At 46.8% G+C, this 57,671-nt stretch carries 54 protein-coding genes and 3 pseudogenes (1 of these 57 running past the window's edge); 52 read left to right on the top strand and 5 right to left on the bottom strand.

The features are described 5' to 3' along the window. A protein-coding gene (locus Q5911_RS03535) for a chitobiase/beta-hexosaminidase C-terminal domain-containing protein (RefSeq protein WP_303181023.1) crosses the window boundary here: on the top strand, positions 1-1,890 show its end. 4,206 nt of this gene lie to the left of the window's left edge; only the last 1,890 of its 6,096 coding nucleotides appear in the window; its start codon lies beyond the left edge, outside the window; it ends in the stop codon at positions 1,888-1,890. Between the two features lie 612 nt (positions 1,891-2,502). On the opposite strand, the gene Q5911_RS03530 is transcribed toward Q5911_RS03535, so the two are convergent. Further along, complete coding sequence (locus Q5911_RS03530) at positions 2,503-2,682, bottom strand: helix-turn-helix domain-containing protein (protein ID WP_331591666.1); 180 nt, start codon at positions 2,680-2,682, stop codon at positions 2,503-2,505. Positions 2,683-2,835: 153 nt separating this feature from the next. Here Q5911_RS03530 and Q5911_RS03525 point away from each other — a divergent pair, with 153 nt between their 5' ends. The 27 genes and pseudogenes from Q5911_RS03525 to Q5911_RS03390 all read left to right on the top strand — a co-directional run bounded on the left by Q5911_RS03525 (position 2,836) and on the right by Q5911_RS03390 (position 29,170). Next, positions 2,836-3,138, top strand: a complete 303-nt coding sequence (locus tag Q5911_RS03525) for a hypothetical protein (protein ID WP_256194236.1) — start codon at positions 2,836-2,838, stop codon at positions 3,136-3,138. Between the two features lie 246 nt (positions 3,139-3,384). Next, positions 3,385-5,784, top strand: coding sequence for a hypothetical protein (locus Q5911_RS03520; RefSeq protein ID WP_303181018.1), 2,400 nt, complete (start codon positions 3,385-3,387; stop codon positions 5,782-5,784). 726 nt (positions 5,785-6,510) lie between these two features. After that, positions 6,511-6,884: pseudogene (locus Q5911_RS03515) on the top strand (plasmid mobilization protein). Between the two features lie 367 nt (positions 6,885-7,251). Next, positions 7,252-7,977: a replication initiator protein A gene (locus tag Q5911_RS03505; protein WP_303181015.1), complete on the top strand. Its 726-nt coding sequence runs from the start codon at positions 7,252-7,254 to the stop codon at positions 7,975-7,977. Between the two features lie 76 nt (positions 7,978-8,053). Beyond that, entirely contained in the window at positions 8,054-8,209 is a 156-nt protein-coding gene (locus tag Q5911_RS03500) for a hypothetical protein (RefSeq protein ID WP_303181013.1), read from the top strand. Positions 8,210-8,256: 47 nt separating this feature from the next. Then, the gene (locus tag Q5911_RS03495) at positions 8,257-8,490 is read left to right on the top strand and encodes a hypothetical protein (RefSeq protein WP_256194245.1); all 234 of its coding nucleotides are present in this window, start codon (positions 8,257-8,259) and stop codon (positions 8,488-8,490) included. A 106-nt stretch (positions 8,491-8,596) separates the two neighbouring features. Next, positions 8,597-8,932, top strand: a complete 336-nt coding sequence (locus tag Q5911_RS03490) for a nucleotidyltransferase domain-containing protein (RefSeq protein ID WP_204905985.1) — start codon at positions 8,597-8,599, stop codon at positions 8,930-8,932. A 1-nt stretch (position 8,933) separates the two neighbouring features. After that, positions 8,934-9,338, top strand: a complete 405-nt coding sequence (locus Q5911_RS03485) for a HEPN domain-containing protein (protein WP_204905986.1) — start codon at positions 8,934-8,936, stop codon at positions 9,336-9,338. Positions 9,339-9,491: 153 nt separating this feature from the next. Beyond that, positions 9,492-11,069 (top strand): recombinase family protein, encoded by a 1,578-nt coding sequence (locus tag Q5911_RS03480; RefSeq protein WP_303181006.1) that lies wholly within the window; start codon positions 9,492-9,494, stop codon positions 11,067-11,069. Further along, the gene (locus Q5911_RS03475; RefSeq protein ID WP_331591614.1) at positions 11,008-11,217 is read left to right on the top strand and encodes a sporulation transcriptional regulator SpoIIID; all 210 of its coding nucleotides are present in this window, start codon (positions 11,008-11,010) and stop codon (positions 11,215-11,217) included. The genes Q5911_RS03480 and Q5911_RS03475 overlap by 62 nt, the downstream gene beginning before the upstream one ends. Before the next feature lie 207 nt (positions 11,218-11,424). Then, on the top strand, positions 11,425-12,663 hold the full coding sequence (locus Q5911_RS03470; protein ID WP_076779409.1) for an ammonium transporter: 1,239 nt from the start codon (positions 11,425-11,427) through the stop codon (positions 12,661-12,663). A 40-nt stretch (positions 12,664-12,703) separates the two neighbouring features. Further along, complete coding sequence (locus Q5911_RS03465; RefSeq protein ID WP_076779407.1) at positions 12,704-13,063, top strand: P-II family nitrogen regulator; 360 nt, start codon at positions 12,704-12,706, stop codon at positions 13,061-13,063. A gap of 292 nt (positions 13,064-13,355) precedes the next feature. Beyond that, positions 13,356-15,290 carry a PfkB family carbohydrate kinase gene (locus Q5911_RS03460; protein WP_303180991.1) on the top strand — a complete coding sequence of 645 codons (1,935 nt, stop codon included), beginning with the start codon at positions 13,356-13,358 and terminating at the stop codon, positions 15,288-15,290. Next, positions 15,287-16,219: a ribokinase gene (gene rbsK / locus Q5911_RS03455; protein WP_303180989.1), complete on the top strand. Its 933-nt coding sequence runs from the start codon at positions 15,287-15,289 to the stop codon at positions 16,217-16,219. Before Q5911_RS03460 ends, rbsK begins: the two co-directional genes overlap by 4 nt. A gap of 19 nt (positions 16,220-16,238) precedes the next feature. Further along, positions 16,239-17,195: a nucleoside hydrolase gene (locus tag Q5911_RS03450; protein WP_076779400.1), complete on the top strand. Its 957-nt coding sequence runs from the start codon at positions 16,239-16,241 to the stop codon at positions 17,193-17,195. Between the two features lie 28 nt (positions 17,196-17,223). Further along, positions 17,224-17,823 carry an ECF transporter S component gene (locus tag Q5911_RS03445; protein ID WP_076779398.1) on the top strand — a complete coding sequence of 200 codons (600 nt, stop codon included), beginning with the start codon at positions 17,224-17,226 and terminating at the stop codon, positions 17,821-17,823. A gap of 29 nt (positions 17,824-17,852) precedes the next feature. Next, positions 17,853-18,608 (top strand): energy-coupling factor transporter transmembrane component T, encoded by a 756-nt coding sequence (locus Q5911_RS03440; protein WP_076779396.1) that lies wholly within the window; start codon positions 17,853-17,855, stop codon positions 18,606-18,608. Next, on the top strand, positions 18,596-19,441 hold the full coding sequence (locus Q5911_RS03435; protein ID WP_303180985.1) for an energy-coupling factor ABC transporter ATP-binding protein: 846 nt from the start codon (positions 18,596-18,598) through the stop codon (positions 19,439-19,441). The genes Q5911_RS03440 and Q5911_RS03435 overlap by 13 nt, the downstream gene beginning before the upstream one ends. Positions 19,442-19,452: 11 nt before the next feature. Next, entirely contained in the window at positions 19,453-20,253 is an 801-nt protein-coding gene (locus Q5911_RS03430) for an energy-coupling factor ABC transporter ATP-binding protein (RefSeq protein WP_303180983.1), read from the top strand. Positions 20,254-20,394: 141 nt separating this feature from the next. Continuing rightward, complete coding sequence (locus Q5911_RS03425; protein WP_303180981.1) at positions 20,395-22,770, top strand: glycoside hydrolase family 2 protein; 2,376 nt, start codon at positions 20,395-20,397, stop codon at positions 22,768-22,770. A 12-nt stretch (positions 22,771-22,782) separates the two neighbouring features. After that, the gene (locus Q5911_RS03420; RefSeq protein ID WP_442913472.1) at positions 22,783-24,141 is read left to right on the top strand and encodes an MATE family efflux transporter; all 1,359 of its coding nucleotides are present in this window, start codon (positions 22,783-22,785) and stop codon (positions 24,139-24,141) included. An 88-nt stretch (positions 24,142-24,229) separates the two neighbouring features. Continuing rightward, complete coding sequence (gene guaA / locus Q5911_RS03415; protein WP_303180978.1) at positions 24,230-25,774, top strand: glutamine-hydrolyzing GMP synthase; 1,545 nt, start codon at positions 24,230-24,232, stop codon at positions 25,772-25,774. A 215-nt stretch (positions 25,775-25,989) separates the two neighbouring features. Continuing rightward, positions 25,990-26,343: a hypothetical protein gene (locus Q5911_RS03410; protein ID WP_076779364.1), complete on the top strand. Its 354-nt coding sequence runs from the start codon at positions 25,990-25,992 to the stop codon at positions 26,341-26,343. 136 nt (positions 26,344-26,479) lie between these two features. Then, entirely contained in the window at positions 26,480-27,307 is an 828-nt protein-coding gene (locus tag Q5911_RS03405) for a ParA family protein (protein WP_076779361.1), read from the top strand. After that, a pseudogene (locus Q5911_RS03400) lies at positions 27,261-28,197 on the top strand (ParB/RepB/Spo0J family partition protein). Before Q5911_RS03405 ends, Q5911_RS03400 begins: the two are co-directional and overlap by 47 nt. Positions 28,198-28,469: 272 nt before the next feature. Further along, on the top strand, positions 28,470-28,634 hold the full coding sequence (locus tag Q5911_RS03395; protein WP_157888451.1) for a hypothetical protein: 165 nt from the start codon (positions 28,470-28,472) through the stop codon (positions 28,632-28,634). 131 nt (positions 28,635-28,765) lie between these two features. Beyond that, positions 28,766-29,170, top strand: coding sequence for a hypothetical protein (locus tag Q5911_RS03390; protein ID WP_076779353.1), 405 nt, complete (start codon positions 28,766-28,768; stop codon positions 29,168-29,170). Between the two features lie 117 nt (positions 29,171-29,287). Here Q5911_RS03390 and Q5911_RS03385 read toward each other — a convergent pair whose 3' ends face one another. The 4 genes from Q5911_RS03385 to Q5911_RS03370 all read right to left on the bottom strand — a co-directional run bounded on the left by Q5911_RS03385 (position 29,288) and on the right by Q5911_RS03370 (position 32,005). After that, entirely contained in the window at positions 29,288-29,737 is a 450-nt protein-coding gene (locus tag Q5911_RS03385) for a hypothetical protein (protein ID WP_076779351.1), read from the bottom strand. Positions 29,738-29,756: 19 nt separating this feature from the next. Then, positions 29,757-31,199, bottom strand: a complete 1,443-nt coding sequence (locus Q5911_RS03380; RefSeq protein WP_303180971.1) for a response regulator transcription factor — start codon at positions 31,197-31,199, stop codon at positions 29,757-29,759. A 291-nt stretch (positions 31,200-31,490) separates the two neighbouring features. Next, positions 31,491-31,685: a hypothetical protein gene (locus Q5911_RS03375; RefSeq protein ID WP_076779350.1), complete on the bottom strand. Its 195-nt coding sequence runs from the start codon at positions 31,683-31,685 to the stop codon at positions 31,491-31,493. Beyond that, positions 31,682-32,005, bottom strand: coding sequence for a hypothetical protein (locus Q5911_RS03370; RefSeq protein WP_303180968.1), 324 nt, complete (start codon positions 32,003-32,005; stop codon positions 31,682-31,684). The genes Q5911_RS03375 and Q5911_RS03370 overlap by 4 nt, the downstream gene beginning before the upstream one ends. A 525-nt stretch (positions 32,006-32,530) precedes the next feature. Here Q5911_RS03370 and Q5911_RS03365 point away from each other — a divergent pair. From Q5911_RS03365 to Q5911_RS03250, 24 genes and pseudogenes are all read left to right on the top strand, one after another. Further along, complete coding sequence (locus Q5911_RS03365) at positions 32,531-33,040, top strand: hypothetical protein (protein ID WP_230107091.1); 510 nt, start codon at positions 32,531-32,533, stop codon at positions 33,038-33,040. Between the two features lie 145 nt (positions 33,041-33,185). After that, positions 33,186-35,561, top strand: a complete 2,376-nt coding sequence (locus Q5911_RS03360) for an LPXTG cell wall anchor domain-containing protein (RefSeq protein ID WP_303180966.1) — start codon at positions 33,186-33,188, stop codon at positions 35,559-35,561. A gap of 168 nt (positions 35,562-35,729) precedes the next feature. Further along, positions 35,730-37,793, top strand: a complete 2,064-nt coding sequence (locus Q5911_RS03355; protein ID WP_303180964.1) for an LPXTG cell wall anchor domain-containing protein — start codon at positions 35,730-35,732, stop codon at positions 37,791-37,793. 137 nt (positions 37,794-37,930) lie between these two features. Then, positions 37,931-38,101: a hypothetical protein gene (locus Q5911_RS03350; RefSeq protein ID WP_157888449.1), complete on the top strand. Its 171-nt coding sequence runs from the start codon at positions 37,931-37,933 to the stop codon at positions 38,099-38,101. A gap of 224 nt (positions 38,102-38,325) precedes the next feature. Then, positions 38,326-40,188 (top strand): LPXTG cell wall anchor domain-containing protein, encoded by a 1,863-nt coding sequence (locus tag Q5911_RS03345; RefSeq protein WP_303180961.1) that lies wholly within the window; start codon positions 38,326-38,328, stop codon positions 40,186-40,188. Between the two features lie 792 nt (positions 40,189-40,980). After that, positions 40,981-41,349, top strand: a complete 369-nt coding sequence (locus Q5911_RS03340; RefSeq protein WP_303180958.1) for a sigma-70 family RNA polymerase sigma factor — start codon at positions 40,981-40,983, stop codon at positions 41,347-41,349. Positions 41,350-41,361: 12 nt separating this feature from the next. Further along, positions 41,362-41,490: an HTH domain-containing protein gene (locus Q5911_RS15005; protein ID WP_083582714.1), complete on the top strand. Its 129-nt coding sequence runs from the start codon at positions 41,362-41,364 to the stop codon at positions 41,488-41,490. Positions 41,491-41,959: 469 nt separating this feature from the next. Then, positions 41,960-42,649, top strand: a complete 690-nt coding sequence (locus tag Q5911_RS15000) for an ATP-binding protein (protein ID WP_442913471.1) — start codon at positions 41,960-41,962, stop codon at positions 42,647-42,649. 50 nt (positions 42,650-42,699) lie between these two features. Then, positions 42,700-43,731, top strand: a complete 1,032-nt coding sequence (locus Q5911_RS03325; protein ID WP_076779332.1) for a hypothetical protein — start codon at positions 42,700-42,702, stop codon at positions 43,729-43,731. Next, positions 43,728-44,114 (top strand): hypothetical protein, encoded by a 387-nt coding sequence (locus tag Q5911_RS03320; RefSeq protein ID WP_289517584.1) that lies wholly within the window; start codon positions 43,728-43,730, stop codon positions 44,112-44,114. Before Q5911_RS03325 ends, Q5911_RS03320 begins: the two co-directional genes overlap by 4 nt. Before the next feature lie 14 nt (positions 44,115-44,128). Next, positions 44,129-45,334, top strand: a complete 1,206-nt coding sequence (locus tag Q5911_RS03315) for a hypothetical protein (RefSeq protein WP_289517583.1) — start codon at positions 44,129-44,131, stop codon at positions 45,332-45,334. A gap of 474 nt (positions 45,335-45,808) precedes the next feature. After that, the gene (locus Q5911_RS03310; RefSeq protein ID WP_330391168.1) at positions 45,809-46,141 is read left to right on the top strand and encodes a hypothetical protein; all 333 of its coding nucleotides are present in this window, start codon (positions 45,809-45,811) and stop codon (positions 46,139-46,141) included. A 66-nt stretch (positions 46,142-46,207) separates the two neighbouring features. Then, positions 46,208-46,441: a complexin-2 gene (locus Q5911_RS03305; protein WP_076779327.1), complete on the top strand. Its 234-nt coding sequence runs from the start codon at positions 46,208-46,210 to the stop codon at positions 46,439-46,441. Positions 46,442-46,806: 365 nt separating this feature from the next. Beyond that, positions 46,807-48,098, top strand: a pseudogene (locus tag Q5911_RS14905) (plasmid recombination protein). Between the two features lie 211 nt (positions 48,099-48,309). Next, the gene (locus Q5911_RS03295) at positions 48,310-48,726 is read left to right on the top strand and encodes a YjdF family protein (RefSeq protein WP_076779326.1); all 417 of its coding nucleotides are present in this window, start codon (positions 48,310-48,312) and stop codon (positions 48,724-48,726) included. Between the two features lie 48 nt (positions 48,727-48,774). After that, a complete protein-coding gene (locus tag Q5911_RS03290; RefSeq protein ID WP_076779324.1) occupies positions 48,775-49,110 on the top strand; it encodes a hypothetical protein in 336 nt (111 codons plus the stop codon). A gap of 98 nt (positions 49,111-49,208) precedes the next feature. Beyond that, positions 49,209-50,078: a KilA-N domain-containing protein gene (locus Q5911_RS03285; RefSeq protein WP_076779322.1), complete on the top strand. Its 870-nt coding sequence runs from the start codon at positions 49,209-49,211 to the stop codon at positions 50,076-50,078. 131 nt (positions 50,079-50,209) lie between these two features. Continuing rightward, the gene (locus Q5911_RS03280; protein WP_076779320.1) at positions 50,210-50,671 is read left to right on the top strand and encodes a hypothetical protein; all 462 of its coding nucleotides are present in this window, start codon (positions 50,210-50,212) and stop codon (positions 50,669-50,671) included. Further along, positions 50,668-51,507: a hypothetical protein gene (locus tag Q5911_RS03275; RefSeq protein ID WP_076779318.1), complete on the top strand. Its 840-nt coding sequence runs from the start codon at positions 50,668-50,670 to the stop codon at positions 51,505-51,507. The genes Q5911_RS03280 and Q5911_RS03275 overlap by 4 nt, the downstream gene beginning before the upstream one ends. Before the next feature lie 936 nt (positions 51,508-52,443). Next, positions 52,444-53,226 carry a uridine phosphorylase gene (udp, locus tag Q5911_RS03270; RefSeq protein ID WP_281725881.1) on the top strand — a complete coding sequence of 261 codons (783 nt, stop codon included), beginning with the start codon at positions 52,444-52,446 and terminating at the stop codon, positions 53,224-53,226. A 14-nt stretch (positions 53,227-53,240) separates the two neighbouring features. Continuing rightward, positions 53,241-53,666, top strand: a complete 426-nt coding sequence (gene cdd / locus Q5911_RS03265) for a cytidine deaminase (protein WP_076779316.1) — start codon at positions 53,241-53,243, stop codon at positions 53,664-53,666. A gap of 7 nt (positions 53,667-53,673) precedes the next feature. Next, entirely contained in the window at positions 53,674-54,864 is a 1,191-nt protein-coding gene (locus tag Q5911_RS03260) for a phosphopentomutase (RefSeq protein ID WP_303180946.1), read from the top strand. Between the two features lie 36 nt (positions 54,865-54,900). Further along, positions 54,901-56,088: a BMP family lipoprotein gene (locus tag Q5911_RS03255; RefSeq protein WP_303180943.1), complete on the top strand. Its 1,188-nt coding sequence runs from the start codon at positions 54,901-54,903 to the stop codon at positions 56,086-56,088. 25 nt (positions 56,089-56,113) lie between these two features. Continuing rightward, entirely contained in the window at positions 56,114-57,640 is a 1,527-nt protein-coding gene (locus tag Q5911_RS03250; protein ID WP_303180942.1) for an ABC transporter ATP-binding protein, read from the top strand. Positions 57,641-57,671: the final 31 nt, after the last annotated feature.

Here is a 57,671-nt window from a genome sequence, read left to right as displayed (position 1 = left end):
CGGTACACCGGCAACCATGAGATCGACACCTATGCACAGCTGCTCCAGTTCTACCGCGACAACGGGGTCACCGTGGACGGCGAGGCGGGAAGCGGCGGCACCGACACCTGGTGGGAGTACGTGGTGGACGGAGGCGGGGACGGCACCCTGGGAAGCCTCCACAGCCGCGCAAACGGCGGCAAGGCCAACCAACGCCTCTCCAACGCCCTCTTCAAACAGCTGGGCAGTGACATCAAGAGCGCGGTATCGGGCGGCAAGGACATCTACCAAAAAGGTCCCCAGGTGGCGATCAAAAAGATTCGGGAAATGCTGACCAAGCAGACGAAGAACCAGCTCAAGCAGCGATACGGAAAGGTCAAGGATTCCGAGGAGATTCTGGAAGCGAAGCGGGAGGCGTACCAGTTCGCCGCAGACCTGAAGAAGAAGGGACGCGACGTGGACTTCACCAACCTGCCTCCCATCGAGGGGCTCATGGATCCCCGGGACTGGGGAAAAGATAAGGATTATCAGGACGCCTTTGATGATGACAGCGGCGGAGGCGGAGACGACAGCGGTGAAGGCGGAGACAGCAGCGGAAGCGGAGACAGCAGTGGCGGCGGAGGCGGAGGCTTCCTTGATGGTTACGGCGACGGCGGCTCCGGCGGCAGCAGTTCCGGCGGCAGCAGCAGTTCCGGCAGTTACGGAAACTATACCGTAGAGGTTCCCAATACAAGGAAGGCGATTATTGACCCATCCGGATATGTGTACGCAGGTGTTGAGAGCAACCGGGTTGAGGGCGCTGACGCCACGGTATACGAGGTGGCCGAAAATACCGGTACCCGTACCCTTTGGAATGCAGAAGCCTTTGACCAGAGCAATCCTTATATCACCGGGGCAGACGGTTTCTATCAGTGGATGGTGCCATCAGGCCTGTGGTCGGTCAGCGTGGCGGCCAATGGCTATGACGCCTACACAACAGGGGAGAAGGACGGTACAGATGCGAAGGAAATCAACGGCACGTGGGCCATGCCTGTGGCGCCCGTACAGCTGGATGTGAATATTGACCTCCAGGCAAGTGCGGCCCCCACGGTAGAGAGCGTCCAGGCGGCCGGAGAGGGTGTATACATTGTATTTGACCAGTATATGAATACGGACACCCTGACGGCGGAGCAGTTTGTGCTTCTGGTAAACGGGGAAAAGCAGGAATTCGAGGTTTCTTATCCGGACGCGGAGAAAAACGGCGGCAAAACCTATGCCCGCACTGTGATGCTGACAGGCGCGGCCTATACGGGTGAAGATTCCATCTACCTGCGCGTGGAACCGAATGTGGAAAGCTATACCGGCAAGGAAATGGATTTCAGTTATGAGGAGAGAGATATTCCGGTTGTGGCACTGCAGAAGGCAGAAGCGCCTGCGGCAGATCCCGGCAGCGGCAGCGTGGAAGTGAACACGGCAGTTACGTTAACAACGGCGACTGAGGGGGCAAAAATCTTCTACACCACGGACGGCAGTGAGCCGGGTCTGACAAGTAAGCTCTACACAGGCCCCATCCTCATTACCGCTGACACGGTCATCAGGGCCATTGCGGTGAAAGCAGGCATGACCAACAGTGACGTGGCTGCATTCACCTATACTGTGGAAGTCTCCGGCGATGACCAGCCGGGAACGGATCCGGGAGAAGACCAGCCGGGAACCGATCCCGGTGAGGAGCAGCCGGGAATTGATCCGGGCGGTGATCAGCCTGACGGTGACGTTACGGCGCAGGAGCCGGACAAGAATACCGGCGACGTAACCAGTCCACAAAGCGGTGACAGCAGCAACGTTCTGCCATGGATTATTTTGCTGATTCTGTCTGGCGGTGGAATTGGTATAGCATATAAAAAGAATAAACGAAATACACGTAACAGATAATAATTGAGGAGAGGAAAATATCTATCCTCAAACCAAACAGGGGGATTGTGGAAAAACCAGTCACAATCCCCCTGAAATTTTTTTATAAAAGAGAAAAGATAAGGCGGAGATTGTAGTGAGGGCTGTTGAATGGTCAGGAACGGTAGTTGAACCGGTGATGTTATCTGTATGGAAAACCAGTAAAAACTTAAAATCATATGATTGTGATGAATGAGCATGTCGCTCCCTGCATACATTGTAAAAACAATGTATGCAGGGGGATTTTTTTGAAGGAATATATTGAAGAGAGAGCTGTGGAGATTGCTGATTATATAATAGAGAATAATTATAGAGGTAATAATATAGAACGGTTTGTGTGGGTGATGAGATAATAAGTGTAGAAATGGGATTATATGTAATCAATCCGAATAGTTAAAAAGTATTCTGGAGGTATTGTTGCGGGGCCTTTTTGGCGAGAAAAGCTTGGTTTAAACCAGGCTTTTTTTGATTGATGTAAAGAAGGCGATATTTTGTATCGATTAACGAAATGATGTGTATTTATTCTGATTTAAAGATAAGCTGGATAGACTTATATAAATAAAAAGAAACACGATAACTGTTGGTTATGTGTTTCTAGGAATTCGGATTATCATCTATATATTCTATAATGTCAGAGACAGAACAATTTAACAGACGGCACAGCTGATTGACAGTATTTGTGCTGATGCTGTTGCCTTTCTTAATGGAGTAGTAGGTCGCTTTGGAAAACCCCTTTTTGAAAAGTGCATAGGAAGTAATATTCTTTTCAGACATAGTTTTAAAGAGCGGACGATAGCTGATCATGATTCTGTTTCCTTTTCCCTTAATATATGTGATTATTGTATTGATATACTCGGATATTGAAAATGTACGAATATCCGAGTATAATCGCATATGTACATAAACTTATATATAAGGAGAAAGAAAATGTCCCATATAAAAAATATTTTTACAAGAGCAACGATCAGGGGCGTTGCAGATTATTTGCTATTTGGAAATGGACCAGATGATGATGACAGAAACTATGAAGAACGTATGGAAGAAATTTATTTGAGGTTTGAGAAAGCGGTGGCCAAGTATGACCCTAATCCAAATTCGGAGTTACTGGATCTTTGTAATGAACTTACAAGTGAGACGGCCAGTGTCTATATGGAAATCGGACTGCAGGCAGGAATGTTGTTAAGGGAAGATATGGTAAAGAATGTGAGGAAAGATGGAAAGAAAAAATGAGATGTTATATATATCAAGATTCCTAAAATAGCATATTGGTGAAACGCATCTGTATGTTATGCACATATATTGTAATTCGGCGATATACGCGGTATGATGAATTATCTAATATTTGTTGGGATGGTGGAAGTATTTTATCATCATCTGTCAGGGAGGTTACCTGATGTGTTGAAAAGTTAATATATTGAAGAGGATTACGCTGCGAATTAAAGGGAAGATTTTTTAGAATATCAAGGGAAATAACATATGAACGAAGACAATTTGAATATAAAATGTGAATTGATATCTGATGATGAATTCATAGGTTCATCAGAGTTTGATTTTGATAAAATCATTTTTGATCTGAATAGCCAGATTGATTTATTATCAAATCAAACAGATTGTTTGGATTATATTGTTGCGATTGCGAGTGGAATTGTCTGCGGTATACTGGATATCTTGTGGGTAGGAGAGTTTGATCTGGCGCATGGACGAAGTATCGCTAGTGATAAGGTAGATTCTTTCGTGAAAAACACAGCAGAGATGTCGGAAGGTAAGACGTTTGATGATGTAAAATCTGCGGTGCAAGCATTGGAGAAGCATTTTCCAATTCCGAGTGATGGAAACACATCTGATTTTGGCGGAGGAAAACAGCACCACCTGCGGGATTTTGCTCACCATCCAACAATTGTGGGATTAGCCTTTTCTTTGTTGACACAGTTTACAGAGAAATCTTATGGGACAGACGTAAACGGTAGTTTCATTACTGTTGATGTGCCAGAAAAAAGTAAATCATTTATAGGGAAAGATATTCCTGAAAAAATTTTGATGGGAACAATAATCTGGTTTTTCCACCTTGTAAGTGATATAGCGGGATCAAGCAGCACTGCGGGAACTACTGGTGGAACTGGTATTCCAGGTCCTCTTTTGGCATTGGCAAAGGAAGTTTCCGCGATACCATTTTTCAAAAATATTAAGGTCGATGACGATATGTCGATGTCACTTTTTCTATCAAAATTATTTAATGGTACCCTTATGATGAAGAGAGATGAAAAAGGACAGATTGTCAAGGATTCTATTATCAAATTTGATCTGCGTGGAGAACTGGGAGTTGCGGTTGAACTTTGCAAACAGGCTGTTCCTGTAGTTGCCAACGAGTGCTTTGTGCGTGCATTCTATTTTATAAGACGTCTTGCAATGGAAATGAAAGAAAATCGTATTGGTTGTTTTGCAGACATGAAGATGATTGATTGGGATACAGTTAAGCCACTAAATAATCCAACCATTGCCCGAATGCTAACTATCTCAACTGGTGTATTTACGGTACTTGATATTGGCGAGGCAATTGCAACTCAGAAATATTGGGTGTCTATTAACTATGTTGGCATTGGAAGATTTGCGGTTGCGATTAGCTCCGATGTAAGTTGGGGACTTAAGGCGCGTGATGTCAAAAAAATACGGGGTGTATATGAAAACATAAAACATCAGACCTTCGGAAAAACAGATGCAAATTTTTACAAGAGAATAGGTGACGATATGGATTTACAGATGGATAAACTGGGACTCTCATTGGAGCAGACAGAAATACTCTATAATCTGGAATACTATAAGACGTTTAATGATATAGAAATGACAAAACTTCCTGTAACTGGAGAAGTTGTTAAGGAACTTAAAAGTGAATGGTTAAATGAGTGGTCAAAGTTTATTTCAAACGGATTTGAAAGTTTCACACAGATTTCAGGTGCAGAAATGCACTGGTATAGCATAGATGAACTGCAGGAACGTATTGCAGCTAATGATCCCCAGAAACCGTGGTATAGGCTGATACTTCTTGAAGCCATGCTGTTTGAACCGTATTATCCTCTTGGTACGGAGAAGGATAAGAAAGGCAATGACATACCGAGTAAGAAGTATAAACATCTGAACAATCCATTATGTAGTTTTAGGAAAGGGGAAGGAGATCGTTTTTTAGACGAACAATTCACAGGCAAGTATTGTAAGCAGGGGTATGTGAAGAGGTTACGCAAATCCTATGATAAACGGATGCGAGAACTCAGTGAGGTCCTCAAAACTGTGCTTACATCTTTGACTATTACAGCGGTTATTGCTATTATTACTGTTGTGTCAGCAGGCGCATTTGCCGGGCCAATAGCGGTGGCATTGGTGGGCTCCAATTTTGCAGGACTGAGCGGAGCGGCTTTGACGAGTGCCTGTCTTGCATATCTTGGCGGCGGTGCAATTGCGGCAGGTGGAGCCGGAATGCTTGGTGGAACGATTGCTATCGTAGGTGGTGGAGCTGCACTTGGAATAGGTGTTGGTGCTGGAGTTGGCGGTGCCGTTGGTTCCGCAGGACTTGTAGGCAAGAAAAACACAATAATGCAGTCTGCTAAGCTGCTTACTTCAGTCAGAGAAATATTTCTTAATGACGAGCATGACATTGAATTTTCCAACAGCGTGTACGAGCAGTATCTTCAAAATATCACAGAAATTGAAAAAGGGCTTGTTGAACTTCGATTGAAAATGGATGTTGCAAAGGGCAAAGAAAAGAAAGAAATTGCTGAGACAATCAAAAAAGCGGAAGAATCGGTAGAGGCGATGAAAGTGGCCCGAAAAAATATGCTTAGGTTCAATAGTTCTTTTGCAGAAGGGTTACAGACACAGCAGTGATTTTGAATATAATTCCCGATATAATACAAATCTATTACCTATGGTTTCAGGGCAGAGAGTTTTGAACAAAAGCTTAAACAATCTTTATGGGAAAACTCTTCACAAAATATGAAAATAGTAAGTTCCTTTATGATGCTAAAAGTCATAAAGGAACTTTTTATATGAGAACTTTTAAAAATTACAATCACACATTGAATTCTTCCCTTTTTTTATATTATGAGAGGGTTATTTGAAAAAACTATACTGAAAAACATAATTTAAGAAATAGACCATTGTATTTCCCTCTCTGCCCGTTGGGTTAAGTGAGAGGGTTTTTATTTTAGAAGATTTTCACGCTCACCAGAAGGTTGGTGCTTTAACTTTTCAGAAAAATTAATTTTTGATTTTCCCTTGTAAAAGTACCTTACGTCTTTTGGAGAAGTAGAGGGAAGTGTTTTTCCCTAGGGCAAGATCCACCCGTGTTAAGCGTTAATGCCATTTCTGGCAGCCCCCTAACTTACAGGTTGAGCTCTTGCTTGGGATTTCGGTCTACGCTCCGCTTCGGTCGGTGCTGAACGCAGGTCCACCGGACCTGCAGCACCCCCATACCCTCGATGATCTGCCGATCTGGCAGATATTGGCGTCCACTGGAAAGTGGGACGCAGCACAAAAGGAAGATTCCGGCAGGGCTGCCGGTTCTCCCATTTGTGGTGTTGCTGAAGTAACAGAAAGAAAGGATGAGAAGCCATGAGAAAAAAGAGAATGGAACGGGAACTGAACCATCCGCATTTTGTCGGAGTCCGGCTGTCGGATATTGAACTGGAACTTCTGGACAGGAAAGCAGAGATCCTGGGAGTGTCCAGATCCGAATGCCTGCGGAAACTTCTGGTGGACAAGGAGATCGTGCATCGGGTAGAAGTGGTTGCCGATATGGAAGAACTGCGAAGCCTGTTGGGGCATATGGAAAGATCGGCGTGAACCTGAATCAGATTGCGCGGTACTTCAATACGGGCGGGGAACGTTCGCTGGCTATGGAAGATGAAATCCGTCACTGCATCGCGGAATTGTTCACACTCAGGGAAGAAGTGTTGAAGATGGCAGGAGATTTTGAACGGGATTAGCGGGGCAGTTAAAGTAGTCCAGATGAATTGTTCCAAAATGATACCGAAATACGACCAAACAGCGTTTTCTGCCGTTAGACAGGATAAACCCCAGGCAAATATATTTGAGGTCAAAAAAGCCTGTTGTAAAGGGGAAAAAATGCAAAAAATGATACTGAAACGCGACCATATTTCGCTGTCCTGTGCCGGACACTGGCAGGATGGCAGAGAGGAGGAATGTCTGTGCCGAGAATGAGCAAGAAAAGGAAACAGGAACTTGCCTTTTTTCTCAACGAAAGAGGGCGGATCGCTCACAACGACACCTGTCGGAAATGTGTCGGAGACTGCAAGCAGAGTTTCCGGACTGTGATTGTCTGTTGCCCCTGTTATGAATCCAAGCGAAGCCGCCGGCGGAAGATCAGACAGAAACAAAAGGATGGATGTGAAGAATAGAGACCAGATGGAATATTTGACAGAGCGGACCCTGATCAGAGATTTCATTCCTTACCCACGGTTTCTGTTGAATATGAACCTAACTCAGACAGCCAGGATTCTGTATGCCCTGTTGCTGGATCGATCCAAGATTTCAAGGAATAACGGATGGAAGAATGAAAAAGGGTATGTTTACGTGATTTATCCAATCATAGATTTGGCGCAAGTGTTGGACAAGAGTCATATGACCATTAAGAAAGCCTTGAACGAACTGGAAGATGCCGGACTTTTAGAAAGACAAAAGCAGGGTTTTTCAAAGCCGAATTTGCTGTATGTAAGAATCCCGGCAGAGGGAAAGAAAAGTGTCCCTGTGAGGGAAAGAAAAGTATCCCCTAATAAAATGAGTAATAATCAAATGATATATAGTCAAATAAATAAAGAGAGAGAGGCACACTCTGCCTATGGCAAATATAACAATGTGTTTCTCTCCGAAACAGAATATGGAGAATTGAAACAGGAGATCCGGGAAATAGACAGGCTGATCGAGGAACTGTCCAGCTATATGCGTTCCAGTGGAAAGCAATATGCTGATCATGCTGTTACCTTGAGAAGATGGGCAGAACGCGCAGCCCCGGTAAAAAATATTCTGGATTATACCTGTAGTGAGGAGGATAGCTTATAAAAAGGGAATGAAATTAATTCTAATTGGAGGTTGTTAATCATAGCCTGTAAAAAACGGACAAGGAGGTGGGACCGCCGTGAAGAAACAAAAACTGCATTATCGCTTTCATGACCCAAATGATCCGGCGGTTGCTGCTGAATACATATTGAAAGTGTTTGTTGAGGCAAACCAGAAGAAGGTGGAGAAGGTGATCAGAGATGCCAGTCGGGAGAAAGAAGAAAACTGTACATAAATTATTATCTGTGGGGTATGCCATCAGGTCTGGAGAGTGATATACTATTGAAAAAGAGAAAACGAGGCGGAGTTATGACATTATGGCATGTGCAAAAAATATATATAGAAGATAATCCTAAATTTATTGTATTACCATATTATTTTGGGAAAAATCTGAAAATAGAAAACAGCTATAAAGCTACAATTAAGTTTTTATGGAACAGTCGTCTGTCCGAAGCAGAAGCTGATAAACTTTGTGAAAGGAAGAATAAGAAGATACAGGCGGGATATGATCATTAGTAATTCTCTTCGTATGATTTGATATACAAATTGTATGGCATAAGATATAATGAAAGTGGTATATAGCGAAGTATTTTGAACACAGTTAAGAAAGTGGTGAGGTAGTATGCCGGTTTATATTTCAGATATCATGCAGGATTTTGCAAAGAATGTAAGAAGAATGTTGGGCGATTCGCTTGACAGTGTTATTGTGTATGGGTCTTATGTAAGGGGAGATTATTCCGAATTTTCGGATGTTGATGTAATGATTCTTGTCTCGTTGGAAGAGGAAGAAATTAAGAAGATCTCAGATCGGATCAGTGATCTTGCTTTTGATTTTATGATGAAGTATGGCATTGACATTTCCCCAGTAATAACAAATACAGAGCATTTCAATTATTGGGTAGACAATCTGCCTTATTATCGTAATGTCAGAGATGAGGGGGTAAGGCTTAGTGCATGATATGAACAAAGATATGGAATTGTCAAAATACAGATTTTCCCTTGCAGAGGAAACTTATAAAAATGCGAAAATGTGTTTTGATAATGGGTTTTACAGAGACTGTATTAATCGGTCTTATTATGCTGTGTTTTATGGAGTACGCGCTGTTCTTGCATTGGATAGCATTGATTTCAAACGGCATAAAGATGTTGTGGCTTATTTTAATAAAGAATTTGTTGCAGCGGGCAAGTTTCCGGGAGAAATGGGCAGACGTCTGGCAAGATTAAAAATGAAAAGAGAAGAAAGTGATTATAATGATTTCTTCATTGCATCAGCAGATGAAGCAAAAACACAGCTGGAATCTGTAGAATATATGCTGCCGTTAATAAAGGAATATCTGGAAGAGCATAATGTGAATTTTAAATAAAAAAGTAAAAGTCAGGGGAAGTAGTTTTGCTTCCTCTGTTTTTGTTTCAATTTTTAAACCAAAGTCTTTATCTGTACAAATCTTTTATATATGTTATAATCAAAATAAAAATAGTAACTGATTGTAACAGATGTAACAGAAAGGTAAACGCTTATGAACATTGCAGCCTACTGCCGTGTCTCCACGGATAAATCCGACCAGCTGAACAGTCTGGAAACCCAGAAGCAGTTTTTTACAGAATACGTTCAGCGTACCGGAGATCACCTTGTTAAAGTATATGCGGATGAGGGGATTTCCGGAACGAAAATTAAAAACAGAAAAGAATTTTTACAGATGATGGCCGATGCAGAGCACGGCCTTTTTGATATGGTTGTCGTAAAAGATATTTCCCGCTTTGCAAGGAATACCGTGGATCTTCTTCAGAACATCCGCCGTCTGAAAGCTCTTGGAATCGAGACACAATTTCTCACGGCCAACATGACCAGCATGGGGAACAGCGAGTTTGTTCTCACTATCTTTGGTGCTCTGGCGCAGGAAGAGAGTGCCAATACATCCAAGCGTATCAAGTTCGGGAAAAAGGTGAATGCGGAGAAGGGCCGGGTTCCGAATATTGTTTTTGGATATGATAAAACGATCGGCGATTATTTCAATCTGGCAATCAACGAGAAAGAGGCAAAGGTGGTACGGCAGATCTACCGGTGGTATACAGAAGAGGGATATGGATGCGCCGCTATTTCCAACAAACTGAATGAGCAGGGAAGCCGGACAAAGCGGAACTGTAAGTGGAGCCAGAATGCTGTCAGCCGGATTCTCACAAATGAACTTTACACGGGAAAGATTATTAACGGGAAACAGGAAGTGGCAGATTTTCTTACCGGACAGCGGAAGGAGAAGGATGAAACGGAATGGCTGGTGACAGAGCGTCCGGAACTGCGGATCATTGATGATGAAGTGTTTGAACAGGCACAGAAGATTCTTCATTCCCGGAATCAGGCGTTTAACCTGAATCACGAACGACAGAGTAACAAATACCTGTTTTCTACGTTGATCAAATGTAAGGAGTGCGGATGGTCTTTCCGCCGGACCCTGCGAAAGTATAAGAATACTTACGTACGCTGGGTATGTTCCGGACATAACGGGAAAGGTGCAGATTCCTGTCCTAATGCAGTGACCCTGGATGAGGAAGAACTGATTGAAGTGCTGCAGGAATACTTTTCGAATGTACTGAAGAATAAGAAAAAAGTCATTCAGTATGTGGTGAAGGAATTTCAGCGTGTCTACAAGGCGAAAGATGAAAACGTGGAGTATGAAAAAGAGTTGAAGGATAAGCTGGCAAAGCTGAAAGCCATGCGGGAGAAATATATGGACATGTATACCGATGACCTGATCACAAGGCAGGAGCTGAATGACCGGATCGGCGGGGCAAGACAGGAAATCGAGCGGCTGGAAAATGAATTAAAAATGGTGACCTATCAGATCACAAAGGGAGATCAACTGGAAGAATTGCTGAACACAACGTTTCAGTCGATCGAGGATATTACAGATGTACACCAGATGACCAATACCCAGCTGAAAAAAATTATTGAGAAGATTGAAGTGGACAAAGATGGAAATGTGGACATTTACCTGAAATTGCTGGGAGATCTGGGACTGGACGAAGCCATACTGGTTGCAGACCGGTCAGAAATACCGGACACAGAAAACACTCAAAATAATCACGACCGCACATAAAGACGTAACCGACCGCCTTCTCCAGATCAATCCGTCCCTGGCGGCGGAGGCCAGGAAGATCCTGGATGTAAACAAGTCTGAGCGGCACATACGGGGAGGACTTGCTACCCGGGAAAAGTACAAAGGCACGCACCACATGGCTTTGTAGATTTGGCTGAAAATAGAAGAAAATTTCGAAAAAATTCTTTAATTTTCAACAAAAATGCTATTTTTGAAACGATTTTTCTTGATTTCAGACCCTTCATCTGCTAGACTTAGCCACAAGACAAAGACGCCTGACGGTGAGACGGAAAAACGCCTCCACCGGTCAGGCGTTTTTTCGTTTTAATCTAAAGGAAACACGGGAGGTATTTTTATGGACACAGGAAACACTGGATTTATGATGATCTGTGCGGCGCTTGTATTTATTATGACGCCGGGGCTGGCTTTTTTCTACGGAGGTCTGGTCAGGAGGAAAAATGTGGTAAACACCATGATGGCCTGCGTGGCGATCATGGGACTGTCCGTATTTATGTGGGTGCTCTTTGGCTATTCCCTTGCATTCGGCAGTGACCATGGCGGGGTGATCGGAGATTTCGGCTGGCTGGCGTTTAGCGGCGTGGGATGGGACGCAGGACCTTATTCGGACACCATTCCCCATCTTGTGTATGCGGGATTCCAGATGATGTTTGCCATGATCACGCCGGCTCTCATTACCGGGGCTGTGGTGGGCAGGATGAAATTCAAGGCGCTGTTTGCCTTTATCGCTCTCTGGTCTGTCATCGTCTACTATCCCATGGCTCATATGGTATGGGGGCAGGGAGGATTTCTCGCAGCCCTCGGCTCTGTGGATTTTGCGGGAGGAAATGTAGTCCACATCAGCTCAGGCGTGAGTGCTCTGGTGCTCGCTATTTACCTTGGGAGGCGCAAAGGTTATGAGAAGACATCCTACCGCATCCACAATATTCCTTTTGTTGTTCTGGGAGCATCCCTTCTGTGGTTTGGGTGGTATGGCTTTAATGCGGGGAGTGCCCTGGCAGCCGACGGCCTTGCGGCCCACGCCTTTATGACTACATCCGTGTCCGCGGCGACAGCTCTTCTTTCCTGGATGCTCATTGACACGGCAAAAGAGGGAAAGCCCACACTGGTGGGCGCCTGCACCGGTCTTGTGGTGGGCCTTGTGGCGATCACGCCGGGAGCCGGATTTGTACCTGTCTGGTCTGCGTTTATCATCGGTGCCCTCGTGAGCCCCATCTGCTACTTTATGATCAATCTGATCAAACACAGACTGAAGATAGACGACTCCCTGGACGCTTTCGGGTGCCATGGGATCGGCGGTATCTGGGGCGGAATAGCCACCGGGCTTTTCGGACAGAGCTCCATCAACTCTGTGGCACAGTGGGACGGACTGGTGTTCGGAGAGACAGGGCTGTTTGTCGCTCAGGTTATCAGTATTATTGTCACCATAGCGGTCGCAGTGGTCGGCTCGCTCATCTGCATAGGCGTGATCCGCATCTTTACCAGACTCCGGGTAGATGAGAAGGACGAGATGATCGGACTTGATGTGACCCAGCACGGGGAGAACGCTTACCCGTCCTTCAATGGTTTTGACTAAACGGAAATATTTTGATAAGAGCATGAGGAGGAAGAAATATATGCTGATCAAGGTGGAAGCAATCGTCAGAGAAGAAAAGTTTGAGGAAGTGAAAGACGCCCTCAATCAGATAGAAGTCAACGGCATTACCGTGTCCCAGGTCATGGGATGCGGCGCTCAGAGAGGATACAAGGAAGTGGTCCGTGGATCGGAGATCGATATTTTCCTTCAGCCCAAGATTAAATTTGAAATCGTGGTATCCTCGGAGGAGTGGGAGAAAAAGGTCATCGACACTATTCAGAAAGCGGCCTTTACCGGGGATGTGGGAGATGGGAAAATCTTCAGCTATGAAATCAGGAGTGTCATGAAGATCCGGACAAAAGAGACCGGATATGATGCGGTCCAGTCGGAGTTTGAATAATAAAAACTAAAGAATATTCTGAAAAGACTGTGCTGTGCAGCGCAGTCTTTTTTTGGAAGGATTTCCCAGAGTCCATCCTGGGAAAAAATGTTAGGATAAACGGGGAAAACCTTGTCGAATATTCTAAAATACGAGAGCGAAACTTATTTAGTAAAAGGGTTAAACTATACAAAATGTCGGAAAATAGTTTCGTAAACGCAGAATATTGATTAAATTTTCATAAAATGCTAAGATCTAGACAAAATTAATTTACTAAAAAACTTTCTGAAAAAGAAATGTGAAAGGGGGAAAAATGAACATACATGATATTGCAAGGCTTGCCGGAGTATCTGCTTCGACGGTTTCAAAGGTCATGAATGGCAAGGACCGGGATATCAGTGAAGAGACGAAGAAGAAAGTATTAGCGGTCATAGAAAAAGAAAACTATGTTCCATATTTTAAATTCCGGGAAAAGGAAGGGCTGAAAAATCATCTTATTGGACTGATTGTCAGGCGGGATCACAGGGAAAGAGAAAATATTGTGCTCAGTGCCGGAAAGAGAGCAGAAGAATTAAGTTACAGCCTGGTGGTTTCCTATGTGGACAGTGAGGAAGAAATTTCTCGGCAGGTGAAGGACATGGCCAGGAGACAGGTGTCGGGGCTGATTATCGACTCGGAGAAAAAGACGGATTGCGGACGGCTGGAACATGCGACTGTGTATCTGAGCCAGACAAAAGAGTTTGATGAGAAACAGCAGGTTACCTTTTACTATCGCCTGTCAGAGGCAGGACGGCTGGCGGCGGAGAGACTGATGGAAGAAGGCCATCAGAAGATCGCCTGCATTGTCCATCAGAGAGACCGGAGCATTCTTGACGGGTATCGCATGGCCGTCAGGAACCGGAATCTGCCGCTGCAGCCTGTGTGGTCCTACGAGGGAGAGAGCATTGAGGAAATTGAAAAATATGGTCTCCGTCAGTGCCTGGGAGAAGATGTGACTGCGGTGATCTGCGGATCCTGGGATATTGCCTGTTGTGTATGGAAATTGATGGAGAGAACGCGTACAGTGATCCCTGATGGCCTTTCTATGATTGTGGTGGGCGACGGCAGGATGCCGGAACTTCTGGGGGATGGCATTACCGCTGTCAGGCTTCCTGCGGAAAGCATGAGCAGGGATGCAGTGGAGTATCTTATTGATATGATCCAGGGGCAGAAGCAGGTGGAGCTGATGCGCAAATTTCCACCGATATTGACGGAGAGAGGAAGCATTGTCCGCCCGGCCCAGGAAAAGCAGGGAGAGAAGATCGTGGTGGTAGGCAGCATGAATATGGATGTCACCATGGAAGTGTCCAGGGTTCCGGTAAGCGGAGAAACACAGATTGCTGACAGGCTCTTTGTATTCCCGGGAGGCAAGGGCGGCAACCAGGCGGTGGGAGCCGGCAAACTGGGAGGGCAGGTCTACATGATTGGCTGTCTTGGAAATGACATGGACGGCAAGCAGCTCTACAGCAGTCTGACAGAAAATCATGTCCACATGGATGGGGTGATTTTTGATACGGTTCTTCCAAGCGGAAAAGCCTACATCAGTGTGGACAGCAGCGGCGAGAGTACTATTGTAGTATACCAGGGGGCAAACGGTCATCTGGACGCCTCTTGGATCAACGGATGCCGTTATCTATTCCAGAACGCAAAGTACTGTCTGCTTTCCATGGAAATACCGGATGAGATCGTGGAGTACACTATCAGATTCTGTAAAAGAAATAATACGGAAGTGATACTCAAACCTTCAGCCACAGAAAAAATCAAAGAGGAAATGCTGGCGGATGTGGCCTACTTTGTCCCCAATGAAAATGAGTTGAATTTGCTGATTCCGGGAAAAAAGAGCCTGGAAGAAAAGGCGCAGATGCTGCGGGAAAAAGGTGTGAAAAATGTGATTGTCACTATGGGAGCCAGAGGATGTTACCTGACTAATGAAGAGTATTCGCTCCATTTCTCAGGCGCCGCTTTCGAGGCGGTGGACACTACCGGAGGGGCTGATTCCTTTATCAGTGCCCTGGCAGTCTGCCTGAGTGAAGGGAAACATATCATACATGCCATCGGTTTTGCCATCTACGCATCCGGTATCACTGTGACGAGATACGGCGTGCAGCCGGCGCTGCCTGACAGAAAGGCAGTAGATGTCTATGAAGACGAGATTTATTCAAAATACAGCATTATTGCAGAATTAGCAGAAGGGAGGGGAAAGAAGTGAAGAAGATTGTTGTGATTGGAAGCCTGAATATGGACTCAGTAATTGAGACGCCATACATGCCCAAGGCAGGAGAGACCATATCCGGAAAGAGCGTGACGCTAATTCCCGGCGGGAAAGGAGCTAATCAGGCTTACGCAGCAGGGATCCTGGGCGGCCGGGTCAGTATGATCGGTGCAGTGGGGCGGGATGCCTTCGGAGAGATCTTAAAGTCCAATCTTGACAGAGCAGGAGTAGATACTTCCTCAGTGTCCGTTATAGAGGGCGGTACCACAGGGCAGGCTTTTATCACGGTAGACGGCAGCGGCGAGAATTCCATTATTATCATTGCCGGTACTAATGGCATGGTTACCGGAGAGCTGATCCAGGAGCATATAGAGAAAATCAGAGAAAGCGATATCGTGATCATGCAGCTTGAGATTCCGGTTGAAACAGTGGAGTATGTGAAGGATCTGGCGGTCAGTATGGGAAAGACCGTGATCATAGATCCGGCGCCGGCTGTGGCAGGTCTGCCGGACAGTTTCTGGCAGGGAGTGGACTATATCAAGCCTAATGAGACGGAACTGGAAATCCTTACAGGCAGAAAGCTAAGGACACTGGAGGAACTGAAGGAAGGAGCCAGAACGCTGCTTGTCAGAGGTGTAAAACATGTCATCGCCTCTCTGGGAGGAGAAGGATGTCTGTTCGTGTCAGAACAGGAAGAAACATTCTTTCCGGCCAGAAAAGTGACGGCGGTAGATACGACAGCGGCAGGAGACAGTTTTACAGCGGCATTTGCCCTTGCACTGAGCGAAGGAAAAAGCTGCAGTGAAGCTATACGCTTTGGCCAGAAGGTATCGGCTATTGCAGTGACACGGAAAGGCGCTCAGACTTCCATACCCACCAGGGAAGAAGTGGAGAGAGTCGGGGACGCCAGTGAAAACTTAGGATAGCAGAAGGGAGGAACATATTATGGAAAAAGAACCTGTTATTATTGACTGTGATCCAGGTAGTGACGATGCTCTGGCGATCATTCTTGCCCTGCATTCCGGCATGGTAGATCTGCGGGCGGTATGCTCGGTAACAGGAAACGGAGCGCTGGATACAACGACAAGAAACGGCTGCAATGTGCTGGCTTTGTGCGGCCGGAAAGATATTCCCCTTTACCGGGGATCCGGCGCGGCCCTGGACCAGCAGGTGCCGGATACAGTCAGCGCATTTGGAGATGACGGACTTGGAGGTTACGCAGACACCATCCAGTCAGATAAAAAGGAAGAGGAAATGGACGCAGTGGAGTTTCTGGTTGACTACATAGACAGCCATCCCGGGGAAATTACACTTTTTGCTATCGGTCCCTGCACCAATGTGGCGAAAGCCATCCGAAGATCCAAAACCTTTGCGGGTAATCTGAAAAGACTGATCATTATGGGCGGTGCAAAGTACACAGGCAATATGAGCCCGGTGGCAGAGTACAATTTCTGGGCAGACCCGCAGGCAGCGCACGAAGTACTGCGGGCGGGGATCAGGGACGTGACTATGATAGGCCTGGATGTGACAAACAGGATTGCTCTGAACTGCGGTATGAGAGAAGTTTTAAGAATGATAGACACGCCGCTTTCCAACTTTGTCTACAATATTACCCGGGAAGGGCTGGATGACAACTGGCGGACGAGGAAAAAGGCCGTTTCACCCATGCATGATGTGCTGACGGTGGCGTACCTTCTGGATCCTTCCATCCTGCAGGTGAAACCGGCATACATCGATGTGGTGACAGAAGGAATCGCGAAAGGACAGTCTGTGGTGGACATAGACGGACACTGGAACGGTGGAAAATGCAATGCAATGTATGCGGCGGAAGTAGATGTGGAGAAATTTTATAAACTGTTTTTTGAGACTATCTTCCACGAAGATGTAACTACGTTGTTCTGACATGTTTTGAAATTAGGAGGAAAATAAGATGAAAAAAGCAAATGAGAACTTTTCGTTAATGGTTATATTATTGATCCCGGTGGCAATCGCCATCAATATCGTAGGAGGACAGATGACTTCTGTTCTGAAACTGCCTGTAGACCTTGACATGATCGGCGTTATTCTTGTGGGAGCACTTGCAGGCCCGATTCCGGCAGCTATCACAGGGGTTCTTACAAACCTGATCAACGGTATCTTTGACCCGACATGGATTCCATATGCATTCTGCGCATTCTTCATCGGAATCGCTTCGGGACTTCTGGCAAAATACAACATGATGACAAAAATTTGGAAACTGATTATTTCCGGAATTATTATTGCTCTTGTAGGAACCGTTACAGCAGCCCCGATCACTGTATTCTTCTTCGGCGGAGCTACAGGAGGCGGAGCGTCTATGCTGGCGGCAGGACTGATGGCAACAGGAAGGGATATCATGGAATCTGTATTCTCTGTTTATATTGTTACAGAGAGTGTAGGAAAACTGATCTCCATCTTTGTGGCATATCTGATCATCAAAGCCATACCGGATCGCTCTCTTGTAAAATACAGATTCGGCGAGAAATATATCAAAAAGACAGCAGCAAAATAGTGTACGCAGAATAGTAAGGAGTATATAAAATGGATCAGAACAATAAGATTGTTTCACTATACCCGCTGACCAAATTTTATCTGGCAATTGCGTTTGTAGTTGTGTCTATTGCGATGCCGGGTATTGTCAGTAAAATTATCTGCTTTGTGCTGATAAATATTCTGGCAGGAATGAGCGGCGTGTGGCCGGTATTTATCCGCAGGGTAAAGAATTCGGTCGGGATTTTGTTTATCATACTGGTCATCATACAGACGCTTTTTTCTCCGGGAGAAGATGTGATCTTTTCTTTCTGGATCTTTGAAGCAAAATGGGAAGGACTGATGATTGCCCTGAACCTGGGCTTTACACTGATGTGTGTAGGAGGCAGTCTGATCTGGTTCTTTGCAGTTACGAAGGAAAAAGATTTTGTACTGTCACTGGAAAAGCAGGGTATGAGCCCGAAAGCATCCTATGTGGTGCTTTCTACGCTCCAGATGGTGCCGGTTCTGAAGAAAAAGTCGGCAACCATCATGAATGCCCAGAAGGCGAGAGGTGTGGAGACAGAAGGAAATCTGATTGTCCGGGCCAAGGTATTTGTGCCGACTATTATTCCTCTTGTGCTCAGCTCCATCACAGGGACTGAGGAGAGAGCCCTTACATTGGAGGCGAGAGGATTTTCATCGGGCATCCGGCCGACACATCTGGAAGATATAGAAAAGACACCGGCAGATAAGACGGCAACCGTGATCATAACGGTTCTGTTTGTTATAGCACTAGCAGGGAGGGTTGCATTATGGGTTATATAGAACTGAAGAATGTTACATACACATACCCATTGGCTGAAGAACCCAGTGTCCGCGATATCAGCGCGGTCATGGAGAGAGGAAAATTCTACTCCATACTGGGAGCGAATGGAAGCGGGAAGACGACCCTGTGCAATATCCTGCGGGGATTTATTCCTAATTTTTACCAGGGTGAGATGTCGGGAGAAGTGATCTTTGATGGGAAAAATCTCCAGGAGTATGAGATGGGAGAGCTTGCATCAAAGATCGGGTACGTTTTCCAGAATCCCTTTAACCAGATCACCGGAGCCCGGGATACGGTCTACGGGGAGATCGCCTACGGGCTTGAAAACTTTGGTGTTCCGGTACCGGAGATCAGAGACCGGGTGGATCAGATCATGGAACTGACCAACATTACATATCTTAGGGACAAGAACCCTTTTGAACTGTCCGGCGGACAGCAGCAGAGAGTAGCCTTTGCTTCTGTTCTTGTACTGGAACCGGATATGTTTGTTATTGATGAGCCTACATCCCAGCTCGATCCCAGGGAGACAGAACGTGTCTTTGACATTATTCTGAAAATGAAGGAGATGGGGAAGACCATTGTTCTGGTAGAACATAAAATGGAGCTTGTAGCGCAGTACAGCGATGAGGTTCTCGTGCTGGAAGAGGGAAGGCTCATACGCGCAGGAGAAAAGCATGAGATCCTGAGTGAGACCGGTTTGCAGGAGCATGGCGTCATGCTGCCACAGACAGTACTTTTGGCAGAAAAAATGCGAAACAGCGGCCTGAAAATCAAAGACGGGATCATCACAGAAGATGAGATGCGGGAACAGCTTGTAAATATAGGCAGATAAGGAGAATTTATATGGGAATGATAGAATTTAAGGATGTGAGTTTCAGCTACCCCAATGGATTTTCAGCTGTCGAGCATGTAAGCTTTGAGATCGGACAGGGAGAGAAAATCGCCATTGTAGGTCAGAACGGAGCAGGGAAGACAACAACGGTGAAGATGATGAATGGACTTTTAAAGCCGACCTCAGGGACAGTTATCGTGGATGACATGGACACAAAAGAGTACACCACCGCGCAGCTCTCCAGGGTGACCGGATATGTGTTCCAGAATCCAGATGAACAGATTTTCCATAATACAGTCAGAGCCGAGATAGAGTTCGGCCCCGGAGTGCTGGGGTTTGATGAGACGAAGATCAAGGAGAAGACAGAATGGGCTGCGGATATATGCGGGCTGACCGAACACATGGAGGAGAACCCGTACAACCTGCCTCTTTCTATCCGGAAATTTGTGACGATAGCATCTGTGCTTGCCATGGACGAGAAAATCCTTGTTTTGGATGAGCCTACTGCCGGGCAGGATCTGCACGGAATCAAATGTCTGGAAAACATCCTGAGCGAACTGGAAAAGAAGGGGACAACTGTGATCACGATTACGCATGATATGGAGTTTGTTGTAAACAATTTCCCGAGAGTGTTTGTTATGGCACATAAAAACCTTCTGAAAGTGGGAACAGCCAGGGAGATTTTCCGGGATGACGCACTTCTGGAAGAAAGTATGCTGAAAAAGCCATATGTGAGCAGCCTGGCAGCAGGCCTGGGAATCGAGGAGGATATTCTGTACCAGGATGAACTGGCAAGATATTTTGTAAAATAAATCTTAGAGTAACAATATGAAAAAGACAGAGCGGAAGCTGAAGGAGAACCCGGCAGTTTCCGCTCTGTCTTGTAATATTTCTTTATATAGGCTATCATACTTAATGGAGAAATCACAGGAAGACTCACAAAGGAGGGCAACATGCGCTATCAGATCAATCACAACTGGTACTTTACACAGCACTACACTGGAAGCCTGAACAGCATGCCGTCTGAGAAGCTGGAGGAGCTGGAGCTGGTCCAGATTCCCCACACAGTACAAATGCTTCCTCTGCGTTACTGCAGTGAGAAGGATTACCAGATGGTGAGCGCCTATATAAAAGAGATAGATATCCCAAAAGACTGGGAGGGAAAATGCGTCACACTGACCCTGGAGGGAGCGGCCCACCAGGCGGAGGTGTACTGCAACGGAAAATCTGCAGGCATCCACGGGTGCGGTTACACGGCATTTGAAGTGGATATCTCAGAACTGCTGCGGTATGGACACACAAACCGGATCGTGGTCAAGGTGGACAGCCGGGAGAGCCTGGACATTCCGCCCTTTGGCTATGTGATCGACTATATGACGTACGGAGGCATCTACCGTCCGGTCTATCTGGAAGTGCGGGAAAACATGCATTTCCGGGACGTCTTTGTCATACCTGATGACAGGAGACATCTGGAGGCAAAGATAGAGGCAGAGGGAGCGCGGGACTGCCAGATCCGGGCCCGGGTGCTGGGAGAGGACGGAGAGGTCTATGCCCGGCTGGAAGAGCAGAATTTTCAGGATCATTTCCATATGCATGTTCCCAGGGCAAAGCTGTGGGATACGGAGGATCCCTGTCTCTATACGCTCCAGCTGGAACTTGTGAAGTTCGGAAATGTCATGGACACAGCTCAGGTGCGCTTTGGCTTCCGAAGGATCGAGATGAAGCAGGACGGATGTTATCTGAACGGAAAAAAGGTGAGGATCAGAGGGCTGAATCGTCATCAGAGCTGGCCCTATATGGGCTATGCGGCTCCGGCCAGAGCCCAGAGGCTGGATGCGGAAATCCTGAAGTATGAGCTGGGATGCAATGCAGTGCGGACCAGCCACTATCCGCAGAGCCATGCGTTTCTGGATCGCTGTGATGAGCTGGGGCTTTTAGTGTTTACAGAGATCCCAGGATGGCAGCACATTGGCGGAGAAAAATGGAAAGACCAGGCAGTGAAAAATACAGAGGATATGGTGCGGCAGTACCGGAACCATCCCAGTATTTTCATGTGGGGTGTCCGGATCAATGAAAGCAGGGATGACGATGACCTGTACAGGAGGACCGTGGAAGCAGCTCACAGCCTGGATCCTTCCAGGCCTACAGGCGGGGTGCGGTGCCTGAAAAACAGCAGCCTTCTGGAAGATGTCTATACGTACAATGACTTCAGCCATACAGGAGACAATCCGGGCTGTGATCCGAAAGAGGCAGTGACGCCGGACATGGAGAAGGCGTACTTTATCACAGAGTATGGCGGTCATATGTATCCCACAAAGGCCTTTGACGATGAGGAGCACAGGAAAGAGCATGCCATGCGGCACGTCCGGGTTCTGGACAGCGCCGCTGCGCATGAGGATATCGGCGGGACTTTTGGCTGGTGCATGTTCGACTACAATACCCACAAGGATTTCGGCAGCGGGGACAGGATCTGTTATCACGGAGTGATGGATATGTTCCGCAATCCCAAACTGGCGGCCAGTGTCTACGCCTCCTGCCAGGAAAGATGGCCGGTACTGGCGGTCAGCAGTACCATGAGTATCGGAGATCATCCGGCAGGGCAGATCGGGGAAGTGGCGGTATTTACCAATGGAGAAAAGGTGCGTCTCTACAAAAATGACACGCTGGCCGGGGAGTATTTTCCCACAAAGAAGTATCCTCATCTTGCGCATCCCCCGGTGTTGATCGGGAATGACCCGTCTGCGGCGGCGCCGGTTTCCGGACAGGCGGAGACGGATAAAGCAGATGCAAACCAGGCAGGAGGGGGACGGAGCACAGGCCTGGCAGGCTGGCTGCGCAGACTGTATCTGTCCGTTTTTGGAGAGGGAGACAAACCGCAGGTGGAGAAAGAAGAGACTGCCCTCCAGGAAGAAGAAAAATATATGGGAAGCTGGGGAGAAGAGACGGCTGTCTGGAAGTTTGAGGCCCTGCAGGGGGATCAAGTCACCCGCACGGTGACGGTCTCCCCTGTGGAGCAAATCCACCTGGAAGGCATCTGTGATACGGACGTACTTGTAGACGGAGATACCTGGGATATGGCGACTGTCCGCCTGCGTGCCGTGGATCAGAACGGTAATCTGGTTCCCTACGCTCACGATGTGCTGCGGTTTGAGACGGAAGGGTGCATTGCGATCTGCGGCCCTGCCGCCATCGCTCTTGAAGGAGGCATGACCGGCTGCTATATTCGCACCACAGGCGAAGAAGGAGAGGGGCGCCTGTGTGTTTACAGGGGAGAAGAAAAAGAGCTGACCTGTACATTTTCCGTAAAAGCGTACAGGGATCGGCTGTAGAAAGCTGGGAGAATTTTGAAAAACAGAACGGAAACGAAACAATATTTATTTGACAACCGGGCGCTGACAGCCCTCATCATTCCGCTGATCATCGAGCAGATGCTGGCTGTTCTTGTAGGAATGGCAGACAGCATTATGGTGGCCAGTGTGGGGGAGGCGGCTGTGTCCGGCGTCTCCTTAGTGGACAACATCATGGTGCTGCTTATTAATGTGTTCGCTGCTCTGGCCACCGGCGGAGCCGTGGTGGCAGGACAGTATCTGGGACAGCAGAAAAAAGAGAGAGCCTGCCAGGCGGCAGAGCAGCTTGTGTGGTTTATCACCATCTGTGCGGTGGTGATCACCCTGATCATCTACGCCTGCAAATATTGGATCCTTCACGGAGTGTTCGGGCAGATCGAGGCGGACGTTATGGGGCATGCAGACACGTACCTGATGATCGTGACGGCTTCTATCCCATTTATTGCTCTCTATAATGGAGGAGCTGCCATTTTCCGGACTATGGGAAACTCGGAGATTTCCATGCGGGTTTCTATTGTCATGAATATCATCAATGTGGCGGGAAATGCCATCTTGATCTACGGATTTCACAGAGGGACAGAAGGTGTGGCGATCCCCACGCTTGTATCCAGAATGACGTCGGCAGTCCTGATCATGGCCCTGCTGGCAGATCAGAGGCGGCCCATCTATGTGAGGCTGTCCCGCAGATACAGACCCGACTGGAGCATGATCCGCAAGATCCTGGGTATCGGCATTCCCAACGGGTTGGAAAATAGCATGTTCCAGCTTGGAAAGATCATCGTGCTGAGCCTTGTCTCCACTTTCGGTACCTATGCCATTGCGGCCAACGCAGTGTCCAATGTCATCGCCTCTTTCCAGGTGCTGCCCGGCATGGCCATTGCTCTGGCGGTGACTACGGTGATCGCAAGGTGCGTGGGTGCAGGAGACTATGAGCAGGTAAAATATTACACGAAAAAGCTGCTTGGCATTACCTACGCCTGCATGGTAGTTACCAATGTGATTATTGTCCTGGTGCTGCCTCTGATCCTGAAAGCCTACAATCTGTCCAGCCAGACGGCGGAAGTGACTACGGGCATCGTCATTTTCTACGCCGTATGCTGTGTGCTGATCTGGCCTCTGGCATTTACCATACCGGCCACATTCCGGGCTTCCGGGGATGCAAAAATGTGCATGTTCATCTCCGTTTTGTCCATGTGGATCTTCCGCATCATTTTCAGCTACATACTTGGACAATATATGGGTATGGGTGTGTTCGGCGTGTGGGTGGCCATGATCATCGACTGGATCGTGCGGAGCATCTGCTTCATCGCCCGGTATTTCAGCGGGAAGTGGAAACATCAGGCGGTAGCCTGAAAATGTCGGGTTTTTGTTGCCAACAGAGCCCTGCTACTTTATAATAGAACTATTCCATTGAGGAAAAAAATACAAGGAGGAACAAGCGGTGAAAAGAGAATTAGTCATTGTACTGGATTTCGGCGGTCAGTACAACCAGCTCGTGGCGCGCCGCGTCCGTGAGAGCAATGTGTACTGTGAAATCTATTCTTACAGGACCGATATCGAGACCATCAAAAGTAAAAACCCAAAAGGGATCATTTTGACCGGCGGTCCCAACAGCTGCTATCTGGAAGACTCACCTACCTATTCCAGAGAGCTTTTTGAACTGGGCATCCCGGTGCTCGGACTTTGCTACGGCGCACAGCTTATGATGCATGTGCTGGGCGGAAAGGTAGAGCGCGCCTCGGTGCGTGAATACGGAAAGACGGAAGTGATGGTGGACCGCAGCTCCAAGTTGTTTGAAAATGTATCTGAGAAAACGGTGTGCTGGATGAGCCATTTCGACTACATTTCCCAGGTGGCGCCCGGTTTCAGGATCACAGCTCACACAGCCGACTGCCCTGTTGCGGCAGCGGAAAATGAGGAGCAGAAGCTGTATGCCATCCAGTTCCACCCGGAGGTGCTCCACACCCAGGAGGGAACAAAGATGCTCTACAATTTCGTGCGGGGCGTCTGCGGATGCTGCGGCGACTGGAGAATGGATTCCTTTGTGGAGAGCTCCATTGAGTCCATCCGTGAGAAGGTGGGGGACGGCAAAGTGCTGCTGGCTCTGTCCGGCGGCGTTGACTCCTCTGTGGCAGCAGGCCTTCTTTCAAGAGCTATCGGCAAACAGCTCACTTGTGTATTTGTAGACCATGGCCTTCTCCGCAAAAACGAGGGAAACGAGGTGGAGGCTGTCTTCGGACCGGAAGGCGACTTTGACCTGAACTTTATCCGCGTCAACGCCCAGGAGCGCTACTACAATAAGCTGGCAGGCGTGACAGAACCGGAGCAGAAGCGCAAGATCATCGGCGAGGAATTTATCCGCGTGTTTGAGGAGGAAGCCAAGAAGATCGGAGCAGTGGATTTCCTGGCGCAGGGCACGATCTACCCGGATGTGGTGGAGAGCGGTCTTGGCGGTGAGTCCGCCGTGATCAAATCACACCACAACGTGGGCGGCCTCCCGGATTTCGTAGATTTCAAGGAGATCATAGAGCCTCTCCGCGACCTGTTCAAGGACGAGGTCCGCAAAGCCGGACTGGAACTTGGCATCCCGGAGGATCTGGTGTTCCGTCAGCCATTCCCGGGCCCGGGACTTGGCATCCGCATCATCGGCGAAGTGACAGCTGAGAAGGTGCGCATCGTGCAGGATGCAGATGCGATCTACCGCGAGGAGATCGCAAAGGCCGGACTGGACAAAGAGATCAATCAGTATTTTGCGGCCCTGACAAACATGCGCTCTGTCGGCGTTATGGGAGACGAGAGAACCTATGATTATGCTGTGGCGCTGAGAGCCGTGAAGACAATCGACTTCATGACAGCCGAGGCGGCAGAGATCCCGTTTGAGGTTCTGCAGAAAGTGATGAGCAGGATCATCAATGAGGTCAAGGGGGTCAACAGAGTATTCTACGATCTGACCAGTAAACCGCCAGGGACGATAGAGTTTGAATAGTAAACAGGGAGCCGGGAGACCGCATAAACACTGGGTTTCCCGGCTTATCATATGCTCCGTGGTACTATTTTGGAACTAAAATTGCAATGAGTAAAAATGAATAAAGAGATAGAAATGTGCAGAAAGCCGTTTGTTCTTTTAACTGAGAGCAGGCGGCTTTTTGGCGTTCTATAAATATATGGCTGCCTGCCAAAAGAGAAAGAGAGGAATTATTTATGAAAAAAATGAGAAAATCCGCTAGTAATGTGAACAATGCTGTTAATCTGATCTCCGGAGCCTATACCTTGCCCCTGATCGACAAACTGTTTTCCAACAGCCAGAGGATTGAGAATATGGATGATGTTTATTTCGCCATAACTGCATTGGTGGATACAGACAGAATCAGCGAGGCGTTCCATATGATAAGAGGATTGTTTGGAATTTCCGGTATGGAATATCCGCAGGAGATTGCACAGTTGGAAAAATCGGAAGAACTGCAGGAATCTTTTGTGTCGGAATTTATTTTTGATTTTTATGATGTGATAGAGGATAAGAGGATAGAAACAGAAGAACAGGAAATTCCCGTTTAAAATGCGGGAATATTACATAGCCGGAAGGTTTTCAATTTGCGAAAATCATCCGGTTTTTTCATGCCTATTTTTATACATAGTCATTTCCCTACACGGGAAGATGGCTATTAAATTTTCAGGAAAGGAGGGAACCGTTATGGCGAATTGCAAAGTAATTGCGATTGCCAACCAGAAAGGCGGAACGGGGAAAACCACCACGACTGTCAACTTAGGGATCGGACTTGCCAGAGAAGGGAAAAAGGTCCTTCTGGTAGACGCTGATCCACAGGGCGATCTGACCACTTCATTAGGGTGGCCGGAGCAGGATAATCTTTCTGTGACGCTTGCCACACAGTTAGAGGGCATTGTGGCTGACCGGGAAATGGATAGCCACGCCGGGATTTTACACCATGAGGAAGGCGTTGATCTGATCCCGTCTAACATTGAACTTGCAGGACTGGAAGTTATGCTTGTCAATGCCATGAGCCGGGAACTGACGCTGAAAAACTATCTGAATGAAGTGAAAAACGGATATGATTATGTGTTGATTGACTGTATGCCGAGTTTGGGTATGCTGACAATCAATGCACTGGCGGCGTCAGATAGTGTAATTGTTCCGGTACAGGCTCAGTATCTTCCGGCAAAGGGAATGACACAGCTTATGAAAACAATCGGGAAGGTACAAAGGCAGATCAATCCGGCGCTGAAGGTAGACGGAGTGCTTTTAACACTTGCGGATATGAGGACAAATCTGGCCCGTGTGACCGCAGAAAGTATCCGGCAGAATTATGGGAGGATGGTCAAGGTTTACCAGACGGTCATTCCGGTTGGCGTGAAAGCAGCGGAAACGAGTGCCGCAGGACAAAGCATTTACAGCTATGACAAAAACAGTACAGTCGCTAAAGCCTATGCGTCATTTACAAGGGAGGTGGTACGGGATGGCGAAAGGCAGAGAAATAAAATTGCCCCTTCCCGCAGCCGATGATCTGTTCAGCACGCAGGAGGAACGTGATGAGGCTAAGCGGGAGTATGTGGCAGATATTCCTCTGATAGAAATCAGCGACTTTCCCAATCATCCGTATAAAGTAAAGCAGGATGAAAGTATGCTGGAACTGGCGGCGAGTATCCGGGAGAAAGGCGTGGTCAATCCTGCTCTGGTGCGCCCGAAACCGGAAGGCGGTTATGAAATGGTAGCAGGACACCGGAGAAAATTCGCCAGTGAACTTGCCGGGAAAGCAGTCATGCCCTGTATCGTGCGAAATCTGACAGATGATGAGGCTACGATTATCATGGTTGACTCTAACCTGCAAAGGGAGAAAGTCTTACCCTCAGAGAAAGCCTTTGCTTATAAGATGAAACTGGACGCAATGAAACGGCAGGGGAAGCGCAGTGATTTAACTTCTGTGCCACTGGCACAGAAGTTACAAGGAAAGACATCAAGACAGCTTTTAGGAGAGCAAGTGGGAGAAAGCCAAGACCAAATCCGCCGCTATATCCGTCTTACCGAACTTATCACACCTATTCTGGATATGGTGGATGAGGGAAAGATTGCCATGCGCCCGGCAGTAGAACTGTCTTACCTGCCGAAAGAGCAACAGCAGGTGCTTTTTGGACACAATGGAGCAGGAAGACTGTACTCCAAGCCATGCACAGGCGATTAAAATGCGGAAATTTGCGGAGGCGGGAAAGCTGAATGAGGACGTGATCCTGTCGATCATGACCGAAGAGAAACCGAACCAGGTGGAGCAGTTTAAAATCCCGAAAAAGAGGATTGACAAATATTTTTCTCCGGGAACCACGCCAAAGCAGATGGAGGACACGATCATTAAGGCATTGGAGCTGTACCGCAGACGGGAACGAGGACGGGAAAGGTAAGAGGACGCCTGGGGGAAAGTGGGTTCCTTTGGTGCTTCCCTTTTTCCGGGGTTTCCGGAGTCTCCGCTCCGGTCAGTGCTAAACGTGTGTCACCGGCACACAGCACCCCCTCCCCACACCCTACCCCTTCCGGATTACCAGCAGTTTACCAGCCGAAAAGAAGAATAAGGAGCCGGTGGCTATCCACATTCCACCGGATCAGTACCCAGCCCTGCCAGCAAGCAGGGATTTTTTTATGTGGGCCGAAAGGCTCGGAAATGGAGGAGAATGAAGTGAAGAAAATCAAACAGTTATTCAGGAAAGGAGTCGCATTGGCACTGGCGGCGGTCACGACACTGTCCGTCCTGCCGGCGGCCACGGTATCGGCTGCGTCCCAGCGGGCAACGATCACATTCGCTTACTGCTATGACGGGAACGGGAATACCATGCCTTTTTAAAGCTTGATGCAAAAACAGAAGGTACAAGGCGGTCAATCCTGTCATCCCTGCCGCTCTACACGGCCGACGATGAGCTTGTCTTTCAGGTTTTGAGGGACAATCGTGTTTCGGAGAAAAACCAGATCAGGATCATGGAACATATTGCTTTTCAAAGGGAATTGACGGAAGAAATTCTATCCCACGACTCCATCTTTGAAGCGTATCCCAACTTTTCAAAAGATGAGTTTGCCCAATACCCCATGACGCTATCCTTGGCTGGCGCTTTTTATGAAGAGGATATCGTCTACACCTATGAGCAATATCGGGAACATCTGGAGATGATGAAGCGCTTTTCTCAGATGCATAAAAACTACCATATTGAGGAAAACAAATCTCCTGCGTTCCGCCATATCCAAATTCTTATCCATGAGGGAAGCTGGGCGATCGTGTCCAAGGAAAAAACGCCGGCGATTCATTTTGTTATCCGGCACCCCAAAATGCGAGAAGCCATGGAAAACATCACAATGCCCATTGTGGAAGGGGAAGAGTATAAATGAGGCTAAATCCGAGTCCCTTGCGTTTGAAAAATGGGTATAAATAAACCAGGCATTCCCTGCTTGCACAGCCTTAGCTGGATACAAGTAAGGAATGCCTGGTTTTGCGATGTGCCTTTTTTACTCCATCGCTTCCCTGTACTCTGGATATGTTTCTTGGATTTTCCGCGCCAGATCCCAAATCTCCTCGTCGCCGGAAAGCACATAGGATGTTCCGCCGGCGCCATGGAACCGGTTTTCATCAAACCAGAAGAGGCAGGTATCCCCATCCGCTGTCTCAAACTCCAGGATCCGGCTGTCTGTAGAGCCGCTGAAAGCTTTGGATACAATGGTCGTTTCCCGTAATGCCTGCAGGATTTCGGAGATGATTTCTTCATCCGTCGTTTCGTAGCGTCCCAGGATGTTATCGTTGTGATGATAGGTAAGCGCGACCGGCAGCTCTTCCAGCGACTGATCCAGAAATTCCTGCTGGCTTTCGGTGCAATAGGCCCGAAGCGATGTGTCTTTTGGGGAACACCCCGCCAGTACGCACAATAAAATCAGCAAAACGGTAATTTTAATCCTCTTCATCCGAATCCCTTTCTGACTGTCATAGCCTGCGCTGTTTTTCTATGTAGAGCTGGTACAATCCCATGCGTGATTTTACACCCGCTTTCTCATAGATCGCCGCGATATGCCGCTGACAGGTTCGCCGGGATAGATACAGTCCATCTGCGATCTCCTGAATACTTTCCTCTGAATTGACCAGCTTGTCAAATACTTCGGTTTCCTTGGGCGTAAGGATAAACAGCTCCGACAAAAGACGGAACGCTTCCTGAGGGTCCAGGTCTGTCGGGATATCCTTGGGGGTGCCGGATGAAACCGGCATCCAGGCTGTATAAAGATAGATGACTACGCTGACGGCCACAGACAGGACCAGTGCCAGAATGATGGATGCCATGCCATTGCTGTCAGAAACAAGCAACGCTACAGAGGCGTTGGTAAGCAAAGCGGCGCTCACGTTATTCATGGCGCGCCCCATACCGGCCCACAGCGCTGGCGTGGGCATATGGCGGGCAAAATCCAGAAAGCTGGTGGTGAAGAATACCACAAAAAATCCAGCCGAAAGATAAAATACGATCAGGCCGATCAAAAACGGGCCGCCCAGCTTGAGTACTACCAAACAGATGACGGACATCAGCATGACGCAGTACATCATCATGGCCATAAATTTCCGCTTTCGGATATCAAAAAGAAAGCCGGCAGAAAGGCCGCTTACCGCCAGCAAAAGCCGCGGCCATTGCCCGATGTCAGTGCCTGCTGCATGATGCATGGTGACCGCGTTGTCCAGCGTACTGAAGATACATGCCATCAGGATGACAAGCAGTGCAAGGAGTCCGCCGGCGGCGATCTTCTTTCGGGTTCCCTTCCCATCATCCTCTATGGCGGGGGACTGGAGTTCTTCCGCTTCTGCGTTTTCCTGGCGGCAAAGCCTTTCTGCCTTCAGCAACAGCGCTAACGCTACAAGGGCAAAGAGTGAAAGTATCAAGGCTTCCGCAGTTTCCAGATCCACAAGATTGTTATTTAGAAACTGCAGGAAGATCCCAAGGGCATAGGAGACACCAACCATACGCGCCAGATGGGTGCGATCCCTCGCCAGTTTGAAAAACAGGTAGTGGGCCGCGCTTCCCAATATCCCCAGAAACAGGAACAATGTCATTCCGGAGAGCAGAGTGGACGAATAAGAAACATGTTTTTGAACCAAAAAATTGCATACTGCCGCTGCTAGTGCAAGGATAAAAAGTCCAACGATTTGTACCCGCCTTTTCAAAAAGCGATGAAACAGCGGATAGAGCAAAAAACCGACAGCGCTTATTCCTAACGCGTAGTTTTGCGCAATCACCGGTTTTTCATCCCCTGCCGTAAGCGAGATCATATTCACATATAGGTACTCGGCGCCAAGAAATAGAAAAGTAAAAATACCAAGCAGCAGAATCGCATAAATGGATTTTGGATTTGTGAAGCTTTTCTTTATTATTATCATACGTCCCATTCCACCCCCTTTCTCCGCAATGGTACAATTATAAACCATTATACTATAAACGGCATGGATTTTCAACGATTTCGGTCGGTTAGAGACTTTTTTTCGCTGACGTTTTTGCGGAATATACAATCCTTCCTGTTTGACCTAAACCAGGGATTCTCCTGGATAAAACCGTATATTTTTGGAGCTGCGTTCCGCATCCGGGAACTACCGGTTTTTTGCGCCCGCACATGCCATTTTACCGCAGCCACACGGTGCAGCCGCGGTAAACAAGGAAATATCCTGAATGAGAGAAGCTGTCTAGTAGGTGATATTGTGGACGTAAAAATAAATCAGCAGGCCACCCAGCCCAGCGCCGCTTATCAGGCTTGCCCACGTCCAGAATAAAGACAGCAGAAGCCCCAGGAAAATAAACACGCAGAACACCACGACAAAAGCGTCTCTCTGGAAGAGCATGATGAATTTGATACAGGCGATCACAACCCCTGCCATCATAACGAGAGCCCCAAGAAGAGCCAGAACAAAAACGTACACCCCGCCATCTGGAGAATTGAGATCAAGATATTAAAGCCAAGACCTATCCCCGCGATCAGGCTGCCTACTTTGATGAGGCTGTCACGGGTAGCGCTGAACGCGCCAAAGAAATAGGTTGCGATTAACCCGTTGGAGCCAATGAGCAGCATGTTTACAATAATGACCCATTCTGCGCTTATGTAGTACGATGTGGAAACTGCCAAGCTAATAATGGCGGTGAGGGCAGTGAGGAACCCACCGATGGCGCCAATGAGATGGTACGGCCTGAACCTTGCATACATACGATATATCCTCTTTCTGATCCTGCGTTCCGAAAAGGCCAGCTGAAGCTTTTTGGACATTCTGTGTCCTGGCCGGCCTTCCATCATGTGAACTTTTCGTTTTTTATCTTTTATCATAGCAGGAAGCTGGTGTTTTTAACAGGCCGCTTTAGCACCAAACTAAAAAAACACTGTGGCGCACCTGCGCCATTTTGAGAAACGAAGCTTTGAGCGGAAAATTGAGGCCATCCACCCTGTACAGAGTGTAATACCTCTTAAGTTTACAGGACGTAGCAGGCCGCCTGTCATGATCGGCAATCCCTTTTGCACAATCAAGGTGTTTTGGAATTTTCACACAAAAAATAGATTGGCGCAGGTGCGCCATGCGTTTTTTGATAAATTGGCGCGAAAGCAGCCTGCACAGATCCTTAAAAAACGATACAGTAAAACCATAAAAGGACAAAAAAAGAGTTTGGATCGCCTTTGGCGTTACAGGCCGAGCAGCAAAGCGATTCATGAGACCAGGACAGAAGAAAGGAGGCACGAATGAAAAAAAGAGGGGCAGCGGCACTTCTGGCAGCCATCTGTTTGCTGGCGGGGTGTGCAGCATCAGATCCTGCGCTTCCGGCAGAGACTCCGACCCCGACAGAGACTTCGTCCCCGGCATACCAAGGGGACTCCCTTTTTGCTTACTGCACCGAAAAGCAGCGGGAGCTTTTGGAGCTGCCCCATGAGGAACTGCCGGTGGAACTGATCTTTCACCATTGGACAGAGACGGCGGCGGACTACGAGACAAGGGACGAAACGGTGATCGCCGGGGTCTTGCAGGCACTGCGGGATGTGTCGGTGGAATCCGAGTCACCCATCGTCTCTACAGATACCCGGGGGCTTACATTTGTGACGGCGCAAGGGGATACCTACAGTTTCTGGTTTGATAAACGCCGGTTCGAAGGGGTGGATGGCAGGTGCTATGTCCTTTCCGAAGATGAAAAGCTTTGGGAACTGGCGTGGGGGATTCGGACAACAGACCCAGAATATCAGGATCTAATGAGATAAGCGGTATTTCCCCATGATTTCCGCGAAAAATGTGGATTGGCGCAGGTGCGCCACATAATTTTTGGGAAATTGGCGCTAAAGCGACCTGCACAAATCCCGAAAAAGGCGCTACAGTAAGTTTTGTTTGACAAGGAGGAGAAACCAAATGCAAGCAAAAAGGAAACTGACGGTGCTGCTGCTTTCCCTGTGTATGCTGCTGGGGATGCTGCCAATGACCGCTTTTGCGGCGGGTGTACCGGCTGCGCCAACAAATCTGAAGCTGGAAGTGACAGCGGACGGCTTAAAGGTCAGCTGGGATAAGCCGGCATCCACCGGCGGGCTGGATATCTTTGAGTATGAAGTGACCCTTTACGGACACTTTGACGGCATTGCCGGAGGAAAGACAAAGGTAGAGACAAAGACGGTTCAGCGGGAGACCACCTGCACCTTTACAAACACAGGAAATGCAGAAGGCGTTATCAATCCTAACTACGAGGTAGAGGTAAAAGCGAGAGAGGGCGTCTCCGGCACCGGCGATCCGGACAATCTGGGGAACTACCAGGTGACGGACTGGACCGATTGGAGCAACGCGAGTACAGTGTCGTTAGATTGGAATGAAGTTACCTTCAATACGACCATCAATAATTATTATACGGGAGTGGTCGATGTGGGGCTGCCTGACAGCGAGAATAAGCTGTACAAGGAAGGCATAACGGCCACAGGGAATCCGGATGTCACATATCCTGATGGTACCACGAGTGATTCTGAGGAACGGGCAGTAACGGAACTGCTCTATCAGTATTTCGAGGAGAATAAGCAAACAGTTCCTGATCTGGAGAATGTCACCGTGAATGATCTGACGGTCGAAGCGGTGCTTGACGGATTTGAGTCATCGCAAGAAGGTGATGGTAATAGCTGGACGCCAACGATCAATGCGACGGTAAATAGGTATTACACGCTCAGACTGGTATACAATCCGGAAACGGAAATCGTACAGCCGGATACAAGGGAGATCGTGAATGCCGTCAATCTGGTGAACGTCAGCTGGAATGTGGGAATGGGATTGACGCCTGCATTCACAGCGACGGTGGACGAGGCGGATCAGGACAAATACGAGGTTTATCTGGAGCAGTGGATCGGCAGCGACGGCAAGAGTATCACCAGCGAGGAGTCTTTCAACAGCGAGATATCGGAAGATGAGAAAATCACGACTTTTGAAGAGGGCGTGACTTACTACTACTCCGTATGGGTGAAGGCGAAGGAGGGATACGCCATCTCTGAGGAGGCATCCGTCTATCTGGACGGTCGTCCCGCCGATAATGGTTATACCCTGGCGAATAATGATGAGCCAAAGAGACCGGACGGCAGCTTTTTAAGCGGCACCTTCAATAGCCTTTTTGTGATGGAGTGTGTCTTTGACCCGCTTAAGGTCAATGGCATAGAAGTGACTTCGGCAAACAAGGACGATATTCTGGGCGATGCCGACGGTTTGGGCGCTACGGTGTCCTATGACCCGGATACCAACACCCTGACGTTGAATAACGCAACGCTGACGGTGAGCGAAGACTTTGCCGCCATACATGCGCTTATTCCGGACCTTACCATTGTGCTGAAAGGCGAAAACCAGATTAACGGCAGCGGCAGCACCGAAAACGGGATTTATTCCAACGGGGACCTGACCATTACGGGGAGCGGAAGACTGCAGATAAGAGGCACCGGTTTCGGGCTTTACGGCAACAGTGCCATTACGCTTACCGGCGGCGCAGACGTGGATATTATCGTTGACTTTTCCAGCGACGGGGCGCCTCAGCCGTATTCGGCGGTACGTGCCCTCGGCGGACTGACGGTGGACGGCGCGACGCTGAATGCGAAGAACAATGCAACTCAGGATGCCAGTTTCGGCACTCCGGGCATTAATACTGACCTTACGGCGATTAACGGAGCGAAGGTGAATATTTCTTCCGTAAACGATCACGGCATCTGCGGTGATGTCATCGTCAGCGGAGCCGGAACCGTAGTAAATGCCTCTTCTGCAAGCGGCGAGCACTATGGTATCTTTGCTGGCCAGGAAGATATCTTTGGTGAATTGGGCGGCGATCAGAAGGGGATCTTCACCATCTCCGACGGAGCGGTTGTCACTGCCAGCGGCGGAAAGGGCGCCATGCGCTGGAAACCTGACTTATCTGGCTACACCGATCCTGTTGTAGCGGCCGGTGATTCTGCTGCGGCTGAGAAAATTATTGGCGATCCTGCCGGCACAGAGTATCAGAACGAAAAATATGTGCAGGTTCGTTCCTCTTTGGAGCCGGTTGAACCCACTGAGCCAACGGATCCTACTGACCCGACCACTCCTACCGACCCGACTGAGCCAACCGATCCAGCCAAGCCCGAACAGCAGGGCAAGCCTTCTGGGCAAACAGAAAGCCCACAGACCGGGGACAGCAGCGATATGGCGCTGTGGATTGGCCTGATGCTGGCTTCCTGCGGCGGCGTGCTGGGAATGCTGTTCTACAGGCGGAAAAAGGCGGCGGCCGGGAAATAAGGCTGAGAGATAAAACAAAACCGGCAAAAGCGCCTGCGGGCGGGCTTCGTGCAAAAACCACAGCCCGCCCCGGCGCAGCCGGTATCTTTTTCAAGAAGGGATATCCCTTCTATCCTTTGGTATGCACCAAAGGATAAGTGACTCTGTTTGACAAGGAGGAAAAATACAATGCAAGCAAAAAAGAAACTGACGGCGCTGCTGCTTTCCCTGTGTATGCTGCTGGGGATGCTACCAATGACCGCTTTTGCGGCGGGTGTACCGGCTGCTCCGGGAGATTTAAAGCGGGAGTGGACAAACAGCGGTTTGAAAGTCAGCTGGAGCCAGCCGGAACCCATCGGAGAGCTGGAGATCTTTGAGTATGAAGTGTCCCTTTTCGTCGATGAGAATCTAAAGGAGAAAGAAACGGTTCGCCAGGCTACTGACTATACCTTTAAAACGTTTGGGGATTTAACAGAACTCACAACCTTTCGCGTGGAGGTGAAAGCGCGGGAGGCTATTTCCGGCACCGGCGATCGGGGCAATCCGGCGAGCTTTGATGTGACGGAATGGACTGAGTGGAGCAGCGCGAGCAAAGAGACATTCGTTGAAGACGAGTCAATTAAAGTCAACACGGAGATCATTAAGCATTATACGGGAGTTGTAGATGTGGCTTTGCCCGGCAGCGACCAGAAGCTATATAAGGAGGGCATAGAAGCTGCAGATGATGCTGATATAGAAGCCATAATGGATCTGCTCTATGCCTATTTCGAGGAGAATAAGGCAACGGTTCCTGAGCTGGCGGATGTCGCAAAAGCAGACCTGACGACGGAAATGGTTTTGACCAGGATCGAATCGTCGAGAACAGTAGGGTCTATAAACACTGAGGGTGAGGGAAGACCTGTGGTAGTGGTACATGAGGTGGTGGATAAATATTACGATCTCAGGCTGGTATACAAAGAGCAACACGAGCATGTCTGGGCGGAAGACTGGACCAGCGACGGCACACATCACTGGAAAGCCTGCACGGCAGAGGGCTGCGCCGAAAAAGACCAGTACGAAGTGCATCAGATAGCAAACGGGGTTTGTACGGTGTGCAAGGCTGAAGTAGAAACATCCGGGGTACAGACGTATGCGGTAAAGGTGAACGGCATCACCGTCACCAGCGCCAACGCCAGCGACATTCTGGGTGATGCCGACGGTGACGGCGCCACGGCGTACTATGATCCGGCGGCCAACACCTTGACACTGGATAACGCCCAGCTGACATCCAGCGGCTTCGGCGCTGTATGGGCGCAGGAAGAGAACTTTACCCTTGTGCTGAAAGGTGAGAATCAGATTACCGGAGAAGGGGACTTCCCTCACTCCGCGGTTTATTCCCACGGGGCTATGACGGTCAAAGGAAACGGAAGCCTGACCACCAGCGGCACCTATTTCGGCCTGTTTGGCAACAATACCATTACCATTGAAGACGGGGCGTCTGTAGATCTTACCGTTGACTTTTCCAGCGACGAGCAGGATCAGCCATATGCCGCAGTCAGAGCAATCGGCGGACTGACGGTGGACGGCGCGACGCTGAATGCGAAGAACAATGCAACTCAGGATGCCAGTTTCGGCACTCCGGGCATTAATACTGACCTTACGGCGATTAACGGAGCGAAGGTGAATATTTCTTCCGTAAACGATCACGGCATCTGCGGTGATGTCATCGTCAGCGGAGCCGGAACCGTAGTAAATGCCTCTTCTGCAAGCGGCGAGCACTATGGTATCTTTGCTGGCCAGGAAGATATCTTTGGTGAATTGGGCGGCGATCAGAAGGGGATCTTCACCATCTCCGACGGAGCGGTTGTCACTGCCAGCGGCGGAAAGGGCGCCATGCGCTGGAAACCTGACTTATCTGGCTACACCGATCCTGTTGTAGCGGCCGGTGATTCTGCTGCGGCTGAGAAAATTATTGGCGATCCTGCCGGCACAGAGTATCAGAACGAAAAATATGTGCAGGTTCGTTCCTCTTTGGAGCCGGTTGAACCCACTGAGCCAACGGATCCTACTGACCCGACCACTCCTACCGACCCGACTGAGCCAACCGATCCAGCCAAGCCCGAACAGCAGGGCAAGCCTTCTGGGCAAACAGAAAGCCCACAGACCGGGGACAGCAGCGATATGGCGCTGTGGATTGGCCTGATGCTGGCTTCCTGCGGCGGCGTGCTGGGAATGCTGTTCTACAGGCGGAAAAAGGCGGCGGCCGGGAAATAAGGCTGAGAGATAAAACAAAACCGGCAAAAGCGCCTGCGGGCGGGCTTCGTGCAAAAACCACAGCCCGCCCCGGCGCAGCCGGTATCTTTTTCAAGAAGGGATATCCCTTCTATCCTTTGGTATGCACCAAAGGATAAGTGACTCTGTTTGACAAGAAGGTATTCACCGGCTGGTACAGGGATAAAGCCTGCACCGCCGGCCCGGTAACAGGGCTTAAAATCCTTGAAGAGCTGAAAGAGCGCCCTGTCAGGGAAGCGCCCTATGCGCCGATGGATCTCTACGCCAAATGGGAGACGCAGGAAAGCTGAAAACGCAGAAGGGATATCCCTCCTTTATGCTTTGGTGAATACCAAAGCATAAAGAACTTTAACTGCGGCAAAGAAGGTTATTCGTTCCGCCCTGGCTGCCTGAACCGACGCACCGGGGAACGGATGGCATAGAACACCGAGAAAAAGGGGGGGTGACACACCAAAAAGAATGATCAAACCCGTGTATTCACATAAATGTTATCTTGAAAGGAGAAAAATCAATCATGAAACTAAAGCGCAAACTTCTTGCAGGACTGCTGACGCTTTGTATGGCTGTTGGAATGGCTGTGCCGGCGTTTGCGGCGAACGGCCCCTCGTCCGGGGACTACAGTTTTGCATACCTCAGGCTCGGTAATTCGGAGGATGGGTATCAGACGCTCTTTGCCAACAGCGGCCAGATTGACGATGTATCAGGTGCTGTTTATGATAAGGCGAGCAACACCGTTACTCTGACCAACTACAACAACCCGACCAATATCCTTGTCGCCAACGAGATGGGCGATGATCTGAAGCTTCATCTGGTGGGAGACAACCATATCTCCGAACTGGTTGTATACGGCTTCGGCTGGGGCGGCAATCTGGAAATTACCGGAGACGGCTCCCTGACCATCAATGAAAACAAAACATCTCAGACTGCGGCGATCCGCTTTATGGCTGAGGGAACACAGGGTCTGCTCAAGGTCGGCTCAAACGCTTCTGTGACAGCGTATAAGAGCGCAGGTGAAAACACTTATTCTGCGGCCTTTGTATCTACTACCTCCTCAACCCTTCCCTTCCAAGGCAATCTGGAAGCAGCCCTTACCATGACCCCTGACTCCGGCGTGGAAGGCGAATATGCAGTGGGTGCAACTGTTATTTATGAAGATGAAGAAAGTTATGCTAACAGAACATGGCAGCTTGCCACAAAGGACAATGACGGCAAACTCTACGGCATTTACTTCTTCGAGGCTAATGAGTATTCAGAGGGTCAAACTGATGTGTTTGAGCTTGTAAAGGTTGACGGACTTGCCAGTGGAAATGAATATCTCGCGGTAGCTGTCAGCAAAACCGCCGGCGTAGCATGGCCCGAGGGCTATACTAAGGACCCCGAGGGAAAAACCGTTGACGCAAAAATTTCAAATACAATGAACATGACCTTACTTCAAAAAGACGGCGAAACCTTCTATTGGGGTCCGGATAAGATTGAATATCCTCCTGAAGGCGGAGTAGGAACATCTTGGTATTCCGTTTACAAGGGACTTACCGACAAGATGGAGATTGTGGATCATTGGGGCGATAAAAAAGAAGCTGTAATTGCAGCTCCTGTTGAGGGTATGAGAAATCTTACCACGGATCATAAGGCAATCCCCGAGGGCTACAGCCAGGTTATGAAAAAAACAGGTACATTCGATTACTTCTGCACCAACGATGTAATCAAGTCAGTGCCCGTTAAAGACCCGGTAGAGCCGACTCCGACGCCCGGTGATGAAGGAAAAATTAAGGATCTGACCAATTCCGATACCGGGGTTTCCATCTCCCTGACCAACGGCGTACCCGAGGGTGCTAAACTTTATGCCGACACTATGGCAACAGATAGCGTTTTGGAAAGCAAACCCGGATTAAAAGAGGAGCTTCCCGGCTTACTTACTGTTTACCAAATCACCGTTAAAGATGCCGACGGCAAGACCGTTGAGGTTAAGAATAACCCCATGACGGTTAAAATCCCGATGACTAATCAGCTTAAGGGCTACAAATACTATCAGGCGGTATATCTGGGAGACCCGCTGGAACGCTTTGATGCAGTGGTGGACGGTGACTTCCTGGTATTTGAGACTACCCATCTGAGCCAGTATGCTATCCTTGGCTCCAACACACCGTTTGAAACCAGCGAAAAGCCCACCGACCCCACTACTCCTACAGACCCTACAGACCCGACTGACCCAGCCAAGCCCGAACAGCCTGGCAAGCCTTCTGAGAAAACAGAAAGCCCCCAGACCGGCGATAACAGCAATATGTTCCTGTTGGTCGCTCTGCTGTTTGCCAGCGGTGGTGTTCTGACCGTGTTGGGTGTTACAGACAAGAGAAAAAAGAAAGGGATCACTAAATAACATTGACAAACCCGAAATAGCATTATGATAAGCGGGCAGTGACCGAAAGACTGTCACTGCCCGTTTTCAAAAAACTCGATGTGAATATATGCTGGAAGTGAACATTTCTCGCTTTCGCAAAAAGCAGTCACGCAAACTGATTGAAAATTGAAAGGTTAAAGATAAAGGTCGGTGACGGTAAATATGTCTCCTGAAAAAAGAATAGACAACCGGAGTCACTCTCCAGCATGATTTTAAGACGCTCAGCAAGAAATTACTTGCTGAGCGTTTTTCTTTACTCTCTCGACAAAATGCCGTTCCTTTCAGCGCGAAAACAGGCAGTTCGCCAAAAAATTTACTTAAAGGCATTAGAAATCCGAAAATGCCGTCGTTCTTATTTTATAGAAAACCATCTTGAACAGGAGGTGAACCCGATGTACCTTGCGTCGTTGCTTGAAAACATAAAATATGGGATTTTGCCGTAAGAAACGGCGTTTCCGCCGTCCTTCGGCGACAAGGTAGGAAATGAGAAATAACACAGGAAAGATACAGGTGTTGAAATAGCAAAGACTGTCTTTGCGCAGACACACAGACACCTATATTTTTTTGACCTTCCCGGTCGACAGAATTCAAAACAATATCCGAGAAGCGCCAATAAAAGCACCGAAAAAACGGGAATTTTACTTGGCTTGACTTTTTGCGGCCTTTACGCCTTAAAACAGCGGCAATCCGGCAGCTCTGTCGGCTGCCGCAGCCCTCCGTATCAATCGTTTTTGAAACCAACCAAAAACGATTGAACGGAGGCACATAACCTTGAAAAACCAACCCAAAGCGGTTTATATCATAGAAAACGGCGGGTACACGGAATTGACCTATGAGGAATTCTGTCGCCGTGAGCAAATCTGCCCGTTATATGCGGACAAGCTGTTCCTGCCTCTCTACGGCAGGCTTATGGAGGTATCCAAAGAGGATTACGCAGAATTCTACCGAGCAAAGCGTCGACAGAAATATCTGGACGAACGCTCTGCGGACAACGGCGACTTCTCTTACGATATGCTGACCACCGATGAATTCAGCGGCGAGGACATCCTCATCGCCGAGCAGCCGGATGTATGCGACGCCGTAGTGGAAAGCATTATGACGGACAAGCTCAGGAAAGCCATCCTCAAGCTGACCGATTAGGAACAGCTCCTCATCTACCGCCATTATTACGCCGATATTTCAGGCACCGACCTTGCCGAAATTTACGGCGTATCACAACAGGCAATCAGCAAGCGGATCGCAAAAATCAGAGCAAAGCTCAAAAATCTTTTAGAAAATTAAAAAACTTGGTTGTAGCCCCCTCAACTTTTCGGCATGGAAAGTGAGGGGGCTTTCTCTATAGCCTCCGCCCGTTCTTTGAAAACCGAATAGTACAGCGCATCCTTTACCTTCCTTCTGCCGTCGGCGAAGCCGATAAGCCACACGACCTTTTGAGTCGGACGGTGCGGCGCATCCGCACCGAAGGCCATGAAAAGCAGAAGCAATAATGATACTTGCGTCCAGTCACAGGCCGAGCGTTGAAGCGGTATGAACAAAATGCCGTGAGCCGTCGCAGCCAATGAGGGCGCCTCGCAGAGATCCTGGGAGTGGTGGGATTCCAATGAGGTCAAATGCATGACCGGAGGATGTGTTCCCTTGTTCGGGGCGTCGTGGACAAATACGGACAGAACCAAGAACGATTGATACAAAACACAAGGCGGTCGTTTGCCCAAAAGCACTCGGCCGCCTTTTACTTAAACGGAGGCTAACTATGAAAGAGATTAAACGAGGCGAAATCTATTCCGCCGACTTCGGCGTAGGCTTCGGCAGTGAGCAAGGCGGCGTTCGTCCGGTTTTGATTTTGCAGAATAATACTGGCAACAAGCACAGCCCCACCACCATCGTGGCGGCGATCACAGGCAGAAGTGAAGTTCATATAGATATATTTGATGATCGGCTTGTAGTATATTCTCCGGGTGGAATGCCGGACGGTACGAAAATCCAGGAACGGAATATTGATACTGTTCCATCCACAAGGCGTAATCCGGTATTGGCAGATATATTTAGCCGACTGGGATATATGGAAAGACAGGGCAGTGGGTTGAATAAAATAAGAAATGCTTATCGGAGTGCAGAGAACTACACACCAGATAAGGAGCCGGTGTTCTATTCTGACCGGGTGGAGTTTACTGTTACATTGAAAAATCTGAATTTTTCAGCCTCAGAAAATGAAGCTAAAAGTGAGGCAAAAAATGAAGCTGAAAATTACAGACTGACAGAATTAGAAGAAAGGCTGTGTAACCTGCTTTTAGAGTATCCTGAACTGACGCAGTCGGAGATTAGAGAAAGATTGGATTTATCAAGAAGTAAGGTCCAAAGAATGATGAGGAAATTAACAGAAGATGGTATAATTATACGAGAAGGATCACGGAGAAAAGGATATTGGACGATCCATCTTTAAAGCTGATTGCTTTATAATAACGAAAGTTAAAGTTGTAGGAGGAGATCAGTATGGCCTATACTGTTAAATCTTCTGAACGTTTGCGACCATCGGCAGCGGACACGGAAACTAAAGCACTACTATATCTTATGAATTTCAGGGACGATAGCGATGAAATATTCTTCTTTGTTGTGGACTTTTTTAATGATCTGACTGGAATGAATAAGATGGGTGATAAACTATGGGATTTGCAATCTAAGGGAGATAAACAGCCATCACCGTATATTATAGGAACGGAGTTAGTGACTTTATATAAAAATTTTGTAAGCGAATTTGAGTTTGCATATTACATAATTTTTTTGGGTGGCGTTAGTAGTTCGTTAAGAATAGATGATACACTTACACGCTTTGGAATTGATAATATAAAATCAACAGCAAAACCAAAACTAATAAATGGACTCAGAGATGAATGTAAGAAAAAGACATATATAGACGATAATGATATAGATGATACGAAGATTGATCAATTTCTCAAAAAGGTTTATTTTGTTATTGATGATCAGAGCAAAAGCGAATATGTAAAGAAGATTATAAAACTGAATCCAACCATTATTCCATCAGAAGATACATTAGTCGCTATTTTTAATGAAATTCGAGATGCTCAGTCGGGAAAGAAAAATGCAAGTGTTGTTGAGGGAGTGACATTAGTTGCACCTGATGAGGCATTAAATTATGGTAGGCACCTAACTACTACAGAAATCCGGTTATTGGTTTTGAATCGAATTTTAAACCAGGACGTTATAGGCGCTAAAGTGCCTCATTCTTTTATAGATATTTATGTTCAATTTCCAGAGGAAAAAAGAAAAAACTTATTGGAAGACTGCCAGCTAGATTTATCAAGGGCGCTTTTTAATACAAACTGCCAAGAAGATTTTTGGAAATTATTTGAAAATATATATCAAACGATTTTAGAAAATCCTACGGATAAAGTTGAAGAACTGTATAGGAAATTAGATAAGCTAATCATTGGGCGTTGCTTAGATTTTGATGTACTATCACTTAAATATTTTGTTTCAGTTATAAAGGATGGTATTAGTCTATGATTATAAGAGCTGTATACATTGGGAATTCTGAAGAAGCATATATAAATAAGGAATTTAAAGAAGGCTTGAACATTATTTCTAGTGATGACAATAATAAAGGAAAAACTATAGTTATTCAGGCAATTATGTATTGCTTGGGAAACATTCCAGCTTTCCCGTCAGCTTTTGATTATGAAAATTATTATTTCATTCTCTACATAGAACAAGATGATAAGCTAATTAAAATCTGTAGAAAGAATAAGAATTTTGTCATAAGAAAAGATGAAGAGTATACTGTCTTCGATAATACTGCTGAGTTTAAACGGTATTGGAATAAAAACATACAGAAATTACCTATTATAAAAAAGAAAATATTTATAAAATTGTTGATCCTGAGCTGTTAGTACAAATATTTTTTGTGGGACAAGATAAAAAAGTAACATATGATATCGTAAATAAAGGATTTTATAAAAAAGAAGATTTTTATAAATTAATTTATTCGATGGCAGGTATTAATGGGGATGCAGCACCTATAGAAGATATAGAAAAGGCAAAGAAAAAAATAAAAGAACTTAAAAATGAAAGAGATATTTTATTGAAGGAAAATAAAATTTTAAAAAAGAATTTAGCACTTGAGTTTTTAAGCTCTACAAATGATAGGGCTGCATTGGAGGGAATGCTAAAGGAAGTTGAAAGAATTAAGAATAAGCTGGTCAATTTGAAAAAAGAAAGAAGTAATGCAGTTTCACGAAGAACAAAAAATGAAATAGCATTGAAAGAGTTACGCTCTTTAAACAGAACAATGAAGACGGGACAAATTTCATGTATGGATTGTGGATCGACACATATAGCATATGAGAGTGCTGACTCAGAATTTTCATTTGATATTTCAACTTCAAAAATGCGTACTCAAATATTGAATTCCGTACAAGAAAAAATAGATATTTATAATGAAGAAATTACACGATTAACTAATGAAATTTCATTATGCCAAAAAGAATTGGACGCTTGTATGGAAACCGAAGATATTCCAATCGAGGCTTTATTAGTAATTAGACAGGAAATGGAAGGCGCAAGAAATGCAGATGATCGCATAAAAGAGATTGACACGGAAGTACAAGAACTTTCAGGACAGTTAGAAATGAAAAGTGCTATATCAGAAGATATAGAGAAAAAGATAAAAAATCTTTTAAATGGTATAATAAATACTATGAATGGATTTTATTCCAAAGTTGATTCGGCAGGTACAGAACCATATGCTGATATTTTTACAACGAGAGATAAAATTTATTCTGGAAGTGAAGCAACAGAATTTCATTTGGCGAGAATGTATGCATTTGGAAAAATTTTAAAACATGATTATCCCATAATTGTGGATTCTTTTAGAGCAGAAGATTTATCAACGGAACGAGAAAACAAGGTACTTAATGAATTTAAAGAATTAGATAATCAGATTATTTTTACTACAACACTAAAGGCTGAAGAAGGAGAAAAATATGCTTTTGATAGTTCTTTGAACAACATTAGCTTTAGCGGTCATGTGACTAATAAAATGCTGTCAAATGCTTATGTTGATGAATTTAGGAAAGTGGCTGAGGAGATGTTAATAACAATCAATAGTTAATATTAAAAGGAATTGTGGAACTATTATGGTACTAAAACCTGTGGGTACTCAAAATACCCCTAAAAAACAGTATAATATGGATACGAGAATTGCAAAAAATCCGTCAGAAATACCACAATCGCACAATGACTTTGGGGAGTTTGAATAAAACGAAACACCGTAAAAAACCAGTGTTTATGCAGGTTTGCGGCGCTTCAAGAGGCCTTTTGATAACAATTTGATAACAGCCATACAGGAGCCATTATTCTTGTAATCCAGTGGTTTTATGATTGGAGAATGGTTAACAAGCGGCTTTGCAACAAATAAATCTATATTATAAAGCCCTTAGCTGTGGGTACGAAACTCATAGCTAAGGGCTTTTGTCGTCTTTATGCTGCTTGCTCAAAAATATGTTTCTGCATGTTCAAGTAATATTTCAAATCGTCAGCGGTTTTCTTTTTGAAATATTTTTGCCGGCTTATAGACTGCGTACTAATGTTATTAGCTTCCGCTAAAAGCTCCCTTGCACCAGAGGGAAAATCAATCGATTTCCGATTGGACAAAGAGAACGGATTTGAATGGATCGGGGAATATGACATCAGTGCAGATAATCTGCTGAGTGGCAATAACCGTGAACAGAAGATAAAAGAGGCGAAAGAGTTCCTGCTTGAGATATTGACGGATGGGGCAGTTGAACAGAATGACATCCTTAAAGAGTCAGAAAGCCGTGGCGTTAAATGGAAAACGCTTTGGAATGCGAAGAAGGCTCTAGGTGTTCAGTCGATAAAATCCGGCGGACACTGGTCGTGGGTATTGCCGGAACAATAAATCAACATGGCAAGATTACCATTTCTTTAGGAACAGGTAATGTTGCCACCTTGAAAGGAGGTTTGGATGAAACAGGTACAGATACTACAGGAATTGTTTGTGCTGCTGATCCACTATCATCTGATGGAGGGCGACAGCAATGTGGATGAGATAAGGATAGGATTGGAGAAGAAATTAGATGCGATGGTATTGCATGAACTGTATGAAAAATCTAAGACTGCATCGACAGAGGCTGAAAGGGAAAAATTCAGGAAGGAATATCTGGATAGGAAGGGAATACCTGACAGCTTTCGCTGGTAATGGTTTCTTTGATGATATGAGACAGGAGCGTGTCACGCTCCTGTGATATCAGACAAGGCAGAAGGAGGAGGTATATGATTATTCAACTGGAACGTGCATCACGGAATGTAAACCTTAATTTTTATGAGATAGAAACGAGACAGATTGCTATGCTCAATGAAATCTTTGGGGATGTAGATCTGACAAAAAGAGAAATGCGGACGTTGGTATGGCTTGCAGGATGGGAGGAAAGTACAGTGGCAAATATGGTATCCGCAATACGAAAAGCGATTGCGGCGAAAGTAACAAAGCCTTGCGCTGTATTCGGCGCTGATTACTGCCCGAAAAGGGAGAGAAGAAAATTATTGAAGAGAACAATCAGTTTTATGACAGGGAAAGGTTCTGTCAACCATAACAGCAGGAAATCCCATGCGAAAAATACAGATCCAGAGAGAAGTTATCTGAATGTGGAATACTGCAACGAAAATATCCGAGATGCCTATCACGATTTATTTGATGAAGCGTTAGCCCGTTATAATGAAAAACAGACAAGGAATGACCGTCGGATTGACGATTATTACGAAAAAATCCGCTCTGGAAAACAAGAAAGGCCATTCCATGAAGTTATCCTGCAGATCGGGGATAAGGATACAATGGGAGCGGAAACAGAAGAAGGACAGCTTGCGGCAAAGATACTGGACGAATATATGCAGGATTTCCAGAGAAGAAATCCCACATTAAGAGTGTTCTCGGCTCATCTACACATGGACGAGGCAACGCCACATTTGCACATAGATTTCGTGCTTTATATTACAGGAAGCAAACGGGGCTTGATACAAGGGTGTCTCTAAAACAGGCGTTGACAGCCCTTGGTTTTAAAGGCGGTACGAGAAGGGAAGCGGAATTAAATCAATGGGTATCGGCTGAAAAGCAGCAACTTGCCGCAATTATGCTGGAACATCGGATTGAGTGGGAACAGAAAGGCACACATGAAAAGCATTTGTCCTTGTTGGATTTTGAAAAGCAGGAGAGGGCAAAGGAGGTGGCTGCGCTCGAAAAACAAAAAACTGAGTTGGAGGTGCATAACGCTACTATGCAGGAAGTCAATGAAAAATGGCTTGACCAGTTGGAGAATATTGAGCATGATATATTTTCGGCGCAGGAAAACCGGGAAGAAGCCGATAAGCAGGCAGAACAGGCAAAGAGAAAGGCGTTACAATATGAGAAAAAGTTGACGGAAATTGCGCCTATGGTAAAAGATATGGAGCGGTTCGCAGAGAAATATTCTGCCAATCCAGAGGAAGTGCTTCCAGAGGCGGGAACGCTGGAAACGGGGAAATCCTACCGAGAAAAGAAAGTAAAGCCGCTGATTAAGAAGATCGTGGCGGTGTTGCGGTCTGTTTATCGGGCTTATCTGGATCTTTCCAGAAGATTCAGTGATATGCAGAAATCTTATGAGAGGGCGTGGAGTAAAGTTAATTCTCTTACTGCACGTGTAGAAGAACTCTGGAATGAAAACAGAAATCTGAGGGAACGTCTTGGAGATTTTGGCAGGGTAGAACGGGCATTAGGACGAGATACAGTTGAAACGATTATTCAGAAGGAGAAAAGACTGGAAGAAGTGCAGAGAATGCAAAAGCAGAGGCAGAAAAGGAAGATAGACAGAGGGGAAAGATGAAGAAACATTTAGATTGCTTTCAGGGTTCGGTTCTTGTGGATAATAAGTCGATTATGTGGTAAAATCAAAGAGCAAAGATAAAAACGCAACGTAAGAGATAATCTCTTATAGAGCCGGTAGGTAGCCCGGCCGCACCGTCTGGTGTAAGTAACCCTCCCTCCTTAGGGTCGTCCCTTCTTTGTTCATCACAATCATTTAAGGAGGAATTGTCATGGACAAAGTATCAGGCAGATTGACAGTATTTTATGAAAATCCATTCTGGGCAGGCGTTTTTGAATGTATATCGGATGGAAAGCTCTCTGTATGCAAGGTTACGTTTGGTGCGGAACCTAAAGACTATGAGGTGTATGATTTTGTCTTGAAAAATTACTATCAGCTAAGATTTAGTCCGGCTGTGGCAACTGATGTAAAGGAGACTGGGCGTAACCCAAAACGGATACAGCGAGAAGTACGAAAACAGGTACAGAATACTGGAATAGGTACAAAATCGCAACAGGCTTTGAAATTGCAGCAGGAGCAGTTGAAAACTGAGCGCAAGACTGTGAGCCGGGAACAACGGGAGGCAGAGAAACAGCGGCAGTTTGAACTGAAACAGCAGAAAAGGAAAGAGAAGCATAGGGGCAGGTGATCTGCTCCTATGTTTCTAAAAAATATTTGTGATACGAGGTGATTTTGCATGGAAAATTATTTACCGTACATAGTATCAGTAGTTTGTGCTTTGATTTCTGGATTTACAAGCTATGCAGTTGCGAGAAGACAGAGTAAAGAAGATATTATGAAACTCGAAAAAAGTTATGAGTTGGATTTGGAAAATGAAAAAGAAATGCATAAATTGGAAATTGATAAATTAGAGTTGGAGCATAAACATCAATTGGAATTACAACAAAAACAATTTGAAAATCAATTGGGCAGTGATATGATGAATACACTTATTTCAGAGGCAATGAAGATGCCAGAGGTTAAAAAACAAATTTCTCAAGGCATGAATATTACGGGTAATAAGAAACGATAGTTTTTAGTGTAAAAAGACAGATAAATACTAATAGAATGAAATAGGCTTTTTCAGTTTTTATTAAGAAAAATGCTGGTAAAAGGGAGAAAAAAGATTCTATGAGGAATATGAAAATAGACGCTAATGGAACAGAAATCAGAGTAATGGGAGATGTTGCTAATGAGGATGCTTATATTTCGCTGACTGATATTGCAAAATATAAAAATCCAGATAATGCATTTATCGTGGTGGCGAACTGGATGCGTAACCATTCTACGATTTCATTTTTGGGCTTGTGGGAACAAATTCACAATCCCAATTTTAAACCTATCGAATTCGATAGGTTAAAAGCGGAGTCGGGAGATAATGCGTTTACGCTGACGCCGCAGCAATGGATAAAAGCAACGGACGCAATCGGTATCGTATCAAAATCAGGACGGTATGGCGGAACTTATGCTCATACAGATATTGCATTTGAGTTTGCTTCGTGGATTTCTCCAGAATTTAAACTTTATATTATCAAGGATTATCAGCGATTGAAGAAAGACGAAGCAAACAGATTAGCGATTGGATGGGATGCAAAGAGAGAACTATCAAAAATAAATTATCGTATTCATACAGATGCGGTAAAGGAATTTCTGATAACACCAACATTGTCTCCGCAGGAGATGGCATATACATATGCTTCAGAAGCAGATATTTTAAATATGGCTTTGTTTGGGAAAACGGCGGCGCAATGGAGAAACGAAAAAGGAATAAGCGGAAAAATACCGAATATCAGAGATTTCGCTTCGGCGGAAGAATTGGTTGTGCTTATTAATCTGGAAGATACTAATGCTGATCTGATAAGACAGGAAGTGCCTAAAATCGAAAGACTGAAAATATTAAGGGAAAAAGCCTATAGACAGCTTGAAATTCTTAAAAAGAATCAGAAAACGATTGAAGCATTGAAGCAAAATTTAATTGAAGATTCAGGAAAGAATAATTAAGAAATGGAAATTTCAGATGCTAAAGGGATTAGTTTAAATACTTATAAATCCTTGTCTTGATGGTTGGGTTAAAATAAGTACGACAGAACTAAATTGTATTGAGAGAAAGTTAAAAATAGGAGGCGCAGGACTTGTCAACAGAAAATTTTACAATAACCATTCAGGGAGATAGCGAAGGATATGTAACCTTTGAATGTCCCTATTGCGACTCGGAATTTAAGTTGCAAGCTGGAGAATATCAGAATGACGATGAACCTTTTGAAGAACTGTTTTGCCCATACTGCGGTCTGGCAAAAGAGAAAAATGAATTTCTGTCATCAGATGTAATTGAGCAGGCACAAGTGATAGCTTATAACCATATGGTAGAGGAATTAAATAAGTCATTCAAGAAAATGCAGAGGTCGGTTAATCGCTCAAAAGGTTTGATAAAAATGGATTTTAAGCCATTGAAAAAGGTTGCAACAAAAGAATTGAAGGATAAGGACACCACGGAAACAGAGTTTACTTGTTCATGTTGCGGTCGCAGAGTTAAGGTGCTTTATTGTGCCGGAGAGGCAAAGATATTTTGTCCGTATTGTGGGGTGGATATATGAACAGATTAGAATTAAGAAAACTGAGTTTAGAATTTCGCAGGTTATCAAGTAATCTGCTCAATAGCACTGATGACACAGCAGATATAAATCTTTCTCGTTTCCTCAAATTCATAGATGGAAATGAGTTAATATCAGGATTCATTAAAGATAAAATCTCAGGTGTCGATTATGATTTTAAGAAATGCTACGATATAGGTTGTTCAGGATGGGCGGGTTTTAATCCGCCTGAAGATGAAGCGTGTCATATTAAGGCACAGTATGATTATCTTTTGTTCATAAACAATGAGGATAAGGTAAATGTGCGTGGACAGGCAATGCGATATTGTTGGTCGAGTAAAAAAGTAAATGATAATATTCAAAGTTTCCTTGATATGGCGTTTAAACCCCTTATAGATTTTATAAATGACTACCTTTCGATGGAAATGATTATTTGTGACGAGGAGGAAAAGACCATGAGTGGAAATACATATATTCAAAATATTGAAACTGTTAATGGCTTGGCAAGCCAACAGAATAGTGGAGTGATAAATACTTACAACACTACAAATGATATAAGTTCTATGATTACTTTGATTGACAAATTGCTTGCATCACTGCCTGAGATACAGGGAGTTGACTCAGAAGAAATCGAGAATGTGAAAGATGATTTGGAAATGATTCAAGAGCAGTTGAAAAGCGATGCTCCGAAAAAGAATCGTATAGGAAAGGCTCTTGTAGGAATCAAAAAGTTTGTAGGCGATTTCTCCATGAAGCTTGCAGTAACGCTTGCCGCTGGAGCAGTCACGGGAACAGATTGGAATATGTTACTGCAACAGGTTGAAAATTTTATTAAATAAAAAAGTTTGAGAAATACATTTATGATTTAGCACGAAACATATAGCTATTATCCGCAGTTACAGAGCAAGTGTTATCAACACCGATAATAAAATGATAACATTAGCTCGTATAGGCAGGATAATATGGATATATCAAATAATTAAAAGATTTACATATTCGGATTTGAATAGGGGGATATTTGACTCTATTTTGGCTCTAAAAATTTGGACTGATACAAACACGAAAGCATTTTTTGAAGAATATGGATAATAAATCCATTAAAAATCAAAGAAAAGAAGTCAGTTCAAGTCATCCGCCGAGGAGTTTGAATTGGTTGCAGGTTGAGGAAAATAACGGTTTTACGCCGTTTGCAGGTGTTTTTCTGAACAGCTGATGTTAATTTGATGTTATAATACGCAGAAAGAAAGAAAATCAGCGAGTCAGAATAAATGATGTAATTGAAGTAAAAAATGGCGTGTATCTACACGAAGCTTAAACAAATACAGTTAAGAACAACGAAGAACACGCCGAATTCGAATAGTTTCAACTGAGCTGTAAAACCCCATTTCACCGGGCTTTACAGCTCTTTTCCATTTTCATTGCACTACATATCACCTCATCCCCGCCCAATCCCCCTCCCCCACCGAGCAGAAAGAAACAAAACTTGTGATCTTTCGGCTCTTTTTTTGTGTGCTTCCTCCTGTTTTTGTAAAACATATAATCAAAGACCTCGTGCCTTCTGACAGAGAAATGGGAAAAATACACAAAAAGTACATGTAAAAATTGTGTAAAATCCCATAAATCAACAAAAAGGGACTGGAGTCCTTTTTGGAATAAAAAAATGCGGTTAAGATGCAGATAGAAAGACAAATGCAAGGACAATTTGCCTGGCTGGAGCGGAGAATGAGAAAGATGGCTGTCCGTGTGACAGGCAGCAGGGAAAGTGAGGTATGGTTATGAATTATTCAGAAGACGCAAGCAAGCAGTATCATATTCAAGTGGGTGAAGGAGATGTGGGACGTTATGTGATCCTGCCGGGGGACCCGAAGCGGTGCGCCAAGATCGCAAAATACTTTGATGATCCGGTCCTGGTGGCGGATAACAGGGAGTATGTGACCTACACCGGTTATCTGGACGGTGTGAAGGTGAGCGTCACATCCACCGGAATAGGAGGACCTTCCGCATCCATTGCTATGGAGGAACTGGTGATGTCTGGGGCGGATACTTTCATCCGGATCGGAACCTGCGGCGGCATGCAGCTGGAGGTGAAAAGCGGCGACGTGGTGATCGCAAACGGAGCCATCCGCATGGAGGGAACGAGCCGGGAATACGCGCCCATCGAGTTCCCGGCAGTGGCAGATATCGGTGTGGTCAATGCGCTGATGGAGTCAGCCGAAGACATGGGAGCGCCTTATCATGTGGGCGTGGTGCAGTGTAAAGACTCCTTCTACGGACAGCACTCTCCGGAGAGGATGCCCGTCAGCTATGAGCTGCTGAACAAGTGGGAGGCATGGAAACGGCTGGGATGCCTGGCATCTGAGATGGAATCCGCTGCCCTCTTTGTGGTGGCCAGCCACTTGCGAGTGCGGGCAGGATCCTGCTTCCTCGTTGTGGCCAACCAGGAGCGGGAAAAAGAAGGACTGGAAAATCCGGTGGTACACGATACAGACATGGCAATTCGGGTGGCGGTTGGAGCCCTCCGGAAGCTGATCGATAGAGACAAGAAGGCAGGCAGATAAAAGGAGGAAATACAATGACGGAGACAAAGATCCAGGAACTGATCGAGACGGCTGCCGCACAGCTTGCCTTCTCTTACACCCCCTATTCTCACTTCAAAGTCGGAGCGGCCCTGCTCGCAAAAAACGGCCGGGTCTATACGGGGTGCAACATTGAGAACGCGGCGTATACGCCCACCAACTGCGCTGAGCGGACAGCTATCTTCAAGGCTGTCAGCGAAGGTGTACGGGAATTTGAAGCAATCTGCATTGTAGGCGGACCGGAGGGCAGAATTGTGGATTATACACCTCCCTGCGGCGTGTGCAGACAGGTGATGATGGAATTCTGCCAGCCGGAGGAGTTTCAGATCATTCTGGCAAAGGGAAAAGACGATTATCGGATTTACAAGTTGAAAGATCTGATGCCCCAGGGATTTGGCCCGGGCAATCTGGAAGAAAGGTAGGCAGAATATGAAACAGGCAAAAAGGGTATTTGTAATAGTGATAGATTCCCTGGGGATCGGCGCTATGCCGGACGGGGAAAAGTTCGGAGACGTAGGGGTCAATACGCTGGGACACATTTCCGAATCTGTGGATACGTTCCGGATCCCTGCGCTCCAGAAGCTGGGCATAGCCAATCTGACCCATCTGCGCCAGGTGCCGGCGCTGGAGGAGCCGCTTGGATACCAGGCAGCCCTCAGAGAGAGGAGCAACGGCAAGGATACCATGACCGGGCACTGGGAGATCATGGGCGTGGAAACAAAAAAGCCATTTAAGACCTTCACGGAACACGGATTTCCAAAGGAACTGATCGAGGAGCTGGAAAAGAGGACCGGACATAAGGTCATTGGAAATAAGAGCGCCAGCGGGACAGAGATCATTGAGGAGCTGGGGGAGGAAGAGATTTCCACCGGACATATGATCGTCTACACGTCGGCGGACTCGGTTCTCCAGATTTGCGGAAATGAGGAGACCTTTGACCTGCAGGAGCTGTACCGCTGCTGTGAGATCGCAAGGGAGCTGACAATGAAGGAGGAGTGGAGAGTCGGAAGAGTCATTGCAAGGCCCTATGTGGGAAAGAAGCGAGGGGAGTTTGAGCGGACCAGCAACCGCCACGACTACGCCCTGAAGCCGCCGGTGAGGACAGCGCTGAATGTCCTTAAGGACAGTGGGCTGGATGTGATCTCTGTGGGAAAGATCAAGGATATTTTCGACGGGGAAGGGATCACGGAAGCGTATAAATCCCAGTCTTCTGTACACGGGATGGAGCAGACCATCGAGCTTGCGGATAAAGATTTCCGAGGGCTTTGCTTTGTCAATCTGGTGGATTTTGATGCAAAGTGGGGACACAGAAGAAATCCGGAAGGCTATGCAGAAGAACTGGAGAAGTTTGATGAGAAGCTTGCGGTTTTCATGGAAAAGTTAAGAGAAGACGATCTTCTGATCATTACGGCGGACCACGGGAATGACCCGACTTACACGGGCACCGACCACACCAGGGAGAAAGTGCCGTTCCTTGCGTACTCCAGATCCATGGAGGGAAATGGAATGCTGCCGGAGCAGGACACTTTTGCGGTGATCGGTGCAACGATCTTGGACAATTTTGGACTGTCCATGCCGGAGGAGACGATCGGAACATCCCTGCTTTCCTGTTTGAAATAAACAGGATCCTGTAAGAGAAAAGGAGGAAAAGAAGACATGAAAAGAGTGAAAAAGCTTGCCGCTTTACTTCTGGCAGCCTGCATGGCAGTCTCTCTGATCGGCTGTGGGCCGTCGGGAGCGGGCGAGAGTACCAGTGATTCCGACTACCGCGTGGCAATGATCACGGACAGCGGGGACATCACGGATCAGTCCTTTAACCAGACAACCTACGAAGCATGTAATGCATACTGTACGGAAAACAACATTGACTTCACATACAAAAAGCCGGACGGGGACACAGACTATGCCCGGATCGCCATGATCGACGTGGCTGTGGCGGAAGGCTATAACATCATCGTTATGCCGGGCTACATTTTCGCCCCGGCCCTTGTGGAAGTCACTTACAAGTATCCGGATGTCAAGTTTATCGCGCTGGATATGACAGCCGGGGACATCATCGCGGCGGCGGTCGGGAACAAGTACTATGAGAACCCAGATGCCTACGAGGCAGCAGACTACTACAACGTGGACAATACATACTGCGCCGTGTATCAGGAAGAGATCCCTGGTTATATGGCGGGGTACGCGGCAGTGAAGCTTGGCTACAGAAAACTGGGATTCCTGGGAGGCCAGGCAGTGCCGGCGGTCATGCGCTACGGATTCGGCTATGTGCAGGGGATCAACGATGCCGCAGAGGAGCTGGGCGTTGTGGACCAGATCCAGGTCGAATACGCGTACGGCGGGCAGTTCTACGGGTCTACAGAGGTGACTGCGGCGATGGATACGTGGTACAGCCAGGGAACAGAGATCGTCTTTGCCTGCGGCGGCGGTATCTTTACATCGGCAGCGGAGGCGGCTGCGAAAGTGGACGGAAAGATGATCGGTGTGGACAGCGACCAGTCTCCCATCATTGACGCATATGGAGAAGGCATGACCGTGACGTCAGCCATGAAAGGCCTGGGGGCCACTGTAAGGGCGATGCTGGATTCCATCATTGTGACAGGCACATGGAGCGAACATGTAGGAAAGATTGAAAACCTGGGGCTGGTGTCGGGAACGGACATGGATGTCAATTACGTGGGTCTTCCGGAGGATACGACGCAGTGGAACGAGAGCTTTACAGTGGACGATTACCATGAGCTGGTGCAGAAGATCTTTGACGGGGAGATCACCATCGACAATTCTACGGAACAGATGCCGGAAGTATCTGTCCAGGTAAACGAAAGACAAGGATCGATCATGTAAGAGATACCGGAAGGAGGAAACGAAAATGGGAGAATATGCGGTGGAAATGCTGCACATAACCAAGAAATTTCCCGGGATTGTGGCCAACGATGACATTACGCTCCAGCTGAAAAAGGGTGAGATCCATGCGCTCCTTGGAGAAAATGGAGCGGGAAAATCCACACTGATGAGCGTTTTGTTTGGGCTGTACCAGGCGGAGGAAGGAGAAATCCGCAAAGACGGGAAAAAAGTAGAGATTAAAAATCCCAATGATGCCAATGCACTGGGCATAGGAATGGTGCACCAGCACTTCAAGCTGGTGGAATGCTTTTCCGTACTGGACAATATCATACTGGGGGCGGAGCCGGTCCAGGGGGGATTCCTGAAAAAAGATGAAGCCAGAAAAAAGGTGATGGAACTGTCAAACCGCTATCACCTGCAGATCGACCCGGACGCCAAGGTGGAGAACATCACAGTGGGCATGCAGCAGAGAACGGAAATTTTAAAAATGCTGTACCGGGACAACGAGATCCTGATTTTTGACGAGCCCACGGCCGTGCTGACCGTGCAGGAGATCGAGGAGCTGATGCAGATCATGAAGGGACTTGCAAAAGAAGGGAAGAGCATCCTCTTTATTTCCCATAAGCTCAACGAGATCATGGAAGTGTCCGACCGCTGCACAGTCTTAAGGAAAGGAAAATACGTGGGCACGGTGGAGACAAAAGATACCACGCCGGAGAAACTTTCCGCCATGATGGTAGGGAGAAATGTTTCCTTTAAGGTGGAGAAAAAGCCAGCCCAGCCGGGAGAGGTGGTGCTGGATGTAAAGAACCTGACCATTGCGGGACAGAACAAAAAGGACGCGGTGCAGGATGTCAGTTTCCAGGTGCGCAGAGGCGAGATCGTCTGTGTCACGGGGATCGACGGCAATGGGCAGACGGAGCTGGTCTACGGACTTTCAGGGCTGGAACCGGCAAAGAGCGGAAGCATCCATATGAATGGGAAGGATATCACGAAAGCTTCGATCCGGGAGCGCTCCACATCCGGCATGAGCCACATTCCGGAGGACCGCCACAAGCACGGACTGATCCTTGATTATACCCTGGAAGACAACATGGTCCTTCAGAAATATTTTGAGCCGCAGTTTACAAGCCGGTTTGGGTTGTTAAAGAGAAAAGAGATCAGAGAATATGCAGACCGCCTGATCGAAAAGTACGATGTCCGCTCCGGACAGGGGGCAGCCACGATGGTGCGGTCCATGTCCGGAGGCAACCAGCAGAAGGCTATTATCGCAAGGGAGATCGATAAAGATCCTGATCTTCTGATCGCGGTGCAGCCGACGCGGGGCGTTGACATCGGAGCCATTGAATTCATCCATAAGCAGCTCATCCAGCAGCGGGATGCGGGCAAGGCAGTCCTCCTGGTCAGCCTGGAGCTGGACGAAGTTATGGATGTGCCGGATCGGATCCTGGTGATGTACGAAGGAAGAGTGGTCGGGGAATTCAAGCCGGATGAAGTGACAGTGGAAGAACTTGGTCTTTATATGACCGGCGCCAATGCTCATGTACGGTAAGGAAGCAAGCAACCGAAAACAAGAGATAGAC

The sequence above is a fragment of the Lachnoclostridium phocaeense genome (assembly GCF_959599685.1).
GTDB lineage: Bacteria > Bacillota > Clostridia > Lachnospirales > Lachnospiraceae > Claveliimonas > Claveliimonas monacensis.
Note: the sequence above shows the minus strand (reverse complement) of the source record. Positions and strands in the feature narration are given on the sequence as shown.

Bases quoted from the DNA above. Each gene is read 5' to 3' on its own strand.
- Q5911_RS03530 (WP_331591666.1), bottom strand. From the start codon at position 2,682: ATGTCTGAAAAGAATATTACTTCCTATGCACTTTTCAAAAAGGGGTTT.
- Q5911_RS03525 (WP_256194236.1), top strand. From the start codon at position 2,836: ATGTCCCATATAAAAAATATTTTTACAAGAGCAACGATCAGGGGCGTT.
- Q5911_RS03520 (WP_303181018.1), top strand. From the start codon at position 3,385: ATGAACGAAGACAATTTGAATATAAAATGTGAATTGATATCTGATGAT.
- Q5911_RS03505 (WP_303181015.1), top strand. From the start codon at position 7,252: ATGAATCCAAGCGAAGCCGCCGGCGGAAGATCAGACAGAAACAAAAGG.
- Q5911_RS03490 (WP_204905985.1), top strand. From the start codon at position 8,597: ATGCCGGTTTATATTTCAGATATCATGCAGGATTTTGCAAAGAATGTA.
- Q5911_RS03485 (WP_204905986.1), top strand. From the start codon at position 8,934: ATGAACAAAGATATGGAATTGTCAAAATACAGATTTTCCCTTGCAGAG.
- Q5911_RS03480 (WP_303181006.1), top strand. From the start codon at position 9,492: ATGAACATTGCAGCCTACTGCCGTGTCTCCACGGATAAATCCGACCAG.
- Q5911_RS03470 (WP_076779409.1), top strand. From the start codon at position 11,425: ATGGACACAGGAAACACTGGATTTATGATGATCTGTGCGGCGCTTGTA.
- Q5911_RS03465 (WP_076779407.1), top strand. From the start codon at position 12,704: ATGCTGATCAAGGTGGAAGCAATCGTCAGAGAAGAAAAGTTTGAGGAA.
- Q5911_RS03460 (WP_303180991.1), top strand. From the start codon at position 13,356: ATGAACATACATGATATTGCAAGGCTTGCCGGAGTATCTGCTTCGACG.
- Q5911_RS03450 (WP_076779400.1), top strand. From the start codon at position 16,239: ATGGAAAAAGAACCTGTTATTATTGACTGTGATCCAGGTAGTGACGAT.
- Q5911_RS03445 (WP_076779398.1), top strand. From the start codon at position 17,224: ATGAAAAAAGCAAATGAGAACTTTTCGTTAATGGTTATATTATTGATC.
- Q5911_RS03440 (WP_076779396.1), top strand. From the start codon at position 17,853: ATGGATCAGAACAATAAGATTGTTTCACTATACCCGCTGACCAAATTT.
- Q5911_RS03435 (WP_303180985.1), top strand. From the start codon at position 18,596: ATGGGTTATATAGAACTGAAGAATGTTACATACACATACCCATTGGCT.
- Q5911_RS03430 (WP_303180983.1), top strand. From the start codon at position 19,453: ATGGGAATGATAGAATTTAAGGATGTGAGTTTCAGCTACCCCAATGGA.
- Q5911_RS03425 (WP_303180981.1), top strand. From the start codon at position 20,395: ATGCGCTATCAGATCAATCACAACTGGTACTTTACACAGCACTACACT.
- Q5911_RS03410 (WP_076779364.1), top strand. From the start codon at position 25,990: ATGAAAAAAATGAGAAAATCCGCTAGTAATGTGAACAATGCTGTTAAT.
- Q5911_RS03405 (WP_076779361.1), top strand. From the start codon at position 26,480: ATGGCGAATTGCAAAGTAATTGCGATTGCCAACCAGAAAGGCGGAACG.
- Q5911_RS03390 (WP_076779353.1), top strand. From the start codon at position 28,766: ATGGAACATATTGCTTTTCAAAGGGAATTGACGGAAGAAATTCTATCC.
- Q5911_RS03385 (WP_076779351.1), bottom strand. From the start codon at position 29,737: ATGAAGAGGATTAAAATTACCGTTTTGCTGATTTTATTGTGCGTACTG.
- Q5911_RS03380 (WP_303180971.1), bottom strand. From the start codon at position 31,199: ATGGGACGTATGATAATAATAAAGAAAAGCTTCACAAATCCAAAATCC.
- Q5911_RS03375 (WP_076779350.1), bottom strand. From the start codon at position 31,685: ATGATGGCAGGGGTTGTGATCGCCTGTATCAAATTCATCATGCTCTTC.
- Q5911_RS03370 (WP_303180968.1), bottom strand. From the start codon at position 32,005: ATGTATGCAAGGTTCAGGCCGTACCATCTCATTGGCGCCATCGGTGGG.
- Q5911_RS03365 (WP_230107091.1), top strand. From the start codon at position 32,531: ATGAAAAAAAGAGGGGCAGCGGCACTTCTGGCAGCCATCTGTTTGCTG.
- Q5911_RS03360 (WP_303180966.1), top strand. From the start codon at position 33,186: ATGCAAGCAAAAAGGAAACTGACGGTGCTGCTGCTTTCCCTGTGTATG.
- Q5911_RS03355 (WP_303180964.1), top strand. From the start codon at position 35,730: ATGCAAGCAAAAAAGAAACTGACGGCGCTGCTGCTTTCCCTGTGTATG.
- Q5911_RS03345 (WP_303180961.1), top strand. From the start codon at position 38,326: ATGAAACTAAAGCGCAAACTTCTTGCAGGACTGCTGACGCTTTGTATG.
- Q5911_RS15000 (WP_442913471.1), top strand. From the start codon at position 41,960: ATGAAAGAGATTAAACGAGGCGAAATCTATTCCGCCGACTTCGGCGTA.
- Q5911_RS03325 (WP_076779332.1), top strand. From the start codon at position 42,700: ATGGCCTATACTGTTAAATCTTCTGAACGTTTGCGACCATCGGCAGCG.
- Q5911_RS03320 (WP_289517584.1), top strand. From the start codon at position 43,728: ATGATTATAAGAGCTGTATACATTGGGAATTCTGAAGAAGCATATATA.
- Q5911_RS03310 (WP_330391168.1), top strand. From the start codon at position 45,809: ATGTTATTAGCTTCCGCTAAAAGCTCCCTTGCACCAGAGGGAAAATCA.
- Q5911_RS03305 (WP_076779327.1), top strand. From the start codon at position 46,208: ATGAAACAGGTACAGATACTACAGGAATTGTTTGTGCTGCTGATCCAC.
- Q5911_RS03295 (WP_076779326.1), top strand. From the start codon at position 48,310: ATGGACAAAGTATCAGGCAGATTGACAGTATTTTATGAAAATCCATTC.
- Q5911_RS03290 (WP_076779324.1), top strand. From the start codon at position 48,775: ATGGAAAATTATTTACCGTACATAGTATCAGTAGTTTGTGCTTTGATT.
- Q5911_RS03285 (WP_076779322.1), top strand. From the start codon at position 49,209: ATGAGGAATATGAAAATAGACGCTAATGGAACAGAAATCAGAGTAATG.
- Q5911_RS03275 (WP_076779318.1), top strand. From the start codon at position 50,668: ATGAACAGATTAGAATTAAGAAAACTGAGTTTAGAATTTCGCAGGTTA.
- udp (WP_281725881.1), top strand. From the start codon at position 52,444: ATGAATTATTCAGAAGACGCAAGCAAGCAGTATCATATTCAAGTGGGT.
- cdd (WP_076779316.1), top strand. From the start codon at position 53,241: ATGACGGAGACAAAGATCCAGGAACTGATCGAGACGGCTGCCGCACAG.
- Q5911_RS03260 (WP_303180946.1), top strand. From the start codon at position 53,674: ATGAAACAGGCAAAAAGGGTATTTGTAATAGTGATAGATTCCCTGGGG.
- Q5911_RS03255 (WP_303180943.1), top strand. From the start codon at position 54,901: ATGAAAAGAGTGAAAAAGCTTGCCGCTTTACTTCTGGCAGCCTGCATG.
- Q5911_RS03250 (WP_303180942.1), top strand. From the start codon at position 56,114: ATGGGAGAATATGCGGTGGAAATGCTGCACATAACCAAGAAATTTCCC.